The following is a 48,689-nucleotide window of genomic DNA, read 5'->3' as shown; positions in this document are numbered from 1 at the left end:
CGCATTCCACGAGTGGTCCACGAAGAGGCTCAGGGCGGTGATCGGCAGGGCCTTGCCGACGATCGGGGTGACGGCGTTCTGGAAGTTGTTCTCGATGCCGATGTCGATCGGCGAGTCGTTCATCGAGTTCTCGATGCCTGCCCCCACGACGAACGCCCCGCGAATGACATCCTTCTTGCCGGCCTTGAGGTTGGTCGACAGATTGATGCCCCAGCCGGTGGTGCCGCCCGAGAGGTCCAACGTGTCGTCGAGCGTGTCGTCCCAATCGATCTTGCGCACCTGGCCCGCGACCCGCGCGTAGCCCCACGGCTGGGTCGACTTGTAGGCGACCGTGACGTCCGGAATCGGGAAGCGGGCCTTGATGTTCTGCAGTTCGATACGATCGGCGTAGACGCCCTGGTCGCCGCTGGCGCCGGGGCGCTCGAGCGCGAACATCAGGTTGCTGTGCTCCTTCGCGATCGGCGTCCAGCGGACCTGGACGTTGCGGTACCATGCCAGGCCGGTCGGCCCCCAGTACTCGAGCGAGTTGGGGAACGCATCCGGATCGGTGAACGGACTCCAGTACTGGCCGGCGGCGAAGTGACCCAACTCACCCCACGCATGGCGAAGCCGGAACGTCGTCTGACCGGAATCCACTCCCGTACCGAACAACTCGAACTCGAAAATCGTCTTGAGCTCGCCCAGACTCGTCGGGGTCGACGTCTTGAACCCGAGCCGGCTCTGTCGCACGCCGGCGAACGTGCTGTTGTCCCTGCCGAACTCGTCCTTGAACGCCGGCAGCTTGGTCACCCGTAGCGTGTCGTACCAATCCGGATTGATCTGCTTGAAGTCGTGCCCCATGTCCAGCATGGCAAAGCCGTAGATCTCCATCGACGACTTTGGCTCCGGCGCCGCCGACTGATCCTGGGCTCGAGCGGTCGAGGCGCCGAGACCGATCAGCAGAATTGCCGCGATGAATCGCTTCATTGACACACACCTTTCCTGACGCGTCTCGGACGCGCAGAGTTATCGTTTGCTGCTGTTCGACGAGGAAGTCGCGCGCGGCTGTCGATGGGCCGCTAGGATGTGGTCTCCGCGACGGCCTGGGCGATGGGCGCGTCGACCGCCGGGGCCGCCGTCGGCATCACGTTGAAGGAGACCGCGATGCGCGGCGTCTGACCCGCATACGGGTGCACCCAGTGAGAGAGCCAGCTCGGGAAGACAACGAGCAGCCCCGATTCGGGCCGTACTCGAAGCGGTTCTCCGTACGGGTCCCCGGGAGCCGTCACCGTCTCCGCGCCGCCACGAGGATCGAGAAACTCCAGCACGCCAGCGAGCGGAGTGTCCGGATGACTCGTGCCGGCGTCGACGTAGTACGCCCCGGACCACGCGCTGTCCGGATGAACGTGTGGCGCATGGTAGGCACCCGCTCGGCAGATCGCCGCCCACGCCGACAGCGAGAGTGTGCCCTTGAACGTTCCGGCGCCAGCCGAGGCCTCGATCATCTTGCGCACGGCCCACGTGATCCACGTGGTCAAGCCGGCCACCGCCTGCTCCGAACGGCGGAGGAAGTCCGGTCTCGAATGCCAGCCGCCGACATTGCTGCGACCCAGACTCCCGTACGTGACCTCCTCCGCCAGGATGATTGCCCGCAGTTCCTGGTTCATCGCGTCGGCGTCCGGCACGTGCATCCGGCCGATGAGCGTGGGGAACGCCGACGTCAGTTCAATGTCCATCAGCCGTCGCTACTTTCTAGCGGTCACCGTGATTTCGACGTTCCCCGGTCCCACGAGCTTGGCCACGACGACGGTGGTCCGCGTCGGCCGTGGGTCCTTGAAATAGCTCGTGTACACCGCGTTCATGCGCGGAAATTTGGCCCCGTCCGTCAAGTACACCTGCACGCTGACGACGTCGGCCGCCGTCATGCCCGCCGCTTGTAGGACCGCTCCGATATTGTCGAGACTCTGCTTCACTTCAGCATCGAAGTCGCCGGGAATCTTTCCCGCGGCGTCTTCGCCGCCCTGACCCGAAATGTAGAGCGTCCCGTCAATCAGAATGCCCGGACTGTAGTTGCCGCCAGGCTTGGCCCCCGGCGGCATGATGACTTTCTTGTCGGCGCCGAACGCAAGTCCGGCACACAACACTCCGAGCAAGGCCACGACGATCGTTGACGTGCGCATGTCAGCAGAGCGTGACAGACAGGGCCAGCCCCGCCTCGCTCGTCTCCTTGTACTTGCTGTTCATGTCCTTGGCGGTCTGAGCGAGCGCCGTGATCGTGGCGTCCAGATCGACCCGATGCCGGCTGGCGATCTCATTGGTGGCGATCAGATAGGCCGTCCATGCCTTGACCGCGCCGAATGCGCATCGCTCGATACACGGAACCTGGACGTACCCGGCCACCGGATCGCACGTCATGCCGAGGTGATGTTCCAGCGCGGACTCTGCGGCGTTCTCGACGACCCGGGCATCCCCGCCGTATGCCGTGACGAGCATGGCCGCCGCCATTGCCGAGGCGACGCCGATTTCCGCCTGGCAGCCGCCTTCGGCAGCCGAGAGCGTCGCGTTGTGCTTGCACAGGTAGCCAATGGCCGCCGCCGCAAGCATGCCATCGCGAATCTTGTCCTGGGACAGCTTGCGACCACCTTCGCCCAGCGCGTGAACCAGTGCCGGCATGACTCCGGCGGAGCCGCCTGTCGGCGCGGTGATCACGAGGTGGCCACGTCCGTTCTCTTCGGAGCCCGCGAGCGCGTAGGCCGAAATGACGGCAATGCCGCGGTCCGCCTGGAACTCCTGGGTCATGGCGCGTTTGTAGACCGTCGCCGCTTTGCTGTGCAGCTTGATGGGCCCGGGCAACACGTCGTCCTCCGATACGGCAAGGCCTGACTTCACCGTCGCGTTCATCGCGTTGATGATCTTGTCGACAAAGGCCCAGACCTCCGCCTCGGTCTTGCCAGGGATCGCCATCTCGTTGGCCAGCATCACCTGCGCGATCGTCAACTTGTTCTTGTCCGCGTGCTCCCGCAACTCTTTCATCGTCGAGAACGGGTACTTCGGCGCGTTCTTCTTCGGCGGCGTGTAGCCTTTCCACTCGATGAATCCGCCGCCCACCGAGTAGTACTCCTGCTCCAGCAGCACGTCATTGCCGGCCAGCAGCTTGCACGTCATGGTGTTCGGGTGATGGAAATCCCCCTTGGTCGCGTCGTAGATAACGTCCTTCAGCGTGACGTTGACAGTCTTGTCGCCAAGCTTCACCGGGAACGTCTGGTCAGGATTGGTGATCAAGCTATCGAGGAACTTCGGATCGACCGTGGCTGGTTCCTTGCCGATCAATCCCGCGAGTGCGGCGCGCTCGGTGCCGTGCCCTTTGCCCGTCGCGCTGAGGCTGCCAAACAGGTTGACTCTCAGTCCGGTGGCCTTCGCGAGCTGATCCGCCGGGAGCTTCGTGCTCCGCTGGTAGAAGTCGTAGGTGATTCGCATCGGGCCGATCGTGTGCGAGCTCGAGGGACCCGGCCCCACTTTGTAAAACTCGTCCAACACCGTCATCACGGGTCCCTTGGACTTCTTCACGACCTCCAGGTCGGCGGACAGTGGCACGGCAGGCGCGGCCTGGGCGGGTGCCGCGGGAACCGGCGGAGGGGCATTGGCTTCGGTTTCCGTCTTCGTGCAGCCGGTCATGACGGCGGCCGCGGTGATGACGGCGCCGCGCACGAGGAACTTCCGGCGATCGAAGCCGGTCGGAATCTCGGGCAGCCGCTGCTCGGCGGGGTCAAACGGATCCGGACGGCCATCGGCTCGGTCCGATGTCGTTGATCCGGTCACCCGGGTTCTGTCGTCTTCCCTGTGGGACATAACGGTTCTCCTTGGCTTTCGCTGTGGTTTCGAGGGGCGCGGCACGCAAAGTAGCAACGACGGGATGCGCCGTCTACTGCCCTTAGGGGAAGGATCGACGCGAGGCCCGGCCGACGCGATTCACAGCGCGACGCGGCGAATGACGTCGAGCACACCCGCGTCGGTCTTCCGGAGGAAGGCAGAACAGCCCGCCGCTTCCGCGTCCGCGCGGACTCCCGGATCGTCCAGGGAGGTAATGCAGATGAAGGGCGCCGAACGGCCTTCTGCCACGAGACGCCGGCCTAACTCGATACCCGACATGCCTCCGAGATTGACGTCGAGCACCAGGCAGTCGAACCGCGGATGTTTCGTGTCGGCGAGGAAGGCCTCCGCCGAGCCATAGGTGATCGACTGCATGCCCGCCGCGCGCAACAGTCTGCTGAGCGAGCGGCAGAAGTTGTCGTCGTCATCCACGACGGCTACGTAGACGGGTTCGGCGACGCTCATTTTCTAGCCAGTCATCCCTGCAGGGGTCGGCGAGTTGGGTTGACGACCGGCCTCGTGAGCAGACCACACCCGAGCGCCATGAAAATGCGGCTCGATCCGCAGCTGGCCTTGGCGCAACATCTCGCGGCAGAGGCTTCCGAGGGCGGGCGCGAGACCGAGGATGTCCAGCTTTGGCGGGTGCAGGTCATGCGCCAGGCAGCCCATATCGCGCGTGATGTCGGTCGCGCACTCGAGAAGCTGCGACACCGATACCGCGATCTCTGCTGGCGATCGAGATGTATACGTGTCCAGACATTGGATGTCCATGCACAACCGTGCCAGTTTCTGACCCAGGTTGTCGTGCAGATAGCGCGCGAGGCGGGAACGCTCCGACTCCTGAGTGGCGATCAGTCGTTCAGCCAGGTACTCCGCATCCGTGCAACTCGAACGTAGCGCCGCCTCGGCGGGGCGAAGTGCCTGCTCCATCTGCCGTCGTCTCGACCGCTGGACGAGCAGCGCCGCGACGAGCGCCGCCTGCACGGAACACACTGCGATGCCAGTGATCATGTTCGTTGCATTTGAGCCGCCGGAGCATCGGCGGCTGTGAGCACTATAAGAGCCTGCGCCGAAGTCGACTACTACCCTTTGGGGCAGGCCGCCGCTGGTCGCGAAGAGGCGGCCGATCGTCGTTCGCTGAAGGCGATGTCATACCACTCGCGGTGGCAACAGGTACAGCGTCATGGCAAAGATCGCATAGACCATCAGCAGCAGGACACCCACGAACCACGCCGAGCGCCCGCTGTTGGTCACCATCGAGGCGGTCATCGTGGCGATGAGCATCATCACCACGGCGCCAGGCCAGAACTGCAGGTCCATCGGCGCCGGGCCAGTCAGATAGCTCACGAGCACCAGCACAGGCGCGACAAACAGCGCGATCTGGGAGGCGCTGCCGAGTGCGATGCCGACGCTCAGATCCAGCCGATTCTTGCGCGCGCCTGAGAACGCCGTCGGCATCGCCGAAGCGCTGCCGACGAGCGCCACGATGATGAAACCCACGAACGCCGGCGTCATCCCGAACGCCTCGGCCGCCTGCTGCACCGACTCGACGAAGATGTCGCTCACGAGCGCGACCAGGATCGTCACGCCGGCCAGCGTCGTCAGGGCCACGCCCATCGGCCACGGCGCTTCGCCGGCCTCCGCATGTCCCACGCTGCCAAACCACTCGCGGTGGGTCCTGAGCGAGAACAGCATGCTCAGTCCGTAGGTGACGATGAGCAGCACGGCGAGGCCCACGCTCAGTTTGTGGCTGAACGCCGCCGCCGCGACGTCGGCATGCGAGATGGCCGAGGGAATCAGCAGTGCAACCGTGGCCAGGAACAGCAGGCCCGCCTGCATGCGGGCGCTGACGCGGTTGTATTCCTGCTCGTGGTGCTTGAGTCCGCCAAGCAGAAACGACGCACCGAGGATGAACAACGTGTTGGTGACAATCGGGCCGGCGATGGACGCCTTCACCAGCGTGTATTGCCCGGCGCGCAGGGCAGCCAGCGCGATCACCAGTTCTGCCAGGTTTCCGAGCGTGGCATTCAGCAGGCCACCGACGGCATCGCCGGTCTTGGCAGCGACGGATTCGGTGGCCTGGCTCAGGAGCACGGTCAACGGCACGATAGCCAGCACGGACAGCACGAAGAGCCGCGTGTGCGCCTCGTGATTGACCTGTCGGGCGGCGAACACCACCGGCACGAAAGCCAGCAGCCAGAGCAGCCTGTTGCGCTGAATCGCTTCGAGCAGGGGCTTCATGGATCAGTTGTGTCCTGAACCGCGTTTGGACCTGTCGGATCGCGGCTCACCGATAAACCGGCCCGCCGATGTAGCCGCCCCCGTACGGACCGCCCCAGGCGCCCGGGTATCCGTAGCCGACGCCAACGCCGACTGCGACATCGCAACCCGAACTCGCGAGCGCGATCGTGAAGACTCCAGCGAGAAGAAATGTGCGGTTGAGCCACGTGCGCAGATGCATTCGAAACACCTCTCGAAAAGCCGGATGACTCCGCCCCTGGTCACAGGGGGTATTTCTGCAGGGCGACGACGCCGCCCGTCGGATCGGCGACGACGACAAGCGTGCCGTTGCGGCGATCGGGGGACGGACTGAGGAGGATGCGCCCGCCAAGGCTGGTTGCCTTCGCGGCGAGGGCCGCGGGATCGTCCACGAGGACGTACGGCAGCCAGTTCGGTCGCACCTGGCTGGCCGAGGCGGGCAACTGAAAGAGGCCGGCCCGCGGCCGGTCGCGACGCAGCACGAAGTACTCGAGGCCCTGCCCGCGGTCCGTACTGGTCGCCTCATAGCCGAGCACGTCCTTGTAGAAGGCAAGCGCTTTGGAGGCGTCCTGCGCCAGGTACTCCCGCCAGAAGAAATGAGCCGTCGCCGGGCTGGCCGGAAGAGCGGGCACGCCTGCCGTCGGTTGCAGCAGCCCGATGGCAGCCCCCTGCGGATCCGCCATGACGCACACGCGGCCTGCGCCGGTCGCGGTCGGCGGCGCGAGGATCTTTCCACCGGCGGCCTCCACCTGCTGGACCGTCCGATCGATGTCGGCGACCGTCACGTAGCTGACCCATTGGGAGGCCGCATCCTTGATGCTGCGGACATCCACCAGTCCCCCCACAGGTCCGGTGGCCGTGGTGGCGATCAAGTAAGGCCGCCCGGCGCGGCTGACGTCCTTGAACTCCCAGCCGAGGAGTGCGCTATAGAACTTGCGCGCCGCCGGCGCATCGGTGGTCACCAAATCCTGCCAGACGAAAGCGCCGCCGGTGGCCGATGGCGGGCGATTGGCCGGTGCGGACGTCGCGCTGCTGCTCGCGCAGCCGGCGAGGACGGTCTGGGCCGCCAGGATCAACGCGACGGGCGTGCCCGACCGTATGCGAATCATCATGACGAGGGCAATATAGCGAGCCGGGACGTCGCCGACTACAGCCCTTTGGGGAAGGTCGGCGCTGATTCCGCGAAGAGACCCGCTTCCTCGGTCAACCCGACGACCGATTGCACGTGGAGTTTCGTGGTGATGGCCGTGCGGTGTAGCTTCACCGTCCGCTCATGAATGCTGAGATCGCGCGATCTGCTTGTTCAGCCTGTCTCGGACGACGTGGCCGAGCACCTCGAACTCGCCGGCCTGAGGGCTTCGAATCGGGGCGCGCAGCTCATGTCCCACCCCAATGAATTCAGCCACGTGGATGCCCCGCACGTTGAAGCTCCTCGGCCAGGATGGGGACACCGAGATTGCTCGCCTGCATACCTGCGGCAACGCAGATCTTGAGCACTTCCATGATCTCCTCCATCGTCGCGCCGAGCTTCAGGGCGGTCTGGATGTGCCGGCGTGTTCCGGGCGCGTACATGTGAATGATCGACGCATCGACGGCGATGCTCAGTAGTTCCGCCAGCTTGGGCGTGAAGACCCCGCTGGTGTAGACGGGAAGACTCGCGGCGATGATGGCTTCCGTCCATGCTGGGTCGATCTCGAAGAACCCATCCCAAGCCGCATTCCATTGACCCGCGGCTTCCATCTTGTCGCAGACAGGTGTCGCCGCCGGTCCCTTCGGCGCCAGCTTCACACCGGCCCTTTTGGCTTCTTCCAGAAGAATTGGGGCGCCCAGGCTGAACGTATGGATCGATAGGAGAGACGCGATCTTGAGAACCATCAGGATCTCTTCGCGGGTCGCTCCGGACTCGAGTGCGCTGCGAATATGGCGCCGGGTGCCACCGGCACTCATGTTCGTACATGCGGCATTCACCGCGACGCTGATCAGCTCGACGTCCTTACGCGGTAGTACGCCGCGGGTCCACGGGTCAGCGGACATCGTGAGGCACTGATCGATGAAGACCGGGTCCCACTCACGAAACTTGGCGAGCGCCAGGTGGTCCCAGGGACCGCTGGCTTCTTCGTTGTCGGTTACGGCCATTTTCACGTCTCCTGAGCCTTGCGAGAGTAGGGGCCGGTCCTCGAATAGAGGACGGGCCGCATTTCACTTCGTCGCCACCGCCGGTGGCGGCGTCATGCAGAACGCCGTCGGATGTCTGAGGCTGGACGCTCCTTGCCATCGGTCTCCCTGGCCGCAGAGCCGCGATCGTTGTCGGCGCGATTGGGCAGCATGCCTGGGTTCTTCAGCGTCTTGTCCATGCTCCGCCGCCGGCATGAATTTTCGAAGTGCGTCACTGAGGCAGTCATCCGTTTCTCCGAGTTGACGGTGGGCACTATACGGTTGGTGGATCGGGCCGCGCTACGACCCTTAGGGGAAGGAACGACGCGACTTTCCTGAGGAGACGCAGGCCCATTCAGCGAAGATCTCATTCGTGGTGATGATCACGCTGGTGTGCTCGAACGGCGTGAACCGCCGGTGAAAGAGCAGCGCGCCGATGGCGGGGTATCCGAAGAGTATTGGCGGAACGAGTTGAACTACGGGTGCAACATTCCGGCGAACACGATGTATCGCAGGTTAACGGCACCACAAAGGGCGTGCGCGTACGCGGACCACTACCCTTTCGGGAAGGGCGGCGCTTGCGCCGTGAAGAGGCCCGCTTCCTCGGTCAGCCGTGTGAGCTCGGCGACCGATTGCACGCGGAGTTTCGTCGTGATGGCCGTGCGGTGCAGCTTCACCGTCCGCTCATGGATGCCGAGATCGCCCGCGATCTGCTTGTTCAGTTGGCCGCGCACGACATGGCCGAGCACTTCGAGTTCCCGCGGCGTGAGCGCGTCGAAGCGCGCGCGCAGATCACTTCGCCTGGCGCGGGCCTCACGCTCACGCGCGTCTCGGGCGAGCGCGCGCGCCACGGCCTCGAGGAGCAGCTCCTTCGCCGCACGCTTCTCCAGGAAGTCCTCCGCCCCGTCGCGCATCGCGCGGACGCTCGAAGGAATGTCGCCGTGGCCGGTGAGAAAGAGGGTCGCGAGCGGATGGCCGGACTGGGCCAGGGCCGCTTGAAGTTCGAGGCCGTTCATGCCAGGCATCCGCACGTCAGTGACCAGGCAGCCCGGCTCGTCGTCTCTCCGCTGCGCGAGGAACTCTGCCGCCGACGCAAAGGTCTTGACCACGAACCCGCTGGCCCGCAGCAGCCGGGCGGTCGCTGCCAGAAAGGACGCATCGTCGTCGACGATGTGGACGACGGGTTCGGGCATCATGCCACCGACAATATACACGTGACCGCATCGCTGACACGGCGCGCGCTCATCTCGATGATGACAGCCGTTGTCAACCGAACATCCAACCTTCCCCTAAGGGCAGTGGTCGCGGTGCCCCTGATCTTTATAGTGCTCATTCGACTGGCAATCACGACCATCGAAGACACGCTCCGTCACGATTCAGGTCATACATGGGGCAGGAAAAGTGGAACAGACATCGAGCCCTGACTCCGGAAGCTTGGCGGCTCGGCATCCAGACGTCGGGACCCGGCTCGCAGCCGACCGCACGTGGCTCGCTGACGAGCGCACGCTGATGGCGTGGATCCGGACCGCGACCTCACTGATCTCGTTCGGCTTTACGATCTACAAGTTCTTCGAGTTCGAAACGGGCCAGGGCCTTCGCGCGCATCGGCTCCTCAGCCCTCGTGTCTTCGGCATGACCATGATCGGCACAGGCCTGGCTGCACTCGTGCTCGGAGCCATGGATCATCGCCGGAGCACCAGGCTGCTGCGCGATGAGTTCGGCATCGCACACCGCTCGACAGCCATCATCGTCGCCTCGATCGTGAGTGTCATGGGGCTCATGGCGTTGAGCGCGACGCTGCTGGGGGAATAGGTCCGCGTGACTTACCGCGTGCGGATCGCCGCGCTGTCGACGATGCTGCTCTGGGCAAATGCGGCGCTCACGGCGCAGACAACAGCGTTGCCGTCCTCGGCGAACAGCGGGACGCCGGCACCCGCGCATGCCGCGGCCGAGGCCCAGCCGCCCCCGCCCGAGAAGAAGGAGTCGTTCGAGGAAACGTGGCTCTCGTTCGAGAACAAGGCGATCAGTGCGAAATGGGGCTGGATGCTGATGTTCGACGGCATGGCCATGACCCAGGACAGCACCAACGAGCAGCAGGTCGGCCACGTGCCAGCCAAAGGGGAGCCTCGCGCCGATCGGTTCTATATCTCTGGGCAAATCAAGTTTCCAAAGCCGTGGACCTACTTCGTCGGTACCAACTACAACGGCCTGGACGCGGAGCCGGACGCCAAATTTTCCTGGATGGACATCGCCGTAGACATCCCGCTCACGTCGTGGCTGGGGAGCGTGAAGGTCGGGAGGCAGAAGGTCGGGGTATCCCAGGAGTGGATCATGCCCGGCGCCGACTGGATCTTCATGGAGCGCAGCGGCGCGGCCAACGCGTTCATCCCGCAGCGCAACATCGGCCTGCGTCTGCACCGTTCGTTCGCCAATGGCCGCGCGACATATTCGGCCGGCGCGTTCAACGACTGGTTCATGAACGACCGCTCCTTCTCAGCCAACGGGAGTCAATACACGGGCCGGTTCGAGTTCGTGCCCGTCGATCGTGATGCGGACCAGACCGTCGTGAGCGTCGCGGGCGGGGTCTATTACAAAGAGAAGACCGACGGAACACTCCAGTACCGCAGCCGGCCGGAGACCAACCAGGCTCCGTACTTCGTGGACACGACGAAATTCGAGGGGAATCATTCCACTACCACGCAGTTCGAGTTGATGGCGATGAGCGGGCCGACGCAGGTGTTTGGCGAGCTGATGCTGACGCCCGTCAATGCGCCGACCGTTGGCAATCCGCTCTTTTACGGCGGGTTCGTGGGCGCGTCGCACTTCCTGACCGGCGAGCACCGAACCTTCAACCGCGAGGATGGACACTACGTCAGCAAGTTCAAGCCGCGCTCGCCGTTCGGCTTTGGCCACGTCGGGACCGGCGCATGGGAAGTGTCGGGACGGTATTCCTACGTCGATCTGACCGATGGTGCCGTTGACGGGGGCGTGATGTCGCGGTTGACGGGCGCGATTTCCTGGTATCCGGAAGAGCACTGGCGGATCGAGTTCAACTACGGGCACGGCATCCTGGATCGCGACGGACAGCGAGGGCGGTTCAACGTGTTCCAGGGGCGGGCCCAATTCGGATTCTGAGCGGGCGTGGTGCAGGCCGCCGCGCCCGTTTCACGCACAATCAGAAAGCCCTCCTGCTAGGGTCGGTTCGGTGAAGTCCGATCGAACCAGAGGTACTGCCAAGCGACGGCCACCGTCGTGAAATCGGCACCAGTTCGCGTCGACGCGCCGGCGCTGTACGCGAGCTTGATTGATTGGCGACTTCCGATCGGCAGCGCCAGCGTAGCGCCGAGACGGGCGTTGTTCTGCCTGGCGGATGGCGGGCCGCCATCCACGCGAACGTCGGCGCCGCCATACCACGTGGCGTCCACCGCGGCCCAGGCTCGCCGGGTGACGTTGTAGCTGGCGTGCCCCTGGACGACGAACAGCGGGTCCTGCGTGCGTATCGAATCCCCCTGATAGAACTGATCGTTCGTCGTGAAGAGCCAGGCTCCGCCCGAGACGTCAAGAGTCCAGCGGCCGATTGGGCGAGACAGACCCACCTCGGGTTTGAACGCCCAGCGATTCGTGCCGATGTTGATCAGTTTGTCGCCGTAGTACTGGCCCGAGGGCGCCGCGACGGTAAGGCTAGTGCCGATGTTCGTCCGCCGCGGGGCCTTCGCGAATGCGGGCGGCGTCAGAGCCGGTGTGCCATGCAGAGTCACCGAGACTTTCATCCGCGCATCCCCAAGGCCGGAACGGGTGGTGCTTGCGGCCGCTTCAAAGACCTTGCCCGTGATCTCTCCCCACACATAAGGGAGGGCGACCGTCGCCAGCACCAGGTGCCCGACCAGACTGAATGTACGTCCAGCGCCGAGCGTGGCTGCGTTGATGTCCGCATGAACGTCGGTGATAGGCACGGTCGGGTCGAAGACGACATCGCCGCTCGACCGGCCGACGCCCACCAGAAGGAAGTTGGTGCCGATTGGGGAGGATGAGTAGGCGCGCGGCTCGAGCTCCTGCGCGGAGGCGCGCATCGCGCAGAGCGCCGCCAGCAGCAGGATGAGTGGAGGTTTGGGGAACATGATCGCCCGCAGTCTAACCGCTGACCTTCGACCCCGATCCTGCCCCTAAGGGCAGTAGTCGGCGTAGCGCGTCGCGCCATATATTCGCCGCAACACCCGGAGACACCAGATGACCAGTTCAGTGACGCACTTCGAGATTTACGCCGAGGAGCCGGCGAAGCTCGCGCAGTTCTACCAGGCGCTGCTCGGATGGCAAATCAACAAGGCGTCGGGCATCGACTACTGGCGCATCGACACTGGCGCCGGAAAGTCCAACGGCATCGGCGGCGGGCTGCTGTTCCGGCCGATCCCGGGGCCGCGCAGCTGGGTGCACTACGTCCACGTCGACTCGCTCGATCGAACCGTCGATGGGATCACGGAACTCGGCGGTGCGATTGTGCGACCGAAAACCGCTGTCCCGAAAACCGCGTGGTACGCCGTCGTTTCAGACCCCGAGGGAAACATCTTCGCCATCTGGCAGGCCGACCCGTTGGCGATGCCGCTGCCCGAACCAGACGAACTGGGCTAGAGACAGCAACTGACACCAGGAGAAAAGTCCATGCGCTACACAGACGACGCGCTGTATCCCGAGAACATGCAACCGCTGATCATCACCGCAGCGCCGTACGGCCCGACGTGGCTGCCGGGCGATGCGCCCGACATCCCCGTGACCTGGGACGAGCAGGTCCAGTCGGCGGTGGATTGCTACAATGCCGGCGCCAGGGTCTTGCACCTCCACGTGCGCAACCCTGCGACCGGGCACCTCTCCGCGGACATCGAACACTACAACTTCATGATGCAGCGCCTCACGGAGGCCTGCCCGAAGATGATCATCCAGGTCGGCGGCTCGATAGCATTCTCGCCCAAGAGCGATGGCGCCAAGGCAAAGTGGCTCGACTACGACACGCGCCACATGCTCGCTGAAATCACGCCGGCGCCGGAAACCGTGACGGTGGCGATCGGCACCTCCATGTTCGACATCACGCAGATGTGGACCGAGGACGATGTGAAAGGGACGCATCTCGAGGATCCGAAGGTAATCGCGGCATATGCCGGCATGTTCACCGACGCTGGTCCGGCCTTCTACCTGGAGCACCTGAAGCGCCTGCGAGCGCACAAGATCCAGCCCTACTTCACGCTCGCGCATGTGCACCAGCTCGAGATCGTGGAGCGGCTGATCCGCCATGGCGCGTACATGGGCCCGCTGAATACGAACATCACCATGTATGGCGGCGGAGGGTGCGGCCACAATCCGTTCGACTGGATGCACTGGCTCCAGCGCGAACCGCAGGGGGCGATTGTCACCTTCTGGGCCGGCATGCGGATCAATGCGGTCGCCCAGCCGATGGCGATCATCCTGGGGCAGCACGTGCGCGTCGGCATCGAGGACAACCTCTGGAACAGCAAGCGTCAGCGCATGACGTCGATCGACCAGATCAAGGCGGCCGTGGAGCTCAGCGAGCGATTCGGCCGCAAGATTGCGACGGCTGAGGAAGCGCGCAAGATCATGAAGATCGGCGTCTGGTACGACAGCGTCGACGAAACGCTGAAGAATCTCGGCATGCCGCCGAATCGCGGCGATGACGATCGCGGCTTCGTGGTCTGGGAAACCGACGGCAAGAAGAGCGTCCAGCACCAGATCTCCGACTCGCACCCGATGGCGTACTGCATGACGCCGCCGCCGGCGCTCGCCAAAACGTAGCGATCAGAAGTCCCGCCCTCCCAAAAGGAGAGCGGGACCGCGCCGCTTTGCGTTGTGCGGAGCGTACATGCAACCAATCTCGGCATCCCATCCTGGCCGAGGAGCTGAAACGCGTTGCACGTTGAGGGGAATTGCCATGTCGGATTTCGTGGAAGTGGCGCGACTGGAGCAGCTCCCCTGCGGCGCCGGCACCGTCGTCACTGTCGGTAACGCGGACGTCGCGCTGTTCAACGTCGACGGCACCATCTGCGCCATCGCTGATGCGTGCCTGCATCAGGGCATGTCGCTCGGCGGCAGCGCCCTCGACGGCAAGGTGGTCACCTGTCGCGCGCACGGCTGGCGATATGACGTGACAACGGGAAGCACGCTGCACGTTCCCGTCTACGGCGTCGCGACGTATCCAGTGAAGGTCGTAGACGGGACGATCATGATCGCGCTGGAGTCTCCGTCACCCAGCCAGCTTCCCTGAACGAGTTGATGACGGCCCAGGAGTTCTTCGCTCGCGTGTGGGAGATGCTCATCGGCCGCGCTGACGGGCCGTTCCACTTCCGCCTGCTCGTGCAGCCTGCAGTGGCGACCATCATGGCAGTGCGTGCCGGATTGCGAGACGCCCGCGAGAAGCGGCCACCCTTTGTCTTCTGGGCCATCTTCATCAACGCCGACGCACGCCACGATCTCCGACGGCAGGGATGGAAGGATGTGGGCAAAGTGTTCATCGTCGCAATCGTTCTCGATGTGATTTACGACGTGATCGTCTATCGCTGGGTGTACCCGGGGCAGGCGCTGATCGTCGCCGCCGTCCTGGCATTCGTTCCCTACCTCATGATCAGAGGCCCGGTCACCCGGATTGCGCGTCGCTTCATTGTCCATGACAGAACGTAGCCCGGAGAGCTTGTGACGATGCGCTCGGTCGGCGTCATGCCGCGCTCGCCTCACGTGCGATCGGTACGGTGAAACGGAACGCCGCGCCACCGTCGCTGGCGTTCTCCGCCCACAACCGGCCACCGTGCGCTTCGACAATCGTGCGGGAGATCGCCAGCCCCATGCCCATCCCGTTCGGCTTCGTCGTGTAGAACGGGTCGAAGACCCGCGCCAGCGTGTCCGCGGGGATGCCCGGGCCGTTGTCGCCGACAGCGATCACGACGGTCTGCGCGCCATTGAACCGCGCGGTCACGGACACGCGTCGATCGTCCCGGCCGGCGGCGCTCAGCGAGTCCATGCCGTTGAGGATGAGGTTGAGCAGCACCTGCTGCAGATGGATGCGGTCGCCCCAGACGGCCGGCAGATCGCCCGAGACGTCCACGTCCAGCTTCACTCGGCGCGTCGCCGCATCGACGCGCACCAGGGCCGCGACGTCGCCGACGAGCGCCCTCACGTCGAGCTGTCGCGCGTCGAGCGTCTGCCGCTTGAGCAGCCCGCGCATGCGGTCGATGACCTGACCCGCGCGCTCGTCGTCGTGGCGGATGTCGACCAGAATCGCACGGAGTTCGTCGAGATCCGGCGAAGGGTGCTGCAGGAACAGCTCCGCGGCTTCCGCGTTACGCAGGATCGCGGCGAGCGGTTGGTTGATCTCGTGCGCCAGTCCAGACGCGAGCTGTCCCATCATCGAGACGCGTCCGGCGTGGGCGATCTCCTGTTGGAGGCGCTGGGTCTCCGCTTCGGCGAGTTTCCGCGCGGTGACCTCGCGAGACGTGCCTCGCATGACGAGCGGCCGGCCGGTGGCGTCGAACTCGACGCGGCCCTGGGACACGATCCAGCGAGTCCGGCCATCCGGCAGGATCAACCGATATTCGGTCTGGTATCTGCCACCACTCGAGCCCGCGACTGCCATCGCGTGCGCCTGCTGGAGGAGTTCGCGATCGTCCGGATGCAGCCGCTCGAGCACGTCATCGAATGCCAGCCGCTCCGACTCCGCGAAGCCAAACAGCGCCCGCCACGAGTCGGTCGCCCAGATGTCGCCCCGCACGAGGTCCCAGACCCAGATGCCGAGATCCCCGGCCTCGACGGCCAGGGTCATCCGCGCCTCGCTTTCGCGGAGTCCGGCCTCGCTCACCTGGAGTTCGCGGACGAGTTGAGAGGCGCGGAGCAGATCCCGGCTTAACTCGTATCCCATGACCACGACCAGTCCCAGGTACCACGGGCTGACGAGAAGTGGCGCCTGGACGATCCCCCAAAACGCCACCGAGGAAGTCAACAGTCCGGCCGAAAAGAAGAACACGACACCGCCACCGATCATGCGCGCCTGGCGATGGTCGCCGCGCCGCCACGTCATGATGCTGGCGTCCACGACAAAGACCAGAATCAGGAAGACGGCAAAATGGCCGAACAGGGTCCAATAACTGCGGACGCCTGCGCCAACGGCGTTCACGGATTCTCCCAGAAACCGGACGTGGGGCAGACTCGTGACGGAACGATAGTTGACGTTGAGTCCGGCCAGGAACGAGAGCAGCATGTAGAACGTGCGAAGGCCGGTGACCGTCCATGCGAACCAGGTTCGCCCGGCCCGCAGATAGATCCGGACGAACCACGTGATGGACACGAAGAGGAAGAACGACACCAATTGCACCCAGCGCATCGCGGTCAGGAACTCAGCTGGCGTCTGCGCCAGCATCACCCGCAGTTCACAGAACGCGTACGCCGTCGTCGAGGCCGCCGTCACGGCGAAGAGGAAGTGGGGCCACGCGGCGCGGTTCCGATACCAGACGAGAAAATAGATCGCGGCCAACGTGAAACACGCGGACCCGACCATCGACCAGATGATAGTGACCCAACTCATGAGCTCGAGTTCGACCTCCGTGGGTCAGGCACGGCACTCGGCACGGCTACCAGTCCAATCGGGCACCGATCCGGAGGATTCGGGGCCCCGTGATCGCCGTTGGTCGCAACCATGAGCCGCCCGAGCTGGTGCTCAACGTCTGCTCAGCATTCGTGTTCAGCAGGTTATAGACGTCGAAAAACCCGGTCAAGCGCACGGTATTGATTCGAAACACCTTCTCTGTTCGCACGTCAAGGAGCGTGATGTCTGGCGTCCGGCTGGCCGTGATCGGCTCCGCCTTGATCGTGGCGCTCCCATAGTTGAGCACCTGTACAAACGTGCGGGCGAACGGCTGGCCGGACTGGTGCCGCATGACGGGGACGACGCGAAGCCCCCACGGCAGGTTCACTGTCCCGTTCAGTTTGGCTTGCCATGTCTTGAATCTCACCTGCGTCCCCGAGGCGTTGATCAGGGCGTTCGGCGTGAAGTCATTCCCCGTTCCGAGGGCAGCCTCATGGCTCCACGTCTCCGTGAAGCTCGCCAGCAGCGACCAGCGCCCGGTCTGACGTTTCGTCGCGGTGATTTCCCAGGTGTAGTACTCGCTGTTGCTGTCAGGCAGGTTCGTAGTCAGATTCACGGGCGCCGCGCTCAGGGCCGCGGCCGACAAGTTGTAGGCATTCAGGGTCCCGCCGTCATCGGCGGAACCGAGTTGCCCGTCAGGTCCCGGATCAACAATCGCCACGGGTACCGAGTACGCCGCGAGCAGGCGGCTGACGTTGATCGTCCCGTACGGCTGACGCCTGGCGTTCAGCACGACACCCGTCCGCAGGGCAACATTCGGCGCCACCTCGCGTTCGAGATAGGCACTGCCCTGATCGACGGAGGTGTTGCTGATGTCAGGGTCGAGCCTGGTGGTGCTGCTTCCGCCCGATACGGCAATCAATCGTCCTTCTTCGCCACGATCCCAGCGGCCGTTCGCATTGGCGTCGCTGGTCCACAGATAGGTCTGCGACCAGCCGGATGCATTGGGATTGACCGCCGCGGTGAAAATCGGCGCCGGATAGACCCAGAACCTTCCGTACTGAAGTTTCAGGACGGTCTTGCCGTCGCCGGTGAGATCGGTGCTCATGCCCACCCTCGGGCCCCAGTTGCTGAACGTGAGGACCGGGTCAATGGCCGGAAACGTCTGCCCGGTCGGCCCTTCCTGATCGGGGAGGATCGGCTGGTAGCGATCCAGGCGCACTCCCAGCGACAGCGTGACAGCTCGATTGAGGCGCCATGTGTCGTCCACAAACGCGGCCGATGTCGCCAGGTTGTTCTTCGACACGTTCGGGCCCAGCAGGATCTGCACCTGCACGGGCACACCGTTGTTCAGCGTCGAGACGCAGTTGCACGGGTTGTCGTATCCATTCGTCGGCGACACGACCTTGTCGAGCATGTACTCGCCACCGATCCTCAAGGTGTGACTGCCGCCCCAACCAGTCTTCTGGAAACTCAGGGACCCGTTCACCTGGGGCCGGTTGATGATTCGCCCAAACGCCAGGGTGCCGCCGCTGACCGTGTTGGCACCCACGTCCGCAATCCGCGGCGCCGTGCTCTTGGACGTCAGCGCCGTGTCGGCGTGATAACTGCCGACGCGCACTTCGACGAAAAGCGCGTCGGACACCGCGGCGTTGTACTCCGTCTTCCACACGGTCGCCAGGAACCTGTTGTGTGGCAACGCATCGCTGGTCTGAATCGGCTGACTCGCGCCAAAGGCGAAGAAACTCGGCTGCTCAAACACCTGGTGCTGCACGTATCCGACGAGCTTCTGCCGCGGAGACAGCAGGTAGGTGACCTTACCGGTCCCGACCACGGCCGTCAGCGCACCCGGCGCGTCCAGCAGCCAGGCGGACTGCTGTTCAACCGCCGTTGATCGGTACGCCGCGTACCACCACGCCTTGTCCTTTCTCAGGTATCCGCCGAGGTCTGCGTTGAAGTCCCTGAACTGCTGCAGACGGTTCACGTCCCGGACATCGAGGCCGGGACCACCCGCCACACCGCGGGCGATCTGGTCATCGTCGATGTTGGTCGCTTCCCACGCCTCGTTCTGGAAATCCGCATAGATGCCGCCGTGATACGCATTGCCCCCGGATTTGCTCACGTACTGACCCAGGGTGCCAGGTACAGGCATGGAAGCCGTGTGCCCGACGGCAGTGATCGCAATCTCGGAAAAAGACGCAAAGTCGGGGAGGTAATTGTCGTTCGACCCGTTGGCTCCACCGACGCGAATGCCTTCGACCTCGTTTCGGTTCACACCTGTGGCGGCTCGAAGGCCATAGGCGGTGTACTCCAGCAGGCTGAGCGCGTTGTTCCCGCCGACGTCCATCTTCGACATCGCCACGCCGGGCGTGTTCGCGAGGAGCGCAAACACGTCGCGCGCCCCGGGCAGGCTGGCCAGCTTCTCGCTGTCGAAATGCGTCGTGACGCGGGTGGACGAGACATCCACCACGGGCGAGCCGTTCACCGTAACCGTATCGCTGACGCGCCCTGCGTGCAGCTCAACGCTGACAGTCGCCGTGAAGCCGAGTCCGACGTGAATGCCGTCGCGGACACTGGTCTCGAAACCGGGGAGTTCGAAGGTGACCGCGTAGTCGCCTGTGGGGACGGCAGAAAAACGATAGCCACCGGTCTCGTCGGAGATCACCGTGCGGCTCGTCATCAAGGCCGGTCCTGACAGGCTCACGGCCACGCCGGGCAAGACCGCTTTCGTGCCGTCCGTCACGACGCCGTTGATCGCGCCCGTCGTGGCGGTGACGGTCTGCGCGGCAGCGGACAACCTCGGGTCGGCCGCGATCGAGCACACCGCGAGACAGGCGGCGGTAGCGGAGGCCAACCGGGTGGCGCTGCACAGAAGAACTGTCAAATAGGCCCCCACAGATTGACGGGTACTATCCGAGCGTCGCCTTCCCTCAGGCTATGCAGTTCCGGCATCCCGGGGACGGGCGCTATTCGGGCTCTGAGTTGAAGCCGCTCGGTCGCCGCGGGCCCTGCCCCTAAGGGCAGTAGTCAGCCCTGGGCATCGATCCCTATAGTGCCCAGATGCTCCTGCCAGGACACACGAGAACTCTCCGCGCGCGACCCGGCATTTATCGGGCCGCCGTCGCCCTCTTGATCGCGGCGGCCTCTACCGGATGCTCCGGCCGCCACGAGGCGGCGCCGGCCGCGACGACGGCTGTGACGCCGCCGGCAGCGGACGCGCCAATCCCGGACACGGCCTCGCCATTCGACGCGCTGCCGGAGGCCGTCCGTGACTCGATGGACAAGCCGTTCACCGGTGACTTCGACGCGTTGGTCAAACGCCGTTCGATTCGCGCCGGTGTGACGTTCAACCGCACGCACTACTTCATCGACAAGGGCCAGGAACGGGGGCTGACCTATGAGTCCCTGAAGCTGTTCGAGAACGACCTGAACACGGACCTGAAGACCGGCAACCTCAAGATGCACGTGGTGTTCGTCCCACTACCGCGCGGCCAGCTGTACCAGGCGCTTGTGAGCGGCAAGATCGACATGGTCGCCGCCATGGTCACCGTCAGGCCCGAGCTGGAGAAGCTCGCCGCCTTCTCGGAGCCGACACGCACCAACGTCAGCGAAGTGGTGGTCACCGGCCCCGGCGCGCCGCCGATCGCCACGGTGGACGATCTCGCCGGGCAAGAGGTGTTCGTCCGCAAAGGCAGCATCTACGAGGAGAGCCTCGTCCGCCTGAACGGGCAGCTCAAGGCGCGCGGCAAGGCGCCGGTCGTGATCGACCAGGCCCCCGATGTGCTCGAAGACGACGACATCCTCGAGATGGTCAACGCTGGCCTCGTGCCGATGACCATCGTGGACGACTACCTGGCCGCCTTCTGGAGCAAAGTGTTCACCGATAGCACGCTGCACAAGGACGTCGCGATACGGACAGGCGGCAGCCTGGCCGTGGCGTTTCGCAAAGAAAATCCCAAGCTGCGCGAGGTCGTCAACACGTGGCTCCGCAAGCACGGAAAAGGCGACGGTTTCCGCAACACCGTCGAACGCCGCTATCTCGAGAACACCAAATTCGCGAAGAACGCCGCGGCCGATGCCGAGCGCCAGAAGTTGGCGGCGGTGGTCGAGTTGTTCAAGAAATACGGCGCGCAGTACAACGTCGACTACCTGCTGATGGCGGCGCAGGGATATCAGGAATCGACGCTGGACCAGAACGTCAAGAGCCCGGTCGGCGCGATTGGCGTGATGCAGGTCATGCCCCCGACCGGCAAGCAATTGAACGTCGGCGACATCACCGAGGTCGACGCCAACATCCACGCCGGCGTGAAGTACATGCGCTTCATGACCGACCAGTACTTCAAGGGCGATTCCATGGACCCGCTGAACAAGACGCTGATGACATTCGCGGCGTACAACGCCGGGCCGGGCCGGGTCAGACAGCTCCGGGCCGAGACGAAGAAGCGGGGCCTCGACCCCAACGTGTGGTTCGGCAACGTCGAGCGCGTGGCGTCGGAGCGCATCGGCCGTGAAACCGTGACCTACGTCAGCAACATCTACAAGTACTACATCACCTACCAACTGCTCACCGAACAGCAGGCGCGGCGCGCGGCGGCGAAGGCGCAGGTCGCGAAGCGCAAATGAACTCGTTTGGCACGGTCAACAACGCTGCACTGGAGATCCCATGACACCATTCAATCGCTGCGCACAACGCATTCTTCTCGCGAGCGCGCTGGCCCCGTGGCCGGCGGCCGCGTTCGCCCAAACGTCCGAACGTCCGTCCGACAAGGACGTCAAGGCGGTGATCGAACAGGTCGACGAGGGGCGCGACAAGTTCGAGGGCAACCTCGACGGCCAGTTTAAGGGGTCGACGCTGCGCGGCCCCGCCGGCGAGACCAAGGTCTCGGGCGCGCTTCAGGACTATCAGGACAACACCCAGAAGCTCAAGCAGCGCTTCACCGCTGACTACTCCGCCAGCACCGAGGTGGCCACCGTCCTCAAACAGTCGGCGTCGATCGACGCATTCATGCAGACCTCCCAGAGCGGGATGAAGGGTCGCAGCGAGTGGGACCGTCAGGTGACGAATCTCAAGCACCTGGCCGAGGCGTACGGCACCACGTTTCCCCTCACCGATGGGGCCGCGGTCCGCCGGATGAACGACAAGGAGACAGCCGCCGCCGCGGAGTCAGTCGGCACGGCGGCGGGACGCTTCAAAGACGACCTCGGCAAGGCCGGCACCCTCCCGAAACCTGACCGGGAGGCCGCGAAGAAGGACGTCGAGGCGCTGGTCAAGCAGGCCAATACCGTCAAGTCACGCGTCAACGACGGCAAGCCGGCAACAGCGGAAGTGCGGCAGCTGGTCGAACAGAACACCAAAGTCCAGGCCTTTGTCGACGCGAACCCGATGCCCGCGGCCGTACCGAACTGGCAGGCCGTCCAGGCCTCCCTCGGCAAGCTTCAGCAGGCCTTCGGTCTCACGAAGTAAGCAAGAGGGCGTTCGAGCATCAGGATCTCGTCGGCTCGAACGCGTCGTTCCTGCTCCGCGGTTCGTCCTCGAGGGTCGGCGTCAACGACGATGGCGTCGATCAGCTTCGTGGCCGCCACGCGGCTCGGCTATGTCGTGCCGGCCATCCGGTGGAACAACCGTCGACGATCGCTCTCGAAGTGATAGAGCTTCGCGACTTCAATGCGCCTCGCGATGGAGCCGCACGCGAGGATAGCGGCGAGCATGCCCAGTATCGGGCCGACCCAGTAGATCCACCATCCGTCCCAACGGCCCGAGATCAGTGCAGGACCGAAGGTGCGTGCTGGGTTGGTGCTCGTGCCGGAGATGTGTGACTCGAGCGGCACCATGACGGCGTAAAGAAAGGGAATCACATACGGCGTGTAGGCTCGCAGATGTCGAAACCCCAGAAAGATCAGCAGAGTCGCAACCAGGGCAAACGTCGTGACCGCCTCACCCATGACCACGGTTGTCGTTGAATAGCCTGCACCCGGAATCGTGGCGCCGAAGGCGACGCTGCGGCCCATCGATCCCCACGCCAGAAGAGGAAGAGCCCCCAAGGATGCGCCCAGCAACTGCGCGACGATATAGCCGGCCGCCGTTCGTCCGTCGAGTTTGCGCATCATCCAGAAACCCATGGTGACCGCCGGGTTGATGTGCGCTCCACTTTCTCTACCGACACGCGACAGGGTGACCACTGTGCCAACACAGCCAAAGAGAAACGGCGTCAGCACCATGCGCAGCCCTTCGTTCGGCACGAGGCGTCCCATGGGGCTGCCGTCGCCGAACATCAGGATCACCGTCGACAGGCCGCCGAACACCAGCGCGCCCGTGCCGATCGCCTCGGAGGAGAACAAGCGCCAGCGGACGCGCCAGTCTGTTTTTGCCGACTCTGTCTGCACGCCTTCTCCCTGCTTGGTGTTACGATCCATGGACCGCAAGCGCGCGACCGGTTGACGCCTCGCCCGAACTCACCGGTCGCTCGATCGCGACTCCTCAGCCAGCCTGCTGCTTACCAGCACCCGCTCCGACGTCTTGCCGGCAGGCGTATCAGGCTCAGACGATTCCGTCCTCTCTTACTGCGCGATCAGGTAGCGGCTGTTTGGAACGCAGCCTCCTTACCGATATCCAGCGCGCGCTCAGGTTCCAGGACGCCATAGAGCTCGATGAGCTTGGCGACGAGTCCGGTCCAGCCTGTCTGGTGACTGGCACCCAACCCGGCGCCGTTGTCCGCGTGGAAGTACTCGTAGAAGAGGATGTAATCGCGCCAGTGGGGATCGGTCTGGAACGTCGTGCTGCCGCCGTACACCGGACGACGGCCCTGAGCGTCGCGGGTGAACGTGCTGACGAGCCGGTCGGAGATCTCCTTGCTCACCTCGAACAGGTTCATCAGCCGGCCGGAGCCGGTGGGGCATTCGACTTTGAAGTTGTCTCCGTAGTAGAGGTAGAAATTCTGTAGCGCCCTGATGATGAGGGCGTTCACCGGCATCCAGACCGGGCCTCGCCAGTTGGAGTTGCCGCCGAACATGCCCGTGTTCGATTCCGCCGGCAGGTAATCCACCCGGTACTCTTGGCCGTCGACACGAAAGACGTACGGGTTCCGTTCGTGGAACTTCGAGATCGAGCGAATGCCGTGGGGTCCCAGGAACTCGTTCTCGTCGAGCATCCTCGTGAGAATCCGGCGGAGCCTCTCCGGGTTGACGAGGGCGAGAATACCCCGCTCGGCCACGCCGTAGTGACCCGGGCCGGTCGGGTGAATCGTCGCCGACAGTTCGGGGATCCGGCGCGCGCGTTCCTGCACATACTGCATGGCGTTCGGGATCTGTTCCCGCTGCAACTTCTCGATCACCGTGGTTGCGCACAATGGAAGGAGTCCGACCAGGGAACGCACTTTGAGCCGCGTGGCGCTGCCGTCGGGGAGCCGCAGGATGTCGTAGTAGAAGCCGTCCTCCTCGTCCCACATGCCGCCGGGACCGGACTGGTTCATCGCGGCTGCGATGTAGTAGAAGTGCTCCACGAATTTGAAGACCATGCTCTCGTAAACCGGATCGTGAGCGGCGAGCTCGATCGCGAGTTCAAGCATGTTTTCGCTGAAGAGGGCCATCCAGGCCGTGCCGTCGGCCTGCTCGAGGTAACCGCCCGTGGGAAGCGGAGCGCTGCGATCGAACACGCCGATGTTATCCAGGCCGAGAAAACCGCCTTCGAACACGTTCTTGCCGAAGCGGTCCTTGCGGTTGACCCACCAGGTGAAATTCAGCAGGAGCTTGTTGAAGGTCGATCGAAGAAAGTCCAGGTCCGGCTTGCCGCGCTGGGCCTGCTGGATGCGATGGAGGAACAACGTTGCAAAGGCGTGGACGGGCGGGTTCACGTCGCTGAAATTCCATTCGTAGGCGGGCATCTGGCCGTTGGGGTGGAGGTACGCGCCACGAAGCATCAGATCCATCTGATTCTTGGCAAAGTCGGGGTCCACGATCGACAGCGGCAGCGTGTGAAACGCCAGATCCCAGGCCGCGTACCAGGGGTACTCCCACTTGTCGGGCATCGAGATGATGTCCTCGTTCAACATGTGGTACCACTCCGAGTTTCGCGTGTGACGATAGCCGTGATGGAGCGGATTGGAGTTGTGCTCGTCGAGCCAGTTGTCGCCGTCGAAGAAGAAGAACTGCTTGCTCCAGAGCATGCCGGCGAGGGCTTGGCGCATCACGTTGGCCGCGTCCTCGCTCACAGATGGAGGCGTGACCGACGCGTAAAACTCGTCGGCTTCACGAGTCCTGACGGCGAAGACATCGTCGAACGCCTCCCCGAAGGGGCCCTCGTGCGTCCGAGAGGTGCGCGAGAGCCGCACGCGAATCACCGCGGTCTGACCGGCTCCGACGGTGGCGAAGTAGTGTGCCGCGACCTTCGTGCCCTGCCTGTCTGGATTCACGGCGTCATGGTTGCCGTGCACGACGCAGTCGTTGATGCCGTCCTTGACGTGCGCGCTCTCGTTCTTCTGCCCGGGAAAGAGCCGCTCGTGGTTGGTTTCGTTCTCGGTGAAGAGCAGCGGCACGTCGCCTTCGCACGAAAGAGCGAGGTCACCGAGCACCGGATGCGCGACCGACACCACGCTCACGCCCGGCGGCGACTCGACCTGGCGGAGATGGGGCTTGCTGGCGGCCCGGTTGGATTCGGCAATCCAGGCCGACCAGTCATTGCGGAACCACAGCGTCGGCAGCAGATGCAGGTCTGCCGCGTCCGGTCCCCGGTTGACCGCCGTGATGCGCACGAGGATGTCTTCCGCGGCGCCCTTGGCGTACTCCACGAACACGTCGAAGTACCGATCGTCGCTGAAGACGCCGGTGTCGAGGAGCTCGTACTCCATCTCCTCGCGAGTGCGCGCGCCGTTGGTCTGCAGCAGATCGGCGTAGGGAAACGCCGCGTGCGGGTACTTGTAGAGATACTTCATGTACGAGTGGGTCGGGGTGCTATCGAGGTAGAAGTAGTACTCCTTGACGTCCTCGCCGTGGTTCCCCTCGCTGTTGGTCAACCCGAACAGCCGCTCCTTGATGATCGGGTCGTTCCCGTTCCACAAGGCCAGCGCGAAGCACAAGCGCTGTTTGTCATCAGAGATGCCAGCCAGACCGTCTTCGCCCCAGCGATAGGCGCGTGAGCGCGCCTGGTCGTGGGTGAAGAAATTCCAGGCGTCTCCGTTCTCGCTGTAGTCCTCGCGGACCGTTCCCCATTGGCGCTCGCTGAGGTACGGACCCCACTTCTTCCACTCGATCGTGCCCTCACGAGCCTCGTCAAGCCTGGCGTGTTCAGCTGTGTTCATGCTCTTCTCCGTTGCTACTCACAAAGCAGTTGGTTCTTCTTCAGAGCTGCTCGAACCATTCCAGCCGCTGCTCGGGCGCCAATTCCCGGGCCAGCTCGAACCCCCGCCGCTCTCCCAGAGCGATCGCCGAAGCGTCCACGAGGCCCTCGTTCGTTCGCGCGCGAATGTTCGCCCGAGACCCGGGATCTCGGAGGCGTCATTCAGCCACCGTGATCGAGTGTGCGCCGTGCTCATCGGAGTTGATGGGCACTATAGGCACTCGCGCCCACGCCGACCACTGCCCTTAGGGGAAGGTAGGTGCTGTACCAAGCTCGCCGGCGATCTGGGGAACGAGATTCAATGGCGGCCCGAACGGGGCAACCGGCGCGCTCCGGGAGGATGACGGACGTTCAGATCATCACCCAGATGCGGGGGTACCGGTCCATCTTCTGAGCCCCGCCGCACAGAGTCGAGCTCGCGGCTGACATGTGAGCGCGCCGAAAGACGGGCGCATCCGCTACGTGCCGCTGACGAAGCGGCTGGCGGCCGCGCTGCAGGGGCGAGACACCTTCGCGGTCCACGCGTGCTGTGCGACGCGGAGGGCAAACCGCTGACGCAGAAGGTGGTCCAGGTGATGATCGCGACGGGTGCCGCGACGAGCGAACGTGGAACCCGGCGTGCATATCCTGCGGCACATGTTCTGTTCGCATCTGACGATGCGCGGCGCGCCGGCGCGGGCGATTCAGGAGCTCGCCGGTCATCAGGATCTCGGGACGACGCAGCGTTACATGCACCTGAGTCCGGCGGCGCTCGACGCAGCGATTCGATTGCTGGACGGCGCTCAAGGTCGTGGTGGGATCGTGGAGCGTCGGGAAAATCGGGCTAGAACGCCCGGTTCCATTGAAGAAAATGGTGGAAGCGCCGGAAGTTGCACCCGGGTCCGAAAGAACATCCCCGTAAGAATCGACGATGTGAAGAAGCGGGAAAACGCCAGGCACCAACCCCGAAAAATCTCGCTATCGGTGTCTGAGGCTCCGGTGAGAGCCAGCCTCCCAACGACTCTGATCCTCACCGGCAAGGCCGGTCAGGGCGGACTCTCACACCCTTCTTAGGCTGCGAGAGCGAACTGCGAATCCGCAGTTACGTTGGTTTTCATCGTTTGGCGAGGTTGATGGTCCTCGCACGTCTCCGACGAAAGCCCACTCCGTCGAATCCTGGGTCAGCCCGTTTTGATCGTCTATTGCACCGGGTGACGGGCTGCGGTGGCTGACGGTGCGGTGCTGGCTACTAGGGCCCCGGGACGGGGTCGAGGCGCTGAGCACTTGGAACCGCAAGAGCACCACTGCTCACGGCACGGCGTCCGGCAATGATATCGGCGAGATCGCGGTCCCAGGTTTCGAGCGCTTGCCGTGTTTCTCGGGAATAGGCGTGTTTAATGTAGTGTCGCGCGGTGACGGTATATCGGGCGTGGTTCAAAGTCCGCCCAACGACTTCTTCCCTAAATCCCCGCGCAGCCAGTCTGGTACTCACCGTCCGACGCAGATCCTTCCACGTGTACGCACCCGAGTGAACCGCTGACAGTAATCGGTGGTCCTCACGGTCGGCCGTGAGGCCGGGGAAGACGCGGTCTTCGTTCGCGCGTCGCTGCGAGCAGAGTCGCTCGAGGATGCCGGTTGATGTCGGCCCCAGTGGCACGGAATGGGGCCGGCCATTCTTCGTGCGCACGCCAGGTAAGGTCCACGTCTGATCCTTGAGATCGATCTCGTCCCACCGCATACCGATGACCTCGCCTCCGCGCTGACCGAGCAGCAGGCGCAGTCTCATGGCGTCCGCTGCGGGGCCCGGGCGAACGTCGAGTCCGGCCCAGAGCTCGCGCAATTCCTCGTCGGTGAGGACACGATCAGATGGCTTCTCTTGGAAGCGCTTCATCATCCTGGCCGCGGGATGCGCGTCCACCAAGGACCGGTCCAGCGCTACGGTAAATAGTCTGGAAATCACCGCTTGGATTCGGTTCACGCCTGTCGTCATTCCCTTGGCGACGAGCGTATCGAGCAGCTCGTGGACGTGACGGCGGGTGATCGCCTGTACGGGGAGCGATCCCCATGCGGGGATCAAGTATTTGTTTGTCTTGTTAATGTCGTCCTTCCAAGTTTTCTTCCTTCCCTTGGCGAACGTTTCATAGAGGGCGGCGAGGTCGACGAACGTGAACACCGCAGCAGGCGCCGCCGCCGGGGTGAGCGCGGCCGTCTGACGCTCCGCTCTCAACTCCTCCACGGGATCGCGTTTGTCGACGTCAATGGCGTGGCGTTTATCGCGGGCGACGGTTCGCGCGTCGGCGAGCGTCACGGCGGGGTAAGTGCCAAGCGTGAGCCACTGGGGCTTGCCGCCGCGGCGGTAGACGAAGCACCACGTCTTCGTCCCCGCCGGAGTGACGCGAAGCGCGAGGCCTTGCGCCTTCGAATCGAAATAGACGATGCGGGTCGCCCGGCGAACGCCCGCGACGAATCGGTCGGTCAGTGCTTTGCGGGCCATAACCGTGTCCGATGTTAGCCCTGCGTCAAATGGCTAACGCTATGTCGGCGTTGTGTATCCAGCTAACTTGTTGATTTATTTGGTGCCGGAGGACGGAATCGAACCGTCACGGGCCGTTAAGCCCACGGGATTTTGAGTCCCGCGCGTCTGCCAGTTTCACCACTCCGGCCTAGAACGGATCAGGGCAGCGGCCTCGATTCTATCAGCAGGCGCTCGAGGCAGGTCGCGCCGGCCACGGGGTCTCCGGGACTGGCGTCAGCGGCTTGCCATCCTGGAACCAGCTCCTGAGGTTGTCGACGACGAGCTGTCCCATCGCCTGGCGCGTGTACACCGAGGCCGACCCGACATGCGGGAGGAGGACGGCGTTGGGCAGCGCGAGGAGCTCCGTCGGCACCTGCGGCTCGTGGGCGAAGACATCGAGGCCGGCGGATCGGATCGTGCCGTTCTTCAGCGCCGCGATCAGCGCCGCTTCGTCAACCACCGATCCGCGGCCGACATTGATCAGGACGCCGTTGGGTCCCAGCGCCGCGAGCACGTCTGCGTCCACGAGGTGTCGGGTGGCGGCCGTCCCCGGCACGATCACCAACAGCACGTCTACGTCAGCGGCCATCTCCCGCAGGTGCGGATAGTAGCGGTATGACGCGTCCGCGCGGGCCCGCCGCGAGTGGTAAGCCACGCTGACCTTCATGGCGTCGAGCCGCCGCGCGATTGCCATGCCGATGCGTCCCAGTCCGACGATGCCGACCGTCCGATCGCGAAGGGAGGGGGAAAGCGGATAGGGGCCTTGAGCCGCCCAGCGGCCGGCCCGCAGGTAGCGTTCCGCCGCGCCCAACTCGCGCACCGTCATCAGCAGCAAACCGATCGCCGTGTCCGCCACCTCCTCGGTGAGGACGTCGGGCGTGTTGGTGACGACGACGCCTCGTTCGGCGGCGGCGACCAGATCGATCGCATCGTAGCCGACGCCGAAGCTGGCGATGATCTCGAGACGCGGCAGACGCTCGATCAGCTGTCGGTCAACGGGTGCGTGGCCGCCGCGGGCCAGCCCGCGGATGCGCGGGCCGATATCCGACAGCCACCTCTCGGCGTCGCCTACGTCCGATGGTTGATGGAGGACGAACAGGCCGGACAGGCCGTTCTGGACCGCCGCCGGCAGACGATCGACGGCCAGGATCTCGATCACAAGCGGTCATCCTATCGCACTCGAACACCCTTCCACCCGACGGCGCCAGCGGCTGGAACCGGTAGAATCGAAGGGCACATTGTTCGCTGCCCTCCGCCATCGCAACTTCCGCCTCCTCTGGGTCGGCTTGCTGATTTCGTTTTCCGGCAGCCTCATGCAGAGCGCCGCGATTCTGTGGCACGTGTCGCTGCTCGTGCCGGAAGGCAAGCGGGCGCTGGCGCTCGGCATGGTCGGGCTCGTGCGCGTCGTCCCGGTCATCGTCTTTTCGCTCGTGAGCGGCGTGGCGGCCGACGTCTACGACCGCCGCAAGCTGATGCTGGTGACGCAGTCCCTGATGGCCGTCTTTGCGGCCGTGCTCGCCGCGCTCACGTGGCGCGGCCTGACCAGCGTCTGGCCCGTCTACGCGATTTCGGCCGTCAGCGCCGCAGCCGGCGCGTTCGACCTGCCGGCGCGGCAGGCGCTCACGCCCAATCTGGTCCCGCGCGGGGAGCTGCCGAACGCCCTGACACTCAACACGATCATGTTCCAGGTGGCCGCCGTGACCGGCCCCGCGCTCGGCGGCATCGTCATCGGGCAGCTCGGCGTCGCGTGGGCCTACGCGATCAACGCGGTCTCGTTTCTCGTCGTCATCGGCGCGCTGCTGATGATGCGCGGCGTCGGGAGCGTCCACATCGATGCCGGGATCGCCGGCGCCAAGCGCGCCGAATTCACGCTGCACGCCGCGATGGAGGGGCTGCGCTTCGTGTTCCGCGCGCCGCTCATCCGATCCACGATGCTGCTGGACTTTTTCGCGACGTTCTTCTCGTCGGCCACCGCGCTGCTGCCGCTCTACGCGCAGGACATCCTCGGCGTGGGCGCGCACGGCTACGGCTGGCTCTACGCGGCGCCGGCGGTGGGCGCGATGGTCACGAGCGCCGTCATGGTGCGGGCGGTGGATCGCATCGATCGCCGCGGCGATTGGCTGATTGCGGCGGTCGCCGCCTACGGCCTCGCGACCGTCGGGTTCGGCGTCTCACGGTCCTTCTGGCTCTCGTTCTGGTGTCTGGCGATGACGGGCGCAACCGACACCGTGAGCATGGTGTTCCGCAACCTGATTCGGCAGCTGGAGACGCCCGACCACCTGCGCGGCCGCATGGTCGGCGTCAACATGGTGTTCTTCATGGGCGGTCCCCAGCTCGGAGAGCTCGAGGCCGGGCTGCTGGCGCAGTGGCTGGGCGCGGTCGTGTCGGTGGTCAGCGGCGGGCTGGGTTGCGTTGCGGCGACGATCGCGATCGCGACAGTGACGCCGGCCCTGCGCGCCTACCGACGGGAGCCGGAAAAGAGTTAGCAGGGGGCAGTTCGCGGCGGGTCACGGCCAACTGTCACCCTTCCTTCAATTCCCGAACTTCAGCGCCCGGCGACGGGCAAATCGGAATTCCACACCATGTACTCGTAGCGCCAGGTGCCGCTCATCTTGCGCGCGATGAAGAGGTACTTGCCGCGATCGTGTTCAGCCGGGCCCTTGCCGGGCTGGAGATCCATCTCATAGGTGCCGCTCTGATAGGCGAGGGGTCCATGGCCGGAGACTTCGGCGGCCTCCACCTTGAGATTCGTCGCACCCGCCTTCATCATGTCGTCGTAGAACATCTTGACGGCGTCCTTGCCGCGCAGCACCGGCTGGTTGGGCGGCATGAACGTCGCGTTCTCCGTGTAGACGCCCATCACCTGATCGATCGATTTGGCGTTGAACGCCTTGACGAACCCGTCGCTGCGCTCGCGGATCGCGGCTTGATCTTTCATCCCGAATTCCTCGCCCGGCGCCGACGCCGTGCAGGCCGAGACGAGACACACCACACCCAAGAGGAACAGTACGGACTTTTGCATCCGTCGATTATAATTCGAGGCGCGTGAGCACGCTGAAGGTCGTCGTCCTGTTCGATCGCTGGGAGACCGACGACGAAGACGCGACCAACGACCCCCAACGCGGGCCGCTGACGCGGACCCTCGACCGCAAGGAAGTCGAAGACGAAGTCGCCGAGGCCCTGGCGAAACTCGGGCACGAGCCGACGCTGCACTGTCTCGACGGCTCGGTGAAGAGCCTGCACGCGATCGCCCGCCTCGAGGGCGATCTGATCTTCAACCTGTCGGAGTCGTTCGCCGGCAACGACACGGCCGACGCCTGCATTGCCGCCTATCTCGAGCTGCTCGGCCGGCGCTTCACCGGGGCCGGCTCGCACGGCCTGCTCTACGCGCAGGACAAGGCGGTCGCCAAGAAAATCCTCGAGTTCCACGGCATTCATACGCCGGTGTTCGCGCGGTCCTACCGAGGCCGTCTCGATTTCTCGCACGACCTCGAATTCCCCGTCATCGTCAAGCCGGCTCGCGAAGACGGATCGATCGGCATCGAGTTCAACGCCGTCGTCAGCTCGATTCGCGAGCTGATGGAACGCATCGACTGGCTCCACGCCAACTTCGACTCGCCGGTGCTGATCGAGGAATACGTCGAAGGACGCGAGATGTACGTCGGGGTCATCGGCAACGAGAACCCGGAGGCGCTCCCGGTCGTCGAGCTCGACCTGTCGAAGCTGCCGGAAGGCACGCCGCGGATCGCCGGGGCCGAGGTGAAGTGGGGGAAAGGGACGGCGGCGTACCGCGACACCAAGTCGGCGGTCGTGGAAAACCTGCCCGACGACACCGCGACGCTGCTGCAGCAGACGGCGGTGGCGGTCTTCCAGGCGCTCGAGCTCCGCGATTACGCCCGTATTGACATGCGCCTTCGCCCCGACGGGCGGGTGGCGGTCATCGAAGCCAACCCGAACCCGTGGCTCGCCTCGCGGGCCGAGTTCGCCATGGCGGCGCGGAAAGCCGGCCGGACCTATCCCCAGCTCGTCGGCGAAATTGCCGAGCTGGCCTCGGCGCGCTACCGGGTCTAGTTCGAGTCCCCAACTCTTTCCATTCCGGAAACTTAGCCCCGATCGCCGGGATCGGCGGCCAGCCGTATGCTCCCCCCGAGTGTGAGGTCGTTCACGCCGAAAATTGCAGAAAAGGCCCTGTTTTTGGGCATATTTCGTTGCCCCCTCTGCATCCTTGGGGTATACTCAAAGGACTGCTTACCGCCCGTTTTTCCTTACCGACTTACCTGTGTAACGTGGGGGACGTGTGACATTCCAGATTGGTGACAAGGTCATTTACCCGAATCACGGTCTCGGCGTTGTGCAAGGCATCGAAACAAAAACCATTCTCGGAACGACTTGCGGGTTCTACCACCTGCGCATGGTCGCCAACGAGACCACCGTGCTCGTTCCGGTGGACAACGTCGAAGGCGTCGGCCTCCGGCGTGCGATCACCGACGGCGAGGTGGAACGCCTGTTCGGCCTCCTCGGGGACGGGAAGATCGACAATCATCAGAACTGGAAAGGGCGTTTCAAGGACAATTCCGACCGGATGCGCACCGGCTCCATCTATGACGTGGTCGAGGTGCTGAAGAGCCTCACGTTCCTGGCGCGTTCGAAGAACCTCTCCTTCCGCGAGAAGCGCATGCTCGATCGCGCGAAGTTCCTGGTCATCTCGGAGATTTCCGAGGTGGCCCACGAGAAGAACGACATGGTCGAACAGAAGGTCGACGTCGCGCTGGAACGCTGCTTCACCCAGAAGACCCGCTCGATTGCCAAGGCCAAGGCGGCCAAGGCCGTGCCGACCACGCGCGTGACGGTGAAGCGCACGGCGAAGGCGAGCTGAGCGTTCTCAGTCAACAGTTAGCAATTCGCGCAGGCCGGGGCGATACAATCGCTCCGGCCGTTTTTGTTTCATGACCACTCTCGTCGCCGCCGTTCGCTCCCTTGCGACCTACGTCGCCGTCGCCTCATACGTGGTGCTCGTCGGACCGCCGGCGCTGCTGATCGCGATCGCCCGCGGCCGGCCCCTCGGGCTCTACCGGGTCGCTGACGGCGGCGTGCGTCTGGGCCTGTGGCTCAGCGGGATGCGCATCGAGGTCCACCATCCCGAATACATCCTGCGCGATCGCGCGGCGGTCTATGCGGTGAACCACACCAGCAACGTCGAGCCGCCGATCCTGTATTCGGTCCTGGGGCCGCTTTTCCCGCGGCTGCGGATTCTCTACAAGGCGGAGCTGCGCAAGCTGCCCATCCTCGTGCGGGCCTTCGACATCGCCGGCTTCGTGCCGCTCGAGCGCGGCAACCGGGATCAGAGCCTGCCGGCGATCGAACGCGCCGCCGAGGGGCTCCGCGAAGGGGCGTCGTTCCTGATTTTTCCCGAGGGCACGCGCAGCCGGACGGGGGAGCTGCTGCCCTTCAAGAAGGGGGGCTTCATCATGGCGTTGAAGGGGCAGGCGCCGGTCGTCCCCGTCGCCATCACCGGCGCCCGTGACGCGTTGCAGAAGGGGAGCTTCATCATCCGGCCGGTGCGGATCGTCATCCGTTTCGGACCGCCGATCGAAACCTCCGGCCTCGGCCTGCCCGATCGCGACGCGCTGATCACGCACGCGCGGGCCGCGGTCGCCTCGCTGCTGCAGCAGGCCGATCAGGCGGCATGACGCTGCTCGCGGAGCTCGGACGCACGCTCGGCTTCTCGTTCGCGGCCGGTATCAATCTCTATGCGACGGTCGCGATTCTCGGGCTGGCCGGCCGCTTCGGCTGGGTGGCGCTGCCGCCGCAATACCAGGTATTCGACAACAACTGGATCATCGGCGGCGCGATCGCGCTCTACGTCGTGGAGTTCTTCGCCGACAAGGTGCCGTGGCTCGATTCCGTCTGGGACGCCATCCACACGGTGGTGCGGCCGCTCGGCGGAGCGTTCATCGCCGTGACCACTCTCGGCCACGCCTCGCCGTTCGCGGAGACCATGATCGCGCTGCTCGGCGGCACGCTCGCGGCCGGCTCGCACGCCGGCAAGGCAGGCACGCGTCTCATCGCCAACGCGAGCCCTGAACCGTTCTCGAACTGGATCCTGTCGCTCGCCGAGGACGCGTTCGTGGTCGCGCTGGGTTTCCTGGCGCTGAAATACCCGCTCGCCGCAGGCTTCGTCGTGCTGGTCAGCGTGGTCGTGCTGATCGTGCTCGCCCGCTGGATCGTACGGGCAGTGCGGCAACGCTTCCGCAGACGGGACGGCGGAGCTCCTGGCGGGCACACCCCGGAGTCACAGGAGTCCGGAGTCAACTCGTGAAGTGTTTTCGTGAAAGGGCCGGCGCCGTTTCTCAGGCTTAGCCGCCGGTCGTGAAGGTCATCGACCAGGGCGCGAGCGGCTGATTGTCGATGTTGCTGAGGATGCCCTCGAGCAGCTCGACCTTGACCGCCCGGAAGCGGTCGAGCGGCGCGGCGAGCTTGATCTCGAGCGCGTGCGTGCCGTCGACGTAACGGATGGTCGCCGCCGGGAGCGCCGGCGCGCCGGCTGGCGCCGGGCCGACGTACGACACGCGCACGTGGTTGACGAACGACTTCGGATTCATGTCGCGTGAGAACTGAATGCGGATCGGCAGCGCCCGTTCGGCGTCGGTCTCGTCCGGGGTCGGCGCGCTGAAGACGACCGTCGGCGGCTGCTCGGGCGGGGGCGGCGGCAGCACGATCTCGACGTTGGTCTCGTTGGGCGCCTTGGCGTCGGCGACCGAGGTCGCGTCGACGAACGGCAGCGGACCCTCGCGCCGGAGCGTCCCGGCCACCTGCAGCCAGCGTCCGGCGTCCATCCGCGCATTCACGTCGAGGTCGAAACCCTTGCCGCGCGGGCGTACGCCAGTGACCCAGATGGCGGCATCGGCCGACTGCAGGACGAAATCCCAGCGGCCCTTGGTGCCGGCGCCGCTCGGTAGGTCGGCGAACAAGTTGGCGCCCCGGAAGCGGCCGGTGATCGTCACTCCCTTGCCGATGTAGGGCTCGGGCGCGAGCGCCAGCGCGCGCAGTGTCGGTTCGGCCGGCAGCGGCGAGTCGACGCCGCTCGCGCCGCTGATGATGAACACCTGATCCCGCGCCGGCCAGCTGCCGTGCGCCGCGGCGTCGAGGACCGGCTGCAGATTCAGGTTGGCCACGCGCGTGTCAGTGCGCTCGAGGCGGCCGAGGTCCCAGAACTCGCCTCGTACCTCGCCGTTGCCCTTCAGCTCAGGCGATCCGCGCCAGAAGACGTACACCGGCTTGGCGGTATTGGCCAGGCGCCACAGCTCGCCGGCGGGTTCGACGTCGCGTCGGACGACGACCGACTTGCCGTGGAAGAAGACGGGGCTGGCGACGAGTTCCTCGGCGGTGGTCGCGAAGCGCGTTGCCGCGGGTTGCGCCGAGAGGGGGGGATAGAGGGCGCGCACAAGGGTGCCAAAGGTGCTAAAGGGGCCAAAGGGGCTAAGGGTGCTGGTGCTAACGGTGCTAAGGGTGCTAAAGGTGCAGATCACGGCCAGGACGGCGAGCACCTTTGGCACACGCCGCACCATTCGCACCCTTAGCCCCTTTGGCACCAGCACCCTTAGCACCTTTGGCCCCCTTAGCACCCTTAGCACCCTTAGCACCGACACCCGCTCAGTACCCCGCGCGCCTTCCCCTCATCCCATCTTCTTCTGCGCGGCGCGCGCCAGCACTCCGGCGAGCGCGGCGAAGAGGACCGCCCCGGCCACGATCCCCATCGTGCCGTTGTGCACCGACGGAATCAAGCCGAGCGTCCCGCCGTCGTCGGCGGCACTGATGATATGGCGGCCGAACAGGATCGCGTAGAGGATCCCGGCGAGCGAACCGCCGGCAATCAGGCCCGAGCTGAAGAGCGTGCCCGATCCGACCTCCGACTCCTCCGCGTGGCCGGTCCTCCGCTCGACGAACCAGCGGACGATGCCGCCGGCGAAGATCGGCGCGGTCGTGGCGATCGGCAGATAGGAGCCGACGGCAAAGGACAGCGAGTGGATGCCGCACAGCTCGAGCGTGATCGAGATGAACACGCCGACCAGCACCAGGCCCCAGGGGAGGTTGCGGCTCAGCAGGCCCTTGATGATCGTCGCCATCAGCGTCGCCTGCGGCGCCGGCAGGGCCTGCGATCCGATCGTCATCACGTTGTGCAGATAGAGCGTCGTCAGTCCGATTACCAGCGCCGAGGTGACGACGCCGATGAGCAGCCCGATCTGCTGATAGAGGGGCGTCGCGCCCACGATGTAGCCGGTCTTGAGATCCTGTGAGGTGCCGCCGGCCTGCGCGGCGGCGATGCAGATGACCGCGCCGACGCAGAGCGCGACCGGCGCGTAGTAGTCGCCCGTCCAGCCGAGCGCCACGAAGATCGTGCAGGTCAGGATCAGCGTAGCGATCGTCATGCCCGAAATCGGGTTCGACGACGAGCCGATCAGGCCGGTGATGCGCGACGACACCGTCACGAAGAAGAAGCCGAAGATGACGACCAGGATCGCGGCGAGGAAGTTGCCCTGCGTCGGCATCTTCGGCGCGAGGGCGAGGAAGACCGCCAGCGCCAGCGAGCCGACCAGGACGACGGTCATCGGGAGGTCGCGTTCGGTCCGCGTCTTGACGGCCGCCGCTTTGCCGCCGCCGAAGTCCTTCACGCTGTCGCGGAATGACGAGATGATCGTCGGGATGGTGCGGGCGAGCGTGATCAGTCCGGAGGCGAGCACCGCGCCGGCGCCGGTGTAACGGATGTAGGCGCTCCACAACTGCTGCGCCGACATCTCGCTGATCATCTTGCCGCTCGCCGGCACGGGCGGGAACGGCACCGTCATGTAGTTGCCGAGAATCGTCAGCAGCGGCAGCAGCACCAGCCACGAGAGCACGCCACCCGCGAACATCACGCCGGCGATCCGCGGCCCGATCACGTAGCCGACGCCCATGTACTCGGGAGAGATGTCGACGTTGAGCGTCGCGTTGGGGAAAAAGCTGGTCCGTGCCATCGAGTAACCGACCGCCGTCGTGAAGATCTGAAAGATCCAGGACAGCGATTTCCACAGCGCGCCGATGCCCAGTCCGCTGAACACCGTCCTGGCCAGGGCGCCGCCGCGCTCGCCGGCGATCAGGACGTCGGCACATGCCGCCCCTTCCGGATAGGGGAGGACGCCGTGCTCTTTCACGATCAGCGCCCGCCGCAGCGGCACCATCATCAGCACGCCGAGAATGCCGCCAGCGAAGGCGAGCATCAGGATCTGGAAATAACTGAAAAAGCCGGGGCCGTTGGGAGTCAGGAAGATCAGCGCCGGAATCGTGAACACGACGCCGCCGGCGATTGATTCACCAGCCGAGCCGATCGTCTGGACAATGTTGTTCTCGAGAATCGTCGAGCCGCCGATCTTCTTCAGCACCGAAATCGCCAGGACCGCGATCGGAATCGAGGCGCTGACCGTCAGTCCGGCACGCAGGCCCAGGTATACCGTCGAGGCCCCGAAGATCAGGCCGAAGAAGACGCCCAGGACGACCGCCTTGACAGTGAACTCGGCGGGTGACTGGTGAGCGGGGACGAACGGCTGAAACGGGGGGCGATCTGGTTGAGGCGTCGTCTGGGCCATATGGCGGTGATATTACTCCGAGGAGGAGACGGGAGGCCGGGCGCCCCGCCTCAATCTCCGCACGTATACTCGCCTTGTGACGCGCGAGAACAAGCTCGAGGAGGAAACGCGCCAGAAAGGGGTGGCGGAACCGGTTTCCGAGTTGACGACGAATCGCCTGTCGGTTTATCTCCGCTGCCTGAGCGCGCTCGACGCGGCAGGCGTGCGGACGATCTCGTCGCAATCCCTCGCCGAGCAGTTCCATCTCAATGCCGCACAAATCCGCAAGGATCTGGCCTACTTCGGCGAGTTCGGCGTGCGCGGCATCGGTTACTACGTCAAGGAACTGCGGCGCCATCTGCGCCAGATCCTCGGCCTCGACCGCGGCGTCCGCGTCGGCATCGTCGGCGCGGGTAATCTCGGCCTGGCGCTGGCCGACTATCCGGGGTTCCTCGACGACGGGTTCGAGATCGTGGCCCTGTTCGACACGGCGAAAGAGAAGATCGCGCGCCGCTCGCGCGGCGGCGTCGTGATCCACGACATCCGGGACTTGAAGAAGGTGGTGCGCCGCGAGAACATCGGCATCGCTGTGATCGCCGTGCCTGCCCCGGCAGCACCGGGGGCCGTGCACGCCGTCGTGGCGGCCGGGATCAAGGCGATCCTCAACTTCTCGCCCGGCGCCTATCGCGTGCCGCGCGGCGTGAAGCTGAAGAACATGGACCTGACCGTTTCGCTCGAGAGCCTGTCGTTCTTCCTCGTGCAAGGAGACAACGGTGAGTGATCAACGCCGAAAACCGGCAGGCGGCAGCCGGCGGCTGTCCCATGTCGACGCGGCGGGGCGGATCCGCATGGTGGACGTCGGCCACAAGGCGGCGACGCCGCGCGAAGCCGTCGCGCGCGGGCACATCCACATGTCGGCCGAAGCGCTCCGGCAGGTCCGGACCGGCACGAATAAGAAGGGGGACCCGCTGCAGACAGCGCGCCTCGCCGGGATCATGGCCGCCAAGCAGACCGCGGCGCTGATTCCGCTCTGCCACCCGATCGCGCTGACCCATGCCGACGTACAGCTGATCCCCGTGCGCGACGGCTACACGATCGAAGCGACCGCTCGTACGGTGGGGCCGACCGGCGTCGAGATGGAAGCGCTGACCGCGGTGGCGGTGGCGGCGCTGACGATCTACGACATGGTGAAGGCGGTCGACCGGGAGATGGTGATCGGCGACGTCCGCCTGATCACGAAAACCAAGTAGGCCGGCAGCGGAGAGCCGTGCAGATACTCGTCGCCATCTACAGTCCGTTTGCCGCGTGGTGCATCCCTGACGCGCAGGTGGCGGCGCTGCGGGACGAGTTTCCCGGGCACACGCTCGTACACGTACGAGATGACACCGAGGCGCTGGCGCACATCGCCGGCACGGACGTCGTGTTCGGCGCCCGGCTGCGTCCGGAACAGATCGCCGCGGCGCCCGGTCTGCGCTGGGTGCACAGCCCGGCCGCCGGGGTCGGCAACATGCTGTTTCCGGCGATGGTCGAGTCGGCGATCCAGTTGACGAATTCGCGCGGCATCGCCTCGGTCCCGATTGCCGAGCAGGTGATCGCGGTGACGTTGGCGCTCCTGCGCGATCTGCCGCTCGCCTGGCGACGGCAGCAGGAGCACGTATGGGCGCAGGAGGAATATCACGCGGCGTCGCCGCCGCGGCTGCTGCGTGACTGCCGCGTACTGATCGTCGGGGTGGGGTCGATTGGCAGCGCGGTGGCGTCGCTCGTCTCCGGCTTTGGCGCGGAGGTCGTCGGCATCCGCCGCCAGGCCGGACGGCCGGTCCCATGCGTGGGCGTGCTCCGCCCGCCGCAGGCCTTGGACGATGAGCTGCCGCGCGCCGACGTGATCGTGATCGCCGCCCCGCAGACCGCCGAGACACAGCACCTGCTCGGCGAGCGCGAGCTGGGCCTGATGCGCGACGGTGCGGTGCTGGTCAACGTCAGCCGAGGCAAGCTGGTCGACGAAGCGGCGCTCGCGCGGGAGCTGAGGCGCGGACGCATCCGCGCGGCTCTCGACGTCTTCGAGCATGAGCCGCTGGCGTCCGACAGTCCGCTCTGGGACAGCCCGCACGCCCTGCTCACCCCTCACGTGTCAGGTCACTTCGCCGGGTACTGGCCGGCGGCGACGGCGATGTTCGCCGAGAACCTCCGTCGGTTCGCCGAGGGACAGCCGTTGCTGAACCCGGTCGACAAGCGCGCGGGGTATTGATGGAGGACGCCGGTCAGGAGCCTCGGGCCGATCTGCAGACGCTCGCCGATCTGCCGTTCCACGTGCTCGGGCGTTACCCCAAGCCGCTGCTCGTCGGTCAGGTGCGTGACGCCGTCGTCGCCGGACAGTCGACGCGCGACTGGTTCGATCGCGTCCGCGACGTCGCGCTCGGACTCGCGTCGCTTGGCGTCGGGCGGGGCGATCGCGTCGCGATCGTGTCGGAGAGCCGCCCCGAATGGCTGGTGGCCGACCTGGCGATCCTCACGCTTGGCGCGGTGACCGTGCCGATCTATCCGACCCTCACCGCTCAGCAGGCCTGCTACATCGCCAAGGACGCGGGGGCGAGGCTGGCGTTCGTGTCGATGGCCGAGCAGCTCGAGAAGCTGAAGGCGGTACGGCACGAGCTGCCGTCGCTCGAGACGATGGCGACGTTCGCCGGCGCGCCGCATGCTTCGTCGTCGGTCCTGTCGCTCGATGAGGTGGCCGAACGCGGGCATGCGCGGATCATGGCGGGCTGGGGCATTGCGCGCGAGTTCCGCGATCAGGCGAAGACCGTCCGCGCCGCCGACCTCGCGACCATCATCTACACGTCGGGCACGACCGGCGACCCGAAGGGGGCGATGCTGTCGCATGCCAATCTCGTCTCGAACCTCGCGGCCGCACATGCGGCCGTGCCCGTTGACGAGCAGGACGTCTCGCTGAGCTACCTGCCGCTCAGCCACGCGTTCGAGCGCCTCGTCTCGTACATCTACCTCGCCTATGGCGTGACGATCGTGTTTGCGGAGTCGATGGACACGATCGGGCGCGATATGACGATCGTACGGCCGACGGTCATGACCGGCGTGCCGCGAGTCTACGAGAAGTTCCAGGCGCGGATTCTGGAGAAAGGGCAGGCGCTGCCGCAGCCGCGGCGCACGCTCTTCCACTGGGGCGTGAACGTCGCGGTCGCGAACGGCCGGGCCCTGGCGCAGGGGCGCGCGGCCTCGCCGGTGCTCGCGCTGGAGACCAAGATTGCCGATCGGCTCGTCTTCTCGAAGATCCGTGACGGCGTCGGCGGCCGCCTGCGGGTGCTCGCGTCTGGCAGCGCACCGCTGCCGCTGAATGTCGCCGAGTTCTTCGCGGGCGTTGGCCTGCCGATCACGGAAGGCTACGGCCTGACCGAGACGTCGGCGATCGTGTCGGCCAATCCGCTCGACGCGCCGCGGCTCGGCACGGTGGGGAAGGCCGTGCAGGGCGTCGACGTGCGCATCGGCGGCGACGGCGAGATCCTCGTCCGCGGTCCCAACGTGATGCAGGGCTACTACAACCGGTCGGACGAAACCGCTGCGGCCGTTCGCGACGGCTGGTTCTCCACGGGCGACATCGGCACACTCGACGCCGACGGCTACCTGACGATCACCGATCGCAAGAAGGATCTGCTTGTGACGTCCGGTGGCAAGAAGGTCGCGCCGCAGCCCATCGAGGCGACGCTCCAGCGCAGCCCGCTCGTCGGTGAAGCCGTCGTGCTCGGCGATCGCCGCCGCTTCATCTCGGCGCTCATCGTCCCCGCATTCGCGGCGCTCGAGCGGCGGCTGAAGGAGCTTGGCCGTCCATCAGGGGATCACGACGCGCTGGTGCATCGCGACGACGTCGTCGCGCTCTACGGGGAAATCATCGCCGGCGTCAACCGCGATCTGGCGCAGTTCGAGACGATCAAGAAGTTCAGGCTGCTGCCGCGCGAGTTCACGATCGCCGACGGTGAGCTGACGCCGACGATGAAGGTGAAGCGGAAGAGCGTGGAGCAGAACTGGTCGGCGGAGATCGACGCGATGTATCGCGAGTAGGCCCGGCGCCAGGGATTGGTGCTGCGCTGCTGCTTGCGCCGCGTCAAGTGCGTACGCTACAACCGCGGGTGGGATGTTGCCGGATCGCTGGCGCCTGCTCGTCGTCGGCTACCTTGCCTGGCTGATCGTCTTCACCGTCGTCGAAGGAGCCGGGCGGGAGGCGTGCCGGATGCCGACCGCGAAATGGATCGCGGCCGGCGCCGACGCTCGGGACCGTACGCTGCGCCAGTCCTTTCGGGATCGGGCCGATGCCTGTCTGGAGGGCACCGCCTGGCACACGGCGGCGATGCGGGCGCTGGTCGGCTGCGTGATCCTCGCGCCGTTCGCGGCGGTATGGCTGGAACGGCGGCGCCGCGAGCTGGCGCGGTCGCTGACGTTTGCCGGGATGCTGGCGGCGATGCTGGGGTCGATCGCGGGCGTGCGCTGGCTCTACGACTGGTGGTCGTGAGTGTGTTAGCATCTTTTTTTCTGCAATCGATTTCATTGCTCCCATGACAGAACAGCATCAGCGTCTTGCCATCCTCGTCGGCGGCGGCCCCGCCCCCGGCATCAACAGCGTGATCGCCGCCGCCACCATTCGCGCGCGCCTGCAGGGCGTCGACGTGGTCGGCATTCGCGACGGCTTCGAGTGGCTCATGCAGGGAGACGTCGACCACGTCACCCCGCTGACCATCGACGCGGTCAGCCGCATCCACTTCCGCGGCGGCTCGACGCTGGGTATCGCGCGCGCCAATCCGACCAAGGACACGCGCCTGCTCGACCTGACGGTGAACTCGCTGCTGCGCCTCAATGTGACGGGGCTGATCACGATCGGCGGCGACGACACGGCGTTCTCGGCGATGCGCCTCGAGAAGCACGCCGCCGGCGCCCTGCGCGTCGTGCACGTGCCGAAGACGATCGACAACGACCTCGATCTGCCGGCTCACATCGACACCTTCGGCTACCAGACAGCGCGCCACTACGGCGTCGACGTCCTCAAGAACCTGATGGTCGACGCCAAGACGACGTCGCGCTGGTATTTCGTGGTGGCGATGGGACGCAAGGCCGGGCACCTGGCGCTCGGGATCGGCAAGTCGGCCGGCGCCACCGTCACGCTCATCGGCGAAGAGTTCAAGGCGCCGACCCCGCTCGCCACCGTGGTGGACACGCTGACCGGGGCGATCATCAAGCGCCTCAGCTACGGGCGACGCGACGGCGTCGCGGTCATCGCCGAGGGCGTCGTTCTCAGCCTGCGGCCCGAAGATCTCGCCGAGCTGAAGGACGTCGAGCGCGACGCGCACGGCCACATCCGGCTCGACGAGGTCAGCCTCGGCGACATCCTGAAAGCGGAAGTGAGCAAGCGGCTGCGCGAGCACGAGATCAAGACGACGATCTCGGCCAAGAACATCGGCTACGAACTGCGCTGCGCCGATCCGATTCCGTTCGACATGGAATACACGCGCGACCTGGGCTACTCGGCCGCGAGCTATCTGCTCTCGGGCGGCAGCTCGGCGATGGTGTCGATCCAGGGCGGCCAGTTCGTGCCCATCCCGTTCGACTCGATGCTCGACCCGGAAACAGGACGAACGCGCGTGCGTTCGGTGGTCGTCAGCTCGGCGCGCTACGCAATCGCGCGCCGCTACATGATCCGGCTGCAGCGCGAGGACTTCGAGGATAGCCACGATCTGGCGAAGCTGGCGGCCATCGCGCACTGCACCCCCGAGGCGTTTCGCGAACGCTACGCCTACCTGACCGCCGACGAGCCACGTGTGCCGGCCGATCCGGCCGCGCTCGCGACGGCACCCAACTAGCCCGTCGCCCCAACAAAAAAGGGAGCCGCCCGTTCAATAGCCCGGGCGGGCTCCCCTGATGTGTCCCCTCGGCTCGGGTCCCTGTCGGTACCTACTTGACCGTCAGCGTCCCCGTCATTCCCTGCGAGAAGTGCCCAGGGAACGTGCAGAGGAAGGTGTAGGTGCCCGGCTTGGCCGGCGCGGTGAAGCTGATCTCGCCCGTCTCGCCGCCGCCGACGAGGCCCGTGTGCACGAGGATCTTGTCCTTCATGTCCGGCGGGATGAAATCGGTCGCGCGCGCGTTGAACGCGGCGGTGGCGACATCCTGGCCGCTGACGCCCGCCTTCAACAGCACGAAGTTGTGGGCCATCGCGATCTTCGGCATGCTGCCGAGCGCCTTCAGCACGATGTGAAGTTTCTCGCCAGGCTTGGCGGTGATCTCGGTCACCGAATACTTCATCGTCTCGGAGCCGGTGATCTCCACGGTCCGGCCGCCGGTGGCGGACCCCGCCTTCGTCGCGGCCGCCGCCTTCTTGGCCGGAGCCTTCATATCCTGAGCGGCGGCCAGGGGCGCCGCCGCGAGCGCGAGCACACACACGAGCGAAAACATCTTCATGGATGAGGACCTCTCTGAGGCCGATTCTATCATTCGAGTGACGCCGGCAGAGTGGCCGCCGGCCGCAGCACCGCGCGGTATTCGACCTCGACCGCCTGTCCCGCCTGGATCCATCGACAGCCCGGCGTGCCGAAGGTCGGACCACGCTCGATCATCTGCTGCCGAGTCTCAGGCAGCGGCGACACGCCGAACTCGAGGCCGCAGGTGATCGCCTGGCCGTTCCACGGCGCGGCGGTCCGCGAGCGGTTCTCTTCCCACATTCCGAGCCACGGGAAATCGGTGCGCCGCCAGATGTACCCGAACGCGAGCCGCAGCCGCGGCGAGAACGCGATGAACCATGCGGTCTCGCGTTCGGGATCGAGCCGATGGGCCGTATACGCGCTCGAGCAACGGGCACTGGTGTAGGTGCCGAGATCGGCAGCGCCTCCCTCATGCTTCGGCGCATCCGGCCACGCGAACTCCGCGCCCGGCTGCAGATAGTCGGCGGGCCCGAATGGACCCGGGAAGACGAGGGAGCGATCGGCCGTTACGTCGAATCGCGTGACGGCGGGCTCGAGGAACGGTGGACCGAGCGTCACGTGCTGGGTCCATCCGATCGGGCGATCGATGCGGCTGGCATTTTCGAGGCGCTCGCGGATCTGCACCGTCCGTCCGTCGATCCGGATCCGGCGGGCGACGCGCAGTCCGGCGGACGGCAGCACCGTCGTCATGGCGATCGCGTCGGCGGCGGCGTCGATCTCCCAGCGGGCCACGCTGGCTTCGCCGTGCGCAGGCAGCCCCGCGGCGGCCTCCGCGGCCGAAGGACCGCCAAACACGTCGAGACACAGGTTGTGCCCCATGATGCCGGCGAGGAGCGACGCGTCGGCGCCGCCGCCGTACTCAGGGTGCCGCGCGGCGTCGTACTCGGACGGCTCGATCGACGGCCAGTGCGGCGTCCACAGCGGGTTGACGCCCGTTGCCAGATCGCAGATCTCAGCGATGTGGCCGCCCTCCGCGAGCACCGTGACCCGCAGCGTGCCGTTTTCGATCGAGAACGCGCGGCGGCCGCGGTACCGGGTCACCTCGCCGCGGCGACGGCGACGCCCCACGGGCTGCCGCCGACCTTGATCCGTGCGTCTACCTTGCCTGACGCGATATCGACGATCGACACGTCACCCGACGGGCCGTTCGCCGTGTAGAGCTTCTTGCCGTCGGGACTGACGGCGATGCCCCACGGCCGGGCGCCGACGTCGGCAATCGTACCGGTGACGGTGAGCGACGCGGTGTCGATGATCGCGACGGCTTTCGAGCGGCCGAGCGAGACGTACAGGCGCGATCCGTCCGCAGACATCGCCTGTCCCATCGGCCGCGGCGGCGTCGGCGCCCCCTCGATCTTCGGCAGCTGGATCGTCGTCTTGACGGCGTTGGTCGCCGAGTCGAACACCGTCAGCGCGCCGGCGTTCTCGCACGTGACGAATCCGGTGGCGCCGTCGTTGGTGAACGCGATCGAGCGCGGCCGCGGGCCGGTCTTGATCGTGCCGATCGCCTGCAGCGTCGTGGTGTCGACGGCAGTCACGAATCCGTCTCCCTCCGACGTGACGTAGACCACCTTGCCATCGGGGCGGACGGTCACTCCCTCGGGCTCTTCACCCGCCTTCACCTTCTGTCGAACCTGGCCGCTCTGCAGATCGAGAATCGAGAGCGTCCCTTCGTCCTCCTGGGCGACGTAGAGCGTCTTGCCGTCGGCGCTGATCGCGAAGGCCTCGGGGTCATCGCCGCTCTTGTACTTCTTCACGACGGCGTGGCTGGCGACGTCGATCATGCCGATGCCGTCGGCGGTACGGTCGGCGGGCGGCAGCTTCGACTCGTCGACGTTCGGGCCGCCGATCGGCGAGCCCGACAGCGCGACGTAGAGCTGCGCGCCGTCGGGCGAGAGCTTGATGCCGCGCGGCCGCTTGCCGATGGCGATCTTCTGGACAACCTGCTGCGCCACCGGATCGATGACGACGACCTCGGTGCCGGTTTCATCCGACACGTAGATGCGAGGGCCAGACGGCGTCGCGGCCGCCGGCGGCGTGGCGGACGAGGCCGGCGTCGAGCCGCCGCAGGCAGTGAGACCCACCGCGAGCAGCACCGCCGCGGCACACGTCGAACGAACAAGAGAGAATGAAGACATCAGGCCACGATACTCAACGCGCCCATCCAGCGCAACAGGCCGCGGTCACGCGATGCGTCGCAGCTTGGTGACGCGGCCGATGTCCACCCATTCGACGACGAAGATGTTGCCGTCGTGATCGAACGAGGCGCCGTGAGGCGTGACGAACTGCCCGGGGACGAAGCTGGCGCGGTCGGTCGTGGCACGCGACGGGTTCTTCGGCGAGTCGGGCGTCGCGTCGCCGAGGTGCGCGACGACGCGGTTGTCGCGATCGATCAGCGTGACGCGGCCCTGGAGATCGGCAATCACCACGATGCCGTTCCGCTCGTGGAAATGGCAGGGGAGCCGGAAGCCCTCGACGAAATCGACGTGCGCACCCGCGAGCGTAAACCGCTGCAGGCGGTTGTTGCGGCGATCCGCGACCGTGAGGATCGGCTCGCTCCTGCGCGTGTCGACCCAGATGCCATGCGGCTCCTTCATCCTGCCCGGTTCCGATCCGCGCCCGCCGAAGGTGTTCAGATAATCCCCCTTGGCGGTGTAGTGGTTGATGAAATACGAGCCGTAGCCGTCCGCCACGTAGAGGTCGCCGTTGGGCGCGATGGCGATGTTCGTCGGGTTGTAGGGCGCGTCCTTGTATTCGGGAATATCGGGAGGCCCCTGGATCATGTAGACGATCTCCCCGGTGAGCGTGGCCTTGACCACCGTCGCCGGCAGCTCGGGGCGCGGCTCGAGCTTCGGGTTCGCCGCGTTGACGGTCAGGTAGAGGAACTCGTCACGCCCTTCCCTGCGCAGCCACAGGCCGTGCGCGACGCCGCGAAACTGCCGGCCCCACGAGCGGACGAAGCGCCCCTTGCGGTCGAAGACGACGACCGTGTCGGGACTCTCGCTGGTCGTGGCTACCGTATGGTGGACGTAGATGTGCCCCTGCGCGTCCTCGACGACGTTGTGGGTGTTGCCCCACTTGATGTGCGCCGGCAGCTCGCCCCAGTCGTGGATCGCCTCGTAGCGGAAGTCGCCGCTGCCGAGCACGGGTCGTGCTCGGCCTGCCTTGTCCGACAGGCCGAGCAGGATCGGGCCGATCGCCGGCGTGGCGATGGCGGAGGCGAGGAAGCCCCGGCGTGTGGTTCTCATGCGAACAGCTCCGTCGCGGGTTGTCCCTTGCCGTCCCTGGTGACGTAGACCGGCCGCTTCTCGGCGACGTAGGCGAGATCCGGCGGAATGCCGAGGGCGTGGTAGATGGTCGCGTGCAGGTTCTCGACCGGCATGGGGTTTTCGATGGTGGTGCACGGCCGTTGGTCGGCGGTCTTGCCGTAGACGAATCCCTTTTTCACGCCGCCGCCGAACATCAGCACCGAGCCGGCGGCGGTGAAGTGGCGGTGCATGCCGTAGTGCCGCGGTTCCTGCATCACGTCGGGGATGTTGATCGCCTGGTCCTTCACTTCCTTGCCCAGCTTGCCCTCGGTGACGGCGTCACGGCTGAACTCGCTGGCCAGCACGACGAGCGTGCGATCGAGCAGCCCGCGCTCGTCGAGGTCGTGGATCAACTGCGCGACGGGGGCGTCGATCAGCTGTTTCATGTCGGCGGCGCGCTGGTGCCCGTTCTCGTGCGTGTCCCAGTAGACGAACGGGATGTACTCCGACGTCACCTCGACGTAGCGCGCACCGCCTTCGATCAGGCGCCGGGCGAGCAGGCAGCCCTGGCCGAAGCGGCCGGTATTGTAGGCGTCGAACGACGGTGTCGGCTCGAGCGACAGGTCGAAGGCCTTCGCCGACGGCGAGCGCAACAGGCGATCGGCCGCGTCGAGGGATCGCACCAGCGCCTCGCGCTGGAAGGCGCC

General features: G+C 65.6%; 46 protein-coding genes, 1 tRNA gene and 1 pseudogene (1 of these 48 only partly in view). 21 read left to right on the top strand and 27 right to left on the bottom strand.

Translation table 11 applies throughout. The features are described 5' to 3' along the window. The 11 genes and pseudogenes from VGI12_02065 to VGI12_02015 all read right to left on the bottom strand — a co-directional run. On the bottom strand, positions 1-966 hold a 966-nt coding region (locus VGI12_02065), incomplete at its 3' end, for a DcaP family trimeric outer membrane transporter (protein ID HEY2431428.1). A 92-nt stretch (positions 967-1,058) separates the two neighbouring features. Next, positions 1,059-1,715 carry a 2OG-Fe(II) oxygenase family protein gene (locus VGI12_02060; GenBank protein HEY2431427.1) on the bottom strand — a complete coding sequence of 219 codons (657 nt, stop codon included), beginning with the start codon at positions 1,713-1,715 and terminating at the stop codon, positions 1,059-1,061. Between the two features lie 9 nt (positions 1,716-1,724). Next, positions 1,725-2,159 carry a RidA family protein gene (locus VGI12_02055; protein ID HEY2431426.1) on the bottom strand — a complete coding sequence of 145 codons (435 nt, stop codon included), beginning with the start codon at positions 2,157-2,159 and terminating at the stop codon, positions 1,725-1,727. A 1-nt stretch (position 2,160) separates the two neighbouring features. Then, the gene (locus VGI12_02050; GenBank protein ID HEY2431425.1) at positions 2,161-3,687 is read right to left on the bottom strand and encodes an L-serine ammonia-lyase; all 1,527 of its coding nucleotides are present in this window, start codon (positions 3,685-3,687) and stop codon (positions 2,161-2,163) included. Positions 3,688-3,948: 261 nt separating this feature from the next. After that, a complete protein-coding gene (locus VGI12_02045; protein HEY2431424.1) occupies positions 3,949-4,314 on the bottom strand; it encodes a response regulator in 366 nt (121 codons plus the stop codon). A 3-nt stretch (positions 4,315-4,317) separates the two neighbouring features. Beyond that, positions 4,318-4,860 (bottom strand): histidine kinase, encoded by a 543-nt coding sequence (locus VGI12_02040; protein HEY2431423.1) that lies wholly within the window; start codon positions 4,858-4,860, stop codon positions 4,318-4,320. Between the two features lie 138 nt (positions 4,861-4,998). Further along, positions 4,999-6,090: a calcium/proton exchanger gene (gene cax, locus VGI12_02035; protein HEY2431422.1), complete on the bottom strand. Its 1,092-nt coding sequence runs from the start codon at positions 6,088-6,090 to the stop codon at positions 4,999-5,001. 260 nt (positions 6,091-6,350) lie between these two features. After that, on the bottom strand, positions 6,351-7,220 hold the full coding sequence (locus VGI12_02030) for a VOC family protein (protein ID HEY2431421.1): 870 nt from the start codon (positions 7,218-7,220) through the stop codon (positions 6,351-6,353). 35 nt (positions 7,221-7,255) lie between these two features. Beyond that, a pseudogene (locus tag VGI12_02025) lies at positions 7,256-7,390 on the bottom strand (hypothetical protein). A gap of 116 nt (positions 7,391-7,506) precedes the next feature. Next, positions 7,507-8,244, bottom strand: a complete 738-nt coding sequence (locus VGI12_02020) for a carboxymuconolactone decarboxylase family protein (protein ID HEY2431420.1) — start codon at positions 8,242-8,244, stop codon at positions 7,507-7,509. 572 nt (positions 8,245-8,816) lie between these two features. Further along, positions 8,817-9,458 carry a response regulator gene (locus tag VGI12_02015; protein ID HEY2431419.1) on the bottom strand — a complete coding sequence of 214 codons (642 nt, stop codon included), beginning with the start codon at positions 9,456-9,458 and terminating at the stop codon, positions 8,817-8,819. 205 nt (positions 9,459-9,663) lie between these two features. Between VGI12_02015 and VGI12_02010 the strand changes: the two genes are divergently transcribed. Next, positions 9,664-10,074: a DUF202 domain-containing protein gene (locus VGI12_02010; GenBank protein HEY2431418.1), complete on the top strand. Its 411-nt coding sequence runs from the start codon at positions 9,664-9,666 to the stop codon at positions 10,072-10,074. Between the two features lie 6 nt (positions 10,075-10,080). Then, the gene (locus tag VGI12_02005) at positions 10,081-11,397 is read left to right on the top strand and encodes a porin (GenBank protein HEY2431417.1); all 1,317 of its coding nucleotides are present in this window, start codon (positions 10,081-10,083) and stop codon (positions 11,395-11,397) included. A gap of 56 nt (positions 11,398-11,453) precedes the next feature. On the opposite strand, the gene VGI12_02000 is transcribed toward VGI12_02005, so the two are convergent. After that, positions 11,454-12,380: a transporter gene (locus tag VGI12_02000; protein HEY2431416.1), complete on the bottom strand. Its 927-nt coding sequence runs from the start codon at positions 12,378-12,380 to the stop codon at positions 11,454-11,456. A gap of 109 nt (positions 12,381-12,489) precedes the next feature. Here VGI12_02000 and VGI12_01995 point away from each other — a divergent pair, with 109 nt between their 5' ends. The 4 genes from VGI12_01995 (at position 12,490) to VGI12_01980 (ending at position 14,943) form a co-directional block, all read left to right on the top strand. Then, the gene (locus VGI12_01995; GenBank protein HEY2431415.1) at positions 12,490-12,888 is read left to right on the top strand and encodes a VOC family protein; all 399 of its coding nucleotides are present in this window, start codon (positions 12,490-12,492) and stop codon (positions 12,886-12,888) included. A 30-nt stretch (positions 12,889-12,918) separates the two neighbouring features. After that, complete coding sequence (locus VGI12_01990; GenBank protein HEY2431414.1) at positions 12,919-14,061, top strand: 3-keto-5-aminohexanoate cleavage protein; 1,143 nt, start codon at positions 12,919-12,921, stop codon at positions 14,059-14,061. Between the two features lie 136 nt (positions 14,062-14,197). Then, positions 14,198-14,530 carry a Rieske 2Fe-2S domain-containing protein gene (locus VGI12_01985; protein HEY2431413.1) on the top strand — a complete coding sequence of 111 codons (333 nt, stop codon included), beginning with the start codon at positions 14,198-14,200 and terminating at the stop codon, positions 14,528-14,530. A gap of 8 nt (positions 14,531-14,538) precedes the next feature. After that, complete coding sequence (locus VGI12_01980; GenBank protein ID HEY2431412.1) at positions 14,539-14,943, top strand: hypothetical protein; 405 nt, start codon at positions 14,539-14,541, stop codon at positions 14,941-14,943. 34 nt (positions 14,944-14,977) lie between these two features. Here VGI12_01980 and VGI12_01975 read toward each other — a convergent pair whose 3' ends face one another. Next, the gene (locus VGI12_01975) at positions 14,978-16,837 is read right to left on the bottom strand and encodes an ATP-binding protein (GenBank protein ID HEY2431411.1); all 1,860 of its coding nucleotides are present in this window, start codon (positions 16,835-16,837) and stop codon (positions 14,978-14,980) included. Between the two features lie 46 nt (positions 16,838-16,883). Beyond that, a complete protein-coding gene (locus VGI12_01970) occupies positions 16,884-19,721 on the bottom strand; it encodes a carboxypeptidase regulatory-like domain-containing protein (protein ID HEY2431410.1) in 2,838 nt (945 codons plus the stop codon). Positions 19,722-19,897: 176 nt separating this feature from the next. Here VGI12_01970 and VGI12_01965 point away from each other — a divergent pair, with 176 nt between their 5' ends. Beyond that, positions 19,898-21,460: a transporter substrate-binding domain-containing protein gene (locus tag VGI12_01965; GenBank protein HEY2431409.1), complete on the top strand. Its 1,563-nt coding sequence runs from the start codon at positions 19,898-19,900 to the stop codon at positions 21,458-21,460. A 40-nt stretch (positions 21,461-21,500) separates the two neighbouring features. Next, complete coding sequence (locus tag VGI12_01960; protein ID HEY2431408.1) at positions 21,501-22,301, top strand: hypothetical protein; 801 nt, start codon at positions 21,501-21,503, stop codon at positions 22,299-22,301. Positions 22,302-22,429: 128 nt separating this feature from the next. On the opposite strand, the gene VGI12_01955 is transcribed toward VGI12_01960, so the two are convergent. Together VGI12_01955 and VGI12_01950 are read right to left on the bottom strand one after the other, a co-directional pair. Further along, positions 22,430-23,251 (bottom strand): aquaporin, encoded by an 822-nt coding sequence (locus tag VGI12_01955; protein ID HEY2431407.1) that lies wholly within the window; start codon positions 23,249-23,251, stop codon positions 22,430-22,432. 155 nt (positions 23,252-23,406) lie between these two features. Continuing rightward, positions 23,407-26,130 (bottom strand): hypothetical protein, encoded by a 2,724-nt coding sequence (locus VGI12_01950; GenBank protein HEY2431406.1) that lies wholly within the window; start codon positions 26,128-26,130, stop codon positions 23,407-23,409. 467 nt (positions 26,131-26,597) lie between these two features. Between VGI12_01950 and VGI12_01945 the strand changes: the two genes are divergently transcribed. Together VGI12_01945 and VGI12_01940 are read left to right on the top strand one after the other, a co-directional pair. Continuing rightward, positions 26,598-26,723 carry a hypothetical protein gene (locus VGI12_01945; GenBank protein ID HEY2431405.1) on the top strand — a complete coding sequence of 42 codons (126 nt, stop codon included), beginning with the start codon at positions 26,598-26,600 and terminating at the stop codon, positions 26,721-26,723. 33 nt (positions 26,724-26,756) lie between these two features. Then, the gene (locus tag VGI12_01940; GenBank protein ID HEY2431404.1) at positions 26,757-27,221 is read left to right on the top strand and encodes a tyrosine-type recombinase/integrase; all 465 of its coding nucleotides are present in this window, start codon (positions 26,757-26,759) and stop codon (positions 27,219-27,221) included. A gap of 175 nt (positions 27,222-27,396) precedes the next feature. Here VGI12_01940 and VGI12_01935 read toward each other — a convergent pair whose 3' ends face one another. From VGI12_01935 to VGI12_01925, 3 genes are all read right to left on the bottom strand, one after another. Beyond that, positions 27,397-28,641: an integrase arm-type DNA-binding domain-containing protein gene (locus VGI12_01935; GenBank protein HEY2431403.1), complete on the bottom strand. Its 1,245-nt coding sequence runs from the start codon at positions 28,639-28,641 to the stop codon at positions 27,397-27,399. A gap of 80 nt (positions 28,642-28,721) precedes the next feature. After that, a tRNA-Leu gene (locus tag VGI12_01930) sits at positions 28,722-28,810 on the bottom strand. 33 nt (positions 28,811-28,843) lie between these two features. Next, a complete protein-coding gene (locus VGI12_01925; protein HEY2431402.1) occupies positions 28,844-29,821 on the bottom strand; it encodes a 2-hydroxyacid dehydrogenase in 978 nt (325 codons plus the stop codon). 79 nt (positions 29,822-29,900) lie between these two features. Between VGI12_01925 and VGI12_01920 the strand changes: the two genes are divergently transcribed. Continuing rightward, positions 29,901-31,148 (top strand): MFS transporter, encoded by a 1,248-nt coding sequence (locus VGI12_01920; GenBank protein ID HEY2431401.1) that lies wholly within the window; start codon positions 29,901-29,903, stop codon positions 31,146-31,148. 59 nt (positions 31,149-31,207) lie between these two features. Here VGI12_01920 and VGI12_01915 read toward each other — a convergent pair whose 3' ends face one another. Then, a complete protein-coding gene (locus tag VGI12_01915) occupies positions 31,208-31,684 on the bottom strand; it encodes a DUF4440 domain-containing protein (protein HEY2431400.1) in 477 nt (158 codons plus the stop codon). Between the two features lie 23 nt (positions 31,685-31,707). On the opposite strand from VGI12_01915, the gene VGI12_01910 reads away from it, so the two are divergent. The 4 genes from VGI12_01910 (at position 31,708) to VGI12_01895 (ending at position 34,981) form a co-directional block, all read left to right on the top strand. Then, complete coding sequence (locus tag VGI12_01910) at positions 31,708-32,733, top strand: hypothetical protein (GenBank protein ID HEY2431399.1); 1,026 nt, start codon at positions 31,708-31,710, stop codon at positions 32,731-32,733. A 226-nt stretch (positions 32,734-32,959) separates the two neighbouring features. Beyond that, the gene (locus VGI12_01905; GenBank protein HEY2431398.1) at positions 32,960-33,538 is read left to right on the top strand and encodes a CarD family transcriptional regulator; all 579 of its coding nucleotides are present in this window, start codon (positions 32,960-32,962) and stop codon (positions 33,536-33,538) included. A gap of 70 nt (positions 33,539-33,608) precedes the next feature. Beyond that, positions 33,609-34,352, top strand: coding sequence for a lysophospholipid acyltransferase family protein (locus tag VGI12_01900; GenBank protein HEY2431397.1), 744 nt, complete (start codon positions 33,609-33,611; stop codon positions 34,350-34,352). Next, positions 34,349-34,981, top strand: coding sequence for a DUF4126 domain-containing protein (locus tag VGI12_01895; GenBank protein ID HEY2431396.1), 633 nt, complete (start codon positions 34,349-34,351; stop codon positions 34,979-34,981). The genes VGI12_01900 and VGI12_01895 overlap by 4 nt, the downstream gene beginning before the upstream one ends. A 37-nt stretch (positions 34,982-35,018) precedes the next feature. Here VGI12_01895 and VGI12_01890 read toward each other — a convergent pair whose 3' ends face one another. Together VGI12_01890 and VGI12_01885 are read right to left on the bottom strand one after the other, a co-directional pair. Next, positions 35,019-36,107, bottom strand: a complete 1,089-nt coding sequence (locus tag VGI12_01890) for an Ig-like domain-containing protein (protein ID HEY2431395.1) — start codon at positions 36,105-36,107, stop codon at positions 35,019-35,021. 231 nt (positions 36,108-36,338) lie between these two features. Then, positions 36,339-38,285, bottom strand: a complete 1,947-nt coding sequence (locus VGI12_01885) for an oligopeptide transporter, OPT family (GenBank protein HEY2431394.1) — start codon at positions 38,283-38,285, stop codon at positions 36,339-36,341. A 76-nt stretch (positions 38,286-38,361) separates the two neighbouring features. On the opposite strand from VGI12_01885, the gene VGI12_01880 reads away from it, so the two are divergent. From VGI12_01880 to pfp, 6 genes are all read left to right on the top strand, one after another. After that, the gene (locus VGI12_01880; GenBank protein HEY2431393.1) at positions 38,362-39,045 is read left to right on the top strand and encodes a redox-sensing transcriptional repressor Rex; all 684 of its coding nucleotides are present in this window, start codon (positions 38,362-38,364) and stop codon (positions 39,043-39,045) included. Continuing rightward, positions 39,038-39,514, top strand: a complete 477-nt coding sequence (gene moaC, locus VGI12_01875; protein HEY2431392.1) for a cyclic pyranopterin monophosphate synthase MoaC — start codon at positions 39,038-39,040, stop codon at positions 39,512-39,514. Before VGI12_01880 ends, moaC begins: the two co-directional genes overlap by 8 nt. Positions 39,515-39,531: 17 nt before the next feature. Continuing rightward, complete coding sequence (locus tag VGI12_01870) at positions 39,532-40,509, top strand: D-2-hydroxyacid dehydrogenase (GenBank protein ID HEY2431391.1); 978 nt, start codon at positions 39,532-39,534, stop codon at positions 40,507-40,509. Next, the gene (locus tag VGI12_01865) at positions 40,509-42,332 is read left to right on the top strand and encodes a long-chain fatty acid--CoA ligase (GenBank protein ID HEY2431390.1); all 1,824 of its coding nucleotides are present in this window, start codon (positions 40,509-40,511) and stop codon (positions 42,330-42,332) included. The genes VGI12_01870 and VGI12_01865 overlap by 1 nt, the downstream gene beginning before the upstream one ends. Positions 42,333-42,405: 73 nt before the next feature. Beyond that, positions 42,406-42,780, top strand: coding sequence for a hypothetical protein (locus tag VGI12_01860; GenBank protein ID HEY2431389.1), 375 nt, complete (start codon positions 42,406-42,408; stop codon positions 42,778-42,780). Between the two features lie 43 nt (positions 42,781-42,823). Further along, positions 42,824-44,122: a diphosphate--fructose-6-phosphate 1-phosphotransferase gene (pfp, locus tag VGI12_01855; GenBank protein HEY2431388.1), complete on the top strand. Its 1,299-nt coding sequence runs from the start codon at positions 42,824-42,826 to the stop codon at positions 44,120-44,122. A 91-nt stretch (positions 44,123-44,213) separates the two neighbouring features. On the opposite strand, the gene VGI12_01850 is transcribed toward pfp, so the two are convergent. The 5 genes in view from VGI12_01850 to VGI12_01830 are tightly spaced (at most 45 nt apart) and all read right to left on the bottom strand, a layout consistent with a single transcriptional unit that may run on beyond the window. After that, positions 44,214-44,717 carry a plastocyanin/azurin family copper-binding protein gene (locus VGI12_01850; protein HEY2431387.1) on the bottom strand — a complete coding sequence of 168 codons (504 nt, stop codon included), beginning with the start codon at positions 44,715-44,717 and terminating at the stop codon, positions 44,214-44,216. A 29-nt stretch (positions 44,718-44,746) separates the two neighbouring features. After that, positions 44,747-45,778 carry a hypothetical protein gene (locus tag VGI12_01845; GenBank protein ID HEY2431386.1) on the bottom strand — a complete coding sequence of 344 codons (1,032 nt, stop codon included), beginning with the start codon at positions 45,776-45,778 and terminating at the stop codon, positions 44,747-44,749. After that, positions 45,775-46,872 carry a hypothetical protein gene (locus VGI12_01840; GenBank protein ID HEY2431385.1) on the bottom strand — a complete coding sequence of 366 codons (1,098 nt, stop codon included), beginning with the start codon at positions 46,870-46,872 and terminating at the stop codon, positions 45,775-45,777. The genes VGI12_01845 and VGI12_01840 overlap by 4 nt, the downstream gene beginning before the upstream one ends. Positions 46,873-46,917: 45 nt before the next feature. Further along, positions 46,918-47,982, bottom strand: a complete 1,065-nt coding sequence (locus tag VGI12_01835) for a hypothetical protein (GenBank protein HEY2431384.1) — start codon at positions 47,980-47,982, stop codon at positions 46,918-46,920. Continuing rightward, positions 47,979-48,689 carry the 3' portion of a DUF1501 domain-containing protein gene (locus VGI12_01830; protein HEY2431383.1) on the bottom strand. It continues 744 nt past the right edge of the window, so the window shows 711 of its 1,455 coding nt (coding positions 745-1,455); its start codon lies off the right edge, out of view — the gene reads right to left on this strand; it ends in the stop codon at positions 47,979-47,981. Before VGI12_01830 ends, VGI12_01835 begins: the two co-directional genes overlap by 4 nt.

Source organism: Vicinamibacterales bacterium, from assembly GCA_036496585.1.
Taxonomy (GTDB): Bacteria; Acidobacteriota; Vicinamibacteria; order Vicinamibacterales; family 2-12-FULL-66-21; genus JAICSD01.
This window is presented reverse-complemented; position numbering and strand designations above follow the sequence as displayed.

Bases quoted from the DNA above. Each gene is read 5' to 3' on its own strand.
- VGI12_01915 (HEY2431400.1), bottom strand. From the start codon at position 31,684: ATGCAAAAGTCCGTACTGTTCCTCTTGGGTGTGGTGTGTCTCGTCTCG.
- VGI12_01840 (HEY2431385.1), bottom strand. From the start codon at position 46,872: ATGTCTTCATTCTCTCTTGTTCGTTCGACGTGTGCCGCGGCGGTGCTG.
- VGI12_01885 (HEY2431394.1), bottom strand. From the start codon at position 38,285: ATGGCCCAGACGACGCCTCAACCAGATCGCCCCCCGTTTCAGCCGTTC.
- VGI12_02040 (HEY2431423.1), bottom strand. From the start codon at position 4,860: ATGATCACTGGCATCGCAGTGTGTTCCGTGCAGGCGGCGCTCGTCGCG.
- VGI12_01985 (HEY2431413.1), top strand. From the start codon at position 14,198: ATGTCGGATTTCGTGGAAGTGGCGCGACTGGAGCAGCTCCCCTGCGGC.
- cax (HEY2431422.1), bottom strand. From the start codon at position 6,090: ATGAAGCCCCTGCTCGAAGCGATTCAGCGCAACAGGCTGCTCTGGCTG.
- VGI12_01965 (HEY2431409.1), top strand. From the start codon at position 19,898: ATGCTCCTGCCAGGACACACGAGAACTCTCCGCGCGCGACCCGGCATT.
- VGI12_01995 (HEY2431415.1), top strand. From the start codon at position 12,490: ATGACCAGTTCAGTGACGCACTTCGAGATTTACGCCGAGGAGCCGGCG.
- VGI12_01865 (HEY2431390.1), top strand. From the start codon at position 40,509: ATGGAGGACGCCGGTCAGGAGCCTCGGGCCGATCTGCAGACGCTCGCC.
- VGI12_01850 (HEY2431387.1), bottom strand. From the start codon at position 44,717: ATGAAGATGTTTTCGCTCGTGTGTGTGCTCGCGCTCGCGGCGGCGCCC.
- VGI12_02055 (HEY2431426.1), bottom strand. From the start codon at position 2,159: ATGCGCACGTCAACGATCGTCGTGGCCTTGCTCGGAGTGTTGTGTGCC.
- VGI12_01990 (HEY2431414.1), top strand. From the start codon at position 12,919: ATGCGCTACACAGACGACGCGCTGTATCCCGAGAACATGCAACCGCTG.
- VGI12_02045 (HEY2431424.1), bottom strand. From the start codon at position 4,314: ATGAGCGTCGCCGAACCCGTCTACGTAGCCGTCGTGGATGACGACGAC.
- VGI12_01955 (HEY2431407.1), bottom strand. From the start codon at position 23,251: ATGGATCGTAACACCAAGCAGGGAGAAGGCGTGCAGACAGAGTCGGCA.
- VGI12_01860 (HEY2431389.1), top strand. From the start codon at position 42,406: ATGTTGCCGGATCGCTGGCGCCTGCTCGTCGTCGGCTACCTTGCCTGG.
- VGI12_01980 (HEY2431412.1), top strand. From the start codon at position 14,539: ATGACGGCCCAGGAGTTCTTCGCTCGCGTGTGGGAGATGCTCATCGGC.
- VGI12_02020 (HEY2431420.1), bottom strand. From the start codon at position 8,244: ATGGCCGTAACCGACAACGAAGAAGCCAGCGGTCCCTGGGACCACCTG.
- VGI12_02000 (HEY2431416.1), bottom strand. From the start codon at position 12,380: ATGTTCCCCAAACCTCCACTCATCCTGCTGCTGGCGGCGCTCTGCGCG.
- VGI12_02060 (HEY2431427.1), bottom strand. From the start codon at position 1,715: ATGGACATTGAACTGACGTCGGCGTTCCCCACGCTCATCGGCCGGATG.
- VGI12_02015 (HEY2431419.1), bottom strand. From the start codon at position 9,458: ATGATGCCCGAACCCGTCGTCCACATCGTCGACGACGATGCGTCCTTT.
- VGI12_02030 (HEY2431421.1), bottom strand. From the start codon at position 7,220: ATGATGATTCGCATACGGTCGGGCACGCCCGTCGCGTTGATCCTGGCG.
- VGI12_01895 (HEY2431396.1), top strand. From the start codon at position 34,349: ATGACGCTGCTCGCGGAGCTCGGACGCACGCTCGGCTTCTCGTTCGCG.
- VGI12_01975 (HEY2431411.1), bottom strand. From the start codon at position 16,837: ATGAGTTGGGTCACTATCATCTGGTCGATGGTCGGGTCCGCGTGTTTC.
- VGI12_01900 (HEY2431397.1), top strand. From the start codon at position 33,609: ATGACCACTCTCGTCGCCGCCGTTCGCTCCCTTGCGACCTACGTCGCC.
- pfp (HEY2431388.1), top strand. From the start codon at position 42,824: ATGACAGAACAGCATCAGCGTCTTGCCATCCTCGTCGGCGGCGGCCCC.
- VGI12_01835 (HEY2431384.1), bottom strand. From the start codon at position 47,982: ATGAGAACCACACGCCGGGGCTTCCTCGCCTCCGCCATCGCCACGCCG.
- VGI12_01950 (HEY2431406.1), bottom strand. From the start codon at position 26,130: ATGAACACAGCTGAACACGCCAGGCTTGACGAGGCTCGTGAGGGCACG.
- VGI12_01960 (HEY2431408.1), top strand. From the start codon at position 21,501: ATGACACCATTCAATCGCTGCGCACAACGCATTCTTCTCGCGAGCGCG.
- VGI12_01935 (HEY2431403.1), bottom strand. From the start codon at position 28,641: ATGGCCCGCAAAGCACTGACCGACCGATTCGTCGCGGGCGTTCGCCGG.